Annotated in this window: 36 protein-coding genes (1 of these 36 only partly in view); 10 read left to right on the forward strand and 26 right to left on the reverse strand. The window is 58.2% G+C overall.

What is annotated here, in order from left to right; translation table 11 throughout:
* The 6 genes in view from PA598K_RS11975 to PA598K_RS12000 are tightly spaced (at most 12 nt apart) and all read right to left on the reverse strand, a layout consistent with a single transcriptional unit that may run on beyond the window.
* Positions 1 to 3,737, reverse strand: the 5' portion of a protein-coding gene (locus PA598K_RS11975) for a non-ribosomal peptide synthetase (RefSeq protein WP_185601859.1). The gene continues 1,228 nt to the left of window position 1, outside the view; 3,737 of the gene's 4,965 nt are visible here — the first part of the coding sequence; it begins with the start codon at positions 3,735 to 3,737; its stop codon lies beyond the left edge, outside the window.
* A 12-nt stretch (positions 3,738 to 3,749) separates the two neighbouring features.
* Positions 3,750 to 5,135: an MATE family efflux transporter gene (locus tag PA598K_RS11980; RefSeq protein WP_128657189.1), complete on the reverse strand. Its 1,386-nt coding sequence runs from the start codon at positions 5,133 to 5,135 to the stop codon at positions 3,750 to 3,752.
* Positions 5,128 to 5,817, reverse strand: coding sequence for a dihydrofolate reductase family protein (locus tag PA598K_RS11985; protein WP_128657190.1), 690 nt, complete (start codon positions 5,815 to 5,817; stop codon positions 5,128 to 5,130). The genes PA598K_RS11980 and PA598K_RS11985 overlap by 8 nt, the downstream gene beginning before the upstream one ends.
* Positions 5,798 to 6,991, reverse strand: coding sequence for a sugar ABC transporter substrate-binding protein (locus PA598K_RS11990; RefSeq protein ID WP_128657191.1), 1,194 nt, complete (start codon positions 6,989 to 6,991; stop codon positions 5,798 to 5,800). Before PA598K_RS11990 ends, PA598K_RS11985 begins: the two co-directional genes overlap by 20 nt.
* Entirely contained in the window at positions 6,988 to 8,088 is a 1,101-nt protein-coding gene (locus tag PA598K_RS11995; RefSeq protein ID WP_128657192.1) for a zinc-dependent alcohol dehydrogenase, read from the reverse strand. Before PA598K_RS11995 ends, PA598K_RS11990 begins: the two co-directional genes overlap by 4 nt.
* Positions 8,085 to 9,920 (reverse strand): alpha-glycosidase, encoded by a 1,836-nt coding sequence (locus PA598K_RS12000; RefSeq protein ID WP_260405370.1) that lies wholly within the window; start codon positions 9,918 to 9,920, stop codon positions 8,085 to 8,087. Before PA598K_RS12000 ends, PA598K_RS11995 begins: the two co-directional genes overlap by 4 nt.
* 471 nt (positions 9,921 to 10,391) lie before the next feature.
* On the opposite strand from PA598K_RS12000, the gene PA598K_RS12005 reads away from it, so the two are divergent.
* A complete protein-coding gene (locus PA598K_RS12005; RefSeq protein ID WP_128657193.1) occupies positions 10,392 to 12,551 on the forward strand; it encodes an alpha-amylase family glycosyl hydrolase in 2,160 nt (719 codons plus the stop codon).
* A gap of 136 nt (positions 12,552 to 12,687) precedes the next feature.
* Here the strand turns inward: PA598K_RS12005 and PA598K_RS12010 are convergent, their stop codons facing one another.
* Together PA598K_RS12010 and PA598K_RS12015 are read right to left on the reverse strand one after the other, a co-directional pair.
* Complete coding sequence (locus PA598K_RS12010; protein WP_128657232.1) at positions 12,688 to 13,428, reverse strand: NADPH-dependent oxidoreductase; 741 nt, start codon at positions 13,426 to 13,428, stop codon at positions 12,688 to 12,690.
* 78 nt (positions 13,429 to 13,506) lie between these two features.
* Positions 13,507 to 14,997 carry a copper amine oxidase N-terminal domain-containing protein gene (locus tag PA598K_RS12015; protein ID WP_260405373.1) on the reverse strand — a complete coding sequence of 497 codons (1,491 nt, stop codon included), beginning with the start codon at positions 14,995 to 14,997 and terminating at the stop codon, positions 13,507 to 13,509.
* A 191-nt stretch (positions 14,998 to 15,188) separates the two neighbouring features.
* Between PA598K_RS12015 and PA598K_RS12020 the strand changes: the two genes are divergently transcribed.
* Together PA598K_RS12020 and PA598K_RS12025 are read left to right on the forward strand one after the other, a co-directional pair.
* Positions 15,189 to 16,013 carry an aldo/keto reductase gene (locus tag PA598K_RS12020; protein WP_128657233.1) on the forward strand — a complete coding sequence of 275 codons (825 nt, stop codon included), beginning with the start codon at positions 15,189 to 15,191 and terminating at the stop codon, positions 16,011 to 16,013.
* A gap of 130 nt (positions 16,014 to 16,143) precedes the next feature.
* Positions 16,144 to 17,022 carry an aminoglycoside phosphotransferase family protein gene (locus PA598K_RS12025; RefSeq protein WP_128657195.1) on the forward strand — a complete coding sequence of 293 codons (879 nt, stop codon included), beginning with the start codon at positions 16,144 to 16,146 and terminating at the stop codon, positions 17,020 to 17,022.
* A 315-nt stretch (positions 17,023 to 17,337) separates the two neighbouring features.
* On the opposite strand, the gene PA598K_RS12030 is transcribed toward PA598K_RS12025, so the two are convergent.
* On the reverse strand, positions 17,338 to 18,030 hold the full coding sequence (locus PA598K_RS12030) for a copper homeostasis protein CutC (protein WP_307719884.1): 693 nt from the start codon (positions 18,028 to 18,030) through the stop codon (positions 17,338 to 17,340).
* Positions 18,031 to 18,239: 209 nt separating this feature from the next.
* Here PA598K_RS12030 and PA598K_RS12035 point away from each other — a divergent pair, with 209 nt between their 5' ends.
* Positions 18,240 to 19,400, forward strand: a complete 1,161-nt coding sequence (locus tag PA598K_RS12035; RefSeq protein ID WP_128657197.1) for a YhgE/Pip domain-containing protein — start codon at positions 18,240 to 18,242, stop codon at positions 19,398 to 19,400.
* Between the two features lie 76 nt (positions 19,401 to 19,476).
* Positions 19,477 to 20,085: a TetR family transcriptional regulator gene (locus PA598K_RS12040; RefSeq protein WP_128657198.1), complete on the forward strand. Its 609-nt coding sequence runs from the start codon at positions 19,477 to 19,479 to the stop codon at positions 20,083 to 20,085.
* Positions 20,086 to 20,195: 110 nt separating this feature from the next.
* Here PA598K_RS12040 and uidA read toward each other — a convergent pair whose 3' ends face one another.
* On the reverse strand, positions 20,196 to 21,836 hold the full coding sequence (gene uidA, locus PA598K_RS12045) for a beta-glucuronidase (RefSeq protein ID WP_128657199.1): 1,641 nt from the start codon (positions 21,834 to 21,836) through the stop codon (positions 20,196 to 20,198).
* 73 nt (positions 21,837 to 21,909) lie between these two features.
* On the opposite strand from uidA, the gene PA598K_RS12050 reads away from it, so the two are divergent.
* From PA598K_RS12050 to PA598K_RS12060, 3 genes are all read left to right on the forward strand, one after another.
* Positions 21,910 to 22,791 (forward strand): sensor histidine kinase, encoded by an 882-nt coding sequence (locus tag PA598K_RS12050; protein ID WP_128657200.1) that lies wholly within the window; start codon positions 21,910 to 21,912, stop codon positions 22,789 to 22,791.
* Entirely contained in the window at positions 22,784 to 24,388 is a 1,605-nt protein-coding gene (locus tag PA598K_RS12055; RefSeq protein WP_128657201.1) for a response regulator transcription factor, read from the forward strand. The genes PA598K_RS12050 and PA598K_RS12055 overlap by 8 nt, the downstream gene beginning before the upstream one ends.
* A 90-nt stretch (positions 24,389 to 24,478) precedes the next feature.
* Positions 24,479 to 24,667 carry a hypothetical protein gene (locus tag PA598K_RS12060; RefSeq protein WP_128657202.1) on the forward strand — a complete coding sequence of 63 codons (189 nt, stop codon included), beginning with the start codon at positions 24,479 to 24,481 and terminating at the stop codon, positions 24,665 to 24,667.
* Positions 24,668 to 24,704: 37 nt separating this feature from the next.
* Here PA598K_RS12060 and PA598K_RS12065 read toward each other — a convergent pair whose 3' ends face one another.
* Entirely contained in the window at positions 24,705 to 25,670 is a 966-nt protein-coding gene (locus tag PA598K_RS12065; protein WP_128657203.1) for a hypothetical protein, read from the reverse strand.
* The gene (locus PA598K_RS12070; protein ID WP_128657204.1) at positions 25,667 to 26,161 is read right to left on the reverse strand and encodes an RNA polymerase sigma factor; all 495 of its coding nucleotides are present in this window, start codon (positions 26,159 to 26,161) and stop codon (positions 25,667 to 25,669) included. Before PA598K_RS12070 ends, PA598K_RS12065 begins: the two co-directional genes overlap by 4 nt.
* A gap of 126 nt (positions 26,162 to 26,287) precedes the next feature.
* On the opposite strand from PA598K_RS12070, the gene PA598K_RS12075 reads away from it, so the two are divergent.
* Positions 26,288 to 27,445 carry a pectin acetylesterase-family hydrolase gene (locus PA598K_RS12075; RefSeq protein WP_128657205.1) on the forward strand — a complete coding sequence of 386 codons (1,158 nt, stop codon included), beginning with the start codon at positions 26,288 to 26,290 and terminating at the stop codon, positions 27,443 to 27,445.
* A 10-nt stretch (positions 27,446 to 27,455) separates the two neighbouring features.
* Here PA598K_RS12075 and PA598K_RS12080 read toward each other — a convergent pair whose 3' ends face one another.
* From PA598K_RS12080 to PA598K_RS12135, 12 genes are all read right to left on the reverse strand, one after another.
* Positions 27,456 to 28,517, reverse strand: a complete 1,062-nt coding sequence (locus PA598K_RS12080; RefSeq protein WP_128657206.1) for an NAD(P)/FAD-dependent oxidoreductase — start codon at positions 28,515 to 28,517, stop codon at positions 27,456 to 27,458.
* A 100-nt stretch (positions 28,518 to 28,617) separates the two neighbouring features.
* Positions 28,618 to 30,342: an ABC transporter ATP-binding protein gene (locus PA598K_RS12085; protein WP_128657207.1), complete on the reverse strand. Its 1,725-nt coding sequence runs from the start codon at positions 30,340 to 30,342 to the stop codon at positions 28,618 to 28,620.
* A 35-nt stretch (positions 30,343 to 30,377) separates the two neighbouring features.
* On the reverse strand, positions 30,378 to 31,391 hold the full coding sequence (locus tag PA598K_RS12090) for a FecCD family ABC transporter permease (RefSeq protein WP_128657208.1): 1,014 nt from the start codon (positions 31,389 to 31,391) through the stop codon (positions 30,378 to 30,380).
* Positions 31,388 to 32,410, reverse strand: coding sequence for a FecCD family ABC transporter permease (locus tag PA598K_RS12095; RefSeq protein ID WP_260405371.1), 1,023 nt, complete (start codon positions 32,408 to 32,410; stop codon positions 31,388 to 31,390). Before PA598K_RS12095 ends, PA598K_RS12090 begins: the two co-directional genes overlap by 4 nt.
* 12 nt (positions 32,411 to 32,422) lie before the next feature.
* The gene (locus tag PA598K_RS12100) at positions 32,423 to 34,183 is read right to left on the reverse strand and encodes a helix-turn-helix domain-containing protein (RefSeq protein ID WP_185601863.1); all 1,761 of its coding nucleotides are present in this window, start codon (positions 34,181 to 34,183) and stop codon (positions 32,423 to 32,425) included.
* 415 nt (positions 34,184 to 34,598) lie between these two features.
* Positions 34,599 to 35,489, reverse strand: coding sequence for a dihydrodipicolinate synthase family protein (locus PA598K_RS12105; RefSeq protein WP_128657211.1), 891 nt, complete (start codon positions 35,487 to 35,489; stop codon positions 34,599 to 34,601).
* Between the two features lie 79 nt (positions 35,490 to 35,568).
* The gene (locus tag PA598K_RS12110; RefSeq protein ID WP_128657212.1) at positions 35,569 to 36,534 is read right to left on the reverse strand and encodes a phosphoglycerate dehydrogenase; all 966 of its coding nucleotides are present in this window, start codon (positions 36,532 to 36,534) and stop codon (positions 35,569 to 35,571) included.
* Positions 36,534 to 37,364 carry a carbohydrate ABC transporter permease gene (locus PA598K_RS12115; protein WP_128657213.1) on the reverse strand — a complete coding sequence of 277 codons (831 nt, stop codon included), beginning with the start codon at positions 37,362 to 37,364 and terminating at the stop codon, positions 36,534 to 36,536. The genes PA598K_RS12110 and PA598K_RS12115 overlap by 1 nt, the downstream gene beginning before the upstream one ends.
* Before the next feature lie 12 nt (positions 37,365 to 37,376).
* Entirely contained in the window at positions 37,377 to 38,246 is an 870-nt protein-coding gene (locus PA598K_RS12120) for a carbohydrate ABC transporter permease (RefSeq protein WP_128657214.1), read from the reverse strand.
* A gap of 25 nt (positions 38,247 to 38,271) precedes the next feature.
* The gene (locus PA598K_RS12125) at positions 38,272 to 39,600 is read right to left on the reverse strand and encodes an ABC transporter substrate-binding protein (protein ID WP_128657215.1); all 1,329 of its coding nucleotides are present in this window, start codon (positions 39,598 to 39,600) and stop codon (positions 38,272 to 38,274) included.
* A 213-nt stretch (positions 39,601 to 39,813) separates the two neighbouring features.
* Positions 39,814 to 41,484, reverse strand: coding sequence for a response regulator transcription factor (locus PA598K_RS12130; RefSeq protein ID WP_128657216.1), 1,671 nt, complete (start codon positions 41,482 to 41,484; stop codon positions 39,814 to 39,816).
* On the reverse strand, positions 41,481 to 43,190 hold the full coding sequence (locus PA598K_RS12135; RefSeq protein ID WP_128657217.1) for a sensor histidine kinase: 1,710 nt from the start codon (positions 43,188 to 43,190) through the stop codon (positions 41,481 to 41,483). The genes PA598K_RS12130 and PA598K_RS12135 overlap by 4 nt, the downstream gene beginning before the upstream one ends.
* A 204-nt stretch (positions 43,191 to 43,394) precedes the next feature.
* On the opposite strand from PA598K_RS12135, the gene PA598K_RS12140 reads away from it, so the two are divergent.
* Positions 43,395 to 43,844: a hypothetical protein gene (locus PA598K_RS12140; RefSeq protein WP_128657218.1), complete on the forward strand. Its 450-nt coding sequence runs from the start codon at positions 43,395 to 43,397 to the stop codon at positions 43,842 to 43,844.
* Between the two features lie 83 nt (positions 43,845 to 43,927).
* On the opposite strand, the gene PA598K_RS12145 is transcribed toward PA598K_RS12140, so the two are convergent.
* Positions 43,928 to 46,255: a glycoside hydrolase family 95 protein gene (locus PA598K_RS12145; protein WP_128657219.1), complete on the reverse strand. Its 2,328-nt coding sequence runs from the start codon at positions 46,253 to 46,255 to the stop codon at positions 43,928 to 43,930.
* A 22-nt stretch (positions 46,256 to 46,277) separates the two neighbouring features.
* The coding region (locus PA598K_RS12150; RefSeq protein ID WP_305779708.1) for a molybdopterin dinucleotide binding domain-containing protein at positions 46,278 to 46,685 on the reverse strand (408 nt) is incomplete at its 5' end.

Here is a 46,685-nt window from a genome sequence, read left to right on the forward strand (position 1 = left end):
TCGTAGCCTTTGACGATAAAATAATGCGTATGCGGCTCGCTCATATAGTGATGAGAGTAGAACAGGCCGTACAGATCTCCAGGAATCAGCACCGGATGTCCGTTGTCGATGGCCTGGGTCAGACACGCGCTCATCTCGGAGACGCTGACAAAGCTCCGACGTTCGATAGCGATATCGAACAGCCCCTGCAGCAGCTTGCCGTACATCTCAAAAAAATCGCTGTGCGGCTCGGCGCTTCGCTCGAACAGGTCCTGCCGCCATCCGTCCGGAAAAAAAGTGAGAGCAAACTGAACATGAAACAAAAACAATTCGTAACTGCTGGGAGACAAAGCCTCGAACAAAATCGCCATCGGCTTCGTAAAGCAGTTGATCTCCTCCCACGTAAAAGCGTCCTTGTTGGCCGTGACGGCGCTCAGCACGCGAATCGCAGAGCGCGAGTCTGACGGGGTCAGCTCGGGGGCCGCAGCGGCTGCAGCGAAGCCAAAGCTGCCATGCTGCTGTCGCAGCAGCGCCGCCAGACCAAGCGGCGTCGGCTCGGTGTACAGATCGGAGGCGCGGGCCGGGATGCCCCGCTCCTTCATGAGCGCGACGGCTCGCAGCACATGCAGGGAATGGCCGCCATGGCGGAAGAAATCGTCGCCCGCTTGCAGCGGCTCCCCGGGCAGCAGACGGGAGAGGCAGGCTGCTATCGTCGCCGCCAGACCCGTTAGCGACGTCTCCTCGGAGCTCGCCTGACGAGCCGCGCTGTCTATCGCAGACTTGCTCTTGTCTGGCTGGCCTGTCTTGTGTGCGCCATGGATGGGACGTGTCTGCGTCATGACACCAAGCTTCTCGCCTGTCTCCCCTGCGCCAAGGTCGCGCCCCCTCTGCGTCATCGCCGCCAACGCCTTGCGGTCCACCTTGCCGCTCGTCGTCAGCGGGAGCTCCGGCAGCTCGCGGAATACGGCAGGGATCATATAGGACGGCAGCCAGGCGGCGGCATGCGACCGCAGCTCGCCCGACGCAAGCGGCCTGGAGGCGGTGCAGAACGCATAGAGCGTCTGCACCCCGAAAGCATCCGCCGCATCCACAACGGCGGCCATGCGGATCGCATCATGCGCCATCAGGCAATGCTCGATCTCGCCGGGCTCGATCCGGTAGCCCCTGATCTTCACCTGGCGGTCGATCCGGCCCAGATGCTCGATCGTCCCGTCCGCTCGCCAGCGCGCCAGGTCGCCGGTGCGGTACAGCCGGCCGTTCGCCGACAGCGGGTGGAAGACAAACTGCTGCTCCGTCAGCTCGGGGCGATTCCTGTAGCCGCGTGCCAGTCCCTCGCCGGCGATGCACAGCTCTCCCTCCATGCCGACGGGCAACAGCTCGCCCCGGCTATCGAGGATGAGCGCCTGCGTATGCCGGATCGGTCGGCCTACCGTGATCGTGTCCGTGTCCGTCATTTCCTGAAGGGCGGACCATACAGTCGTCTCCGTGGGTCCGTACATATTGAAGATGCGAGCGCCGGAGCGCTGCTTCAACTGCTCCAGCAGGAGCGGCGGCAGCGGTTCGCCTCCGAGCAGGATCAGCTCGATCTGCGCGAGCCAATCGACCTCCTCGCTCCCTTCGAGCAGTAGCATCATCCGGGAGGGCGTCAACTGCAACACATTGACGCCACTCTGCCGGATCAACGTCCGCAAGCGAGCGGCTTCCGTCTGCTCGCGTTCGTCCGCCAGGACGACCGGCATCCCCTTGGCGAGCGGCAGCAGCGTCTCCGTCACGAAGATATCAAAGGACACCGTCGTCACGCCGAGCATGACCGGCTGTCCGGGCCATGGCAGCTCCTCCGCCATCGCCTCGATGAAGTTGACGACGGAGCGGTGCTCGATCATGACGCCCTTGGGCCGTCCCGTCGAGCCGGATGTATACATCACATACGCCAAGTCATTGGGGCCGCTGGCCGCAGCCGGATCGACGCTGGGCAGCATCTGCGTCTGCGCTTCCTCCAGATCGATCAGCTCCAGCCGATCCTCCAGCCCGCCTGCGGCCGCTTGCGCATCTGCGCGCGTCCCCGTCGTCAGGAGCAGGATAGCGGCGCCGCTGTCGGTCAGGACATGCCGGATGCGCTCCGGCGGATGCGTCGGATCGATCGGCACGTACGCGCCCCCGGCCTTGAGGACGCCGTAGATGCCGACCAACAGCTCGACCGACCGCTGCATCATGACAGCTACGACGCTGTCAGGCCTCACGCCCCGTCTCCGCAACAGATGAGCGAGTCGATTGGCCTGTTCGTTAAGCTGCCTGTACGTCAATTGCCGTCCCCCGCATACGACTGCCGGATGCTCTGGACGGTACAGCGCCTGCTCCTCGAGCAGGCTGTGCACGGTTCGGCAGTCGGGGACGGCATGTCCGCCAGCGCCCCATGCGTCGAGCAGACGCCGCTGCTGATCCGGAGATACGACAGGCAGCCGATCGACCTGTTGGCTGTCATCGCACAGCACGCCTTGCAGGAGCTGCCGCAGCATCTCCGCCATCGCCTCGATCTGCTCGTCGGCGAGCACGGCTGCCTGATACTTGATCTCGACCGCCAATGCTCCCCCCTCCGACCAGTCGTGCACGACCAGCTCCAGCGGGTGCAACTGGTAGCCGCTGTAGAGCTCGCGGTTGTCCGCCTGCCAGCCGCCCAGCTCGCCGCTGAGCCGGGTGTTGTATACGTTAACGGTCGCCTGGAACAGTCCTTGTCTCCCCTGCTTGCCCAGCTCCAGCTCCTGAGCCAGCAGATCGTAAGGGTACCTCTGATGGGCATAGCAAGAGCGCAGCTCCTCCTGTGTCCGCATCAGGAAGGACGTAGCCATATCCTCGCCATCGATCCGCACCCGCAAGGGCATCAGGCTCGTGTAGACGCCGAACGCCTCCTTCTCCTGCCGGGTCGTCCGGTTATAGACGGGCACCCCGATCGCGAGGTCGTCCGTCTGCTGGCTGCGATAGAGCCAGATCAGGGACAATCCCGTGAAAAAGCTGGCTATCGAGAGGCCACGCTCCTCCGCATACTGCCGGATCGCGGCGCTCGTCTCGGCCCCGAGGGCGACGGTGCGGCAGCGTCCTTGCAAATCGCCGTCGGCCTCGGGAAACAACGGCTGCGACAGCGTCGCAAACCGCTCCATCCAGAATTCGCGATCCCGGACCGCCCGAGGCGAAGCCGCATATCGGCGCTCCCGCTCCAGCAGCGGCAGATAGCCTGGGCTCTCCGCGGGAAGCGTACCCGCTGGCGCGTCGTCCTGGTAGTGTCGGGCGATGTCGCGGGACATCCGATGCACCGACCAGCCATCCGTAATCAGATGATGCATCGTATACAGGTAGCCTGACCGCTGGCGATCCAGCCTGAAGATCGCGAAGCGGAACAGCGTATCTCCCATACACGGCATCGGCTTGCGAGCCTCCTGCGCGGCATAGTCCTCCAACGCCTGATCGGGGTCCTCCGCTTGCGAGAGGTCGATCACCGGAATATCGAATGGAGCGACAGCCGGCAGCAGCGCTTGCAGCATATCCCCCTCCCTCTCCACGAAGCGCAGCCGAAACGCGTCATGGGTGGCTACGAAGCGGCGGATTGCTCGCTCGAGCCTCTCCGCATCTGCCATTCCGCGAATGAGCGAGAGGCAGCCCACCACATGCACGGGACAGTCCGGATAGCGCTGCTCCACATACATGATCCGCTTCTGCGGGTGGGTTAGCGGCATCGCTGCAGTGAGGTCAACCGTTTCACACATCTCCATCTCCCCTTAAGCCGACGTTTGGCCAGCCGTTTGGCCGGTCAGATTTTGGATCCATTTGCCCGAGCGGAACCGCATCAGGCCGATCCCGAAGCGCACGATCTCTTCCAGCGACAGGAAGAAATAGACCCAGAACAACGGCTGCTTCCAGACCAGCGAGAGCAGCAGACCAAGCGGCACGCCGACCAGCCAGGTCGCGGCAGACTCCATCTTGAAGACGAACTTGCTGTCCCCGCCGCTCTGCAGGATACCGCCGGCAATGATCATATTGGCCACCTTGACCCACATGAAGGCGGCGAACACCCAGATGACGTGAACGGCCAGCTCATGCGCTTCGCCCGTAATCGCAAACGCGGATACATAAAGCGGTGAGATGGCCGCAATCACGACCCCGAGCCCAACCGAGAAGACAATGCCGACCCGGATGAGTCGTCTGGCATACTCTCGCGCCAGCGCCTCCTCGCCAGCGCCGAGCCGATTGCCGACCAGCACCCCGGCCGCCCCGGCCAGCCCTGTCAGCAGACCGATGCTCAGCCCTTGCAGCGGGAATGTAATCGTCATGGCCGTCATCTCAGTCGTCCCCATCCGGCTGTAGATGACCGCATAAGCGGTCTCTCCCAGCACCCAGACCAGCTCGGTCAGCACGATCGGATACGTCGTGAGGTAGAACTTGCGGGCGAGCGTCCTGTCATACGAGAACAGGTAACGGAAGCCTGCGGCGCCAGGCAGCCGGAAGCGGTAGACCGCGCCGATGATAAGCAGACACTCCACAACCCGCGCGATACAGGTGCCGATCGCCGCGCCTGCCAGACCCAGCTTCGGGAAGCCCAGATTGCCGAAGATAAGCAGATAGTTCAACCCGACATTGAGGATGACGACGATCAGGCTGACGTACATCGGGTACTTCACATGCCCCGTACTGCGGAGCACCGCAGAGTAGATCATCGTCAGCATCGTCGGCACATAGCTTAGCGCGACCAGCTTCAGGAAGATCGCGCCATCCTCCATCACCCGCGTATCGGTCGTGAACAGACCGAGGCTCCATTCGGGGTTAAAGTAGACCATGCCTGAGAACAGCAAGGAAATCATCAGCCCCAGCGAGAGCGTCATCCCGAGCAACCGGGTAATGCTGCGGACGTCCTTGCGGCCCCAATACTGCGCGGCATAGATCGACAATCCGGCGGCCAGACCCGCCAGCACGACGGAGATGACGCTATATATTTTGCTGGCCATCCCTACCGAAGCGATCGCTACATCCCCGAGCTGGCCAACCATCAGTTGGTCGGTCATATTGAGCGCAGCCATGATCAGGCTTTGCAGCGCGATAGGAATCGCGATCTTGTACAGATTCTTGTAGAAATCGATGCCGGAGCCCCGCTCTATCCCGTTAGCCATGAAGCACCCGGTCTTCCCCGGCCCTGTCGTATCTGGCATACCGCATCAAGGTGTAATTATCCGAGCGCTGCACGTCGACAACGCGGAACCGTTTGCTGAAGCCCAATTCGTGGTAGCCCTCTCCGTCGACCAACGTAATGTTGGAGCCGCCGCCGATAATAATCGGGAGCTGCATCAGGATGATCTGATCGACCAGATTGCGGTCGAACACGTACCAGTTGAGCAGGCCGCCGCCTTCAATCATAAGCCGGCGGATACCATAATCTATCTCCAGACGACGGAACAGCAGGTCGAAGTCGACGAGGTCCTGTCCGCAGACGATGACCTCCTTGCCCAGCGAAGCGATCCGCCTTCTCTTGTCCTCGTCCAGCCCGCGCTCGGTCGTCACGATAATCGTCCGCTCCTCGTCCAGGAAGATATTGCTGTTCAGCGGAATATCCAGCGTCCGGCTCGGCACGATCCGCACCGGATTGCGGCCCGGCTCGTAGCGGTTGGTGAGGAACGGATTATCGGTGCAGATCGTATTTTTGCCGACCATGATGCCGTCTACCTGCCCCCGGAATTGATGAATATAAGCGATGTCTTCCGGCCCGAACAGCTCAAACAACCCTTTGCTCGACTGGCCCTCCCCAAACGTCAGCTTGCCGTCGATCGAAATCTGGCTAAAGATAGTGACTTCCATCCGATATCCGCTCTCCCTTCAAGGTATCCAAATAGTGGTCTACTTCTGCCATCACCTGCTGCGCTTGCTCCTGTATGACGCGCCGCACCGCCGACGGATCGCTGTCCGGGAGCTGCCGCAGCCCGGCCTCGATACCGACCCAACCTGCGATCATGTAGGGACTGCAAGGCATCGGCCGGCAAGCTGCAAGCTGCGCGATCAAGGCTCGCCTGTTCTCGCCGCCGCCGGACATCATCTTCCGCATCGCCGCTTCGGTCGCCGGGATACGCTGCACCCGCTCCGCCCACATCTGCTGGCAGTCTGCGCTCAGCATGAACCGCCCATAGGCTGCGAGCGCCGGGCCGCGCGGCGAAGCCAGCGACTGTCCGGGAAAGACGAGACCGATCGAGGAGCACATCGATACAGGTGCCCTGCCGCGTATCGCAGGGATCGCTCCGACGCCCAAGCGCTGTCCCATGCTCCGGCTGAGGTGGTTAAATACCCACTCGCCGCTAATGATGGCGCCGAGCTGTCCCTCAATGAACTGCTCGAGCAATGCCGTCGCGCCATCCCTGCTGACCATCCTGCCCGAGCGGATCTGCAGCTGCAGGAACTCCAGCGCCTGCTCCGCCTCCTCTGTGTCCAGCATGATGCGCTCCTCCTGCAGCAGCCAGCCGCCGCACGCCGTCAGGAACGGGATGAAGTTGTAGGACTGGGCCAGGTCCATGCCGAGTGCCGTTACTTCCGCCTCTCCCTGCTGCGCAGCGAAGCGCTCCAGCGTCTCCCAGGTCGCAGGCGCCTCGGCATAACGCTGCTTGTCGTAATACAGGACCAGATGATTGCCGGTGAGGACGGGGATACCATACAGCCTGCCGCCGATCCGCATACTGTCCAGCACCGCAGCCGATACCCACTCCTCGCACCATGGCTCCGGCACCGGCGAGAAGCGGGCTGCCTCCCAATAGCTCGTCATATCCGAGGGGACCAGTGCCATATCCACGCCAGCCTCCTGCTCGGGCAACCGGGTGAGCCGATGGCCCAGCTCGGCGATCCCCATCACCTCCGAGCGGACCCGGATGCCATACTGGGCCTCGAACTGCCGATTGATCTCCTCCAGTACCTCAACCGAAGTGTCGCCAGGGCCGTCGAATTCGTGCCAGAGGACGAGCTCGTCTTCGCGTCGCGTCGCTGTCATGCGCTCCAATCTCCCTTCTGCAATGGCCCCTGCGTCGTTGCGCCCTCAGGCGACAGACGCCAGGGCTCGAAAACCGTCTTCAGCGTATCCGTCTGCACCGGCGCTCCGGTGAGCGGGTCGTAGCCGAGCAGCTCCCGCATCGCCTGCTCGTGCTGCTCCAGGCTATAGCGCTTCGTCACCAGCCGGTCCAGCTCCGGCATCTGATGCGCCAGTCGCAGCGCCAGCGGGAAGGTGCAGCGGTATTCGCCTGCGCCGATAATGCTGACCGCCCGCTGGATGAGACGAGCCGGAGCGATCGCGTAACGGTAGGCGCCGCTGATGCCGAGCGGGACGATGCGTCCGCCCCTGCCGATGAAGCGGTCGGCCGTCTCCAACTGGTTGCCGACGGCGTCGATGACGATATCGAAGCCGCGACCGCCGGTCAGCCGGGCCACCTCCGCATCGTCTAGCGCCTCCGGCAGATAGGCTGCGTCCGCGAGCAGCATCGCCGCCTCCAGCCGATACGGGTTCCGCTCTGTCGCTACCGTCAGACGGGCGAGACGTCGGCCGACGATCTGGCATAGCAGGCCCATCGGTCCGGAGCCGAGCACCAGCACGGTATCGTCGGCGGCCACTCTGGCCTCCTGGAAGTTGTGCAGCACGCAAGCGAGCGGCTCCACCAGCACGCCTCGCTCCCAGGACATGCCCGTCGGCAGCCGATGGACATAACGCGCCTCCGATACGTAGTAGTCGGCGAAGGTGCCATGCACATTGAGACCGGCGATCGCCATCGCGCCGGAAGCTCCCACGCACAGATGCGGAAGCAGGCGCAGGCAATACTCGCACGCCCCGCAGCTATAGTTGGGGTCGATGACGACGCGGTCGCCCATCGCCAGCTCCCTCACCGCCGCCCCCGTCTCCACGACGACGCCGACCGCTTCATGGCCCCGCGTGACGTGAGTCACTCCCTCTTCCTTGCCGGCGATCACGGCCAGATCCGTGCCGCATATGCCGGTCATCTCGATCCGGACCTTGACCGACGTAGGCGAGGTCAGATTCGGTTCATCCAGCTCCCGGAGCGCCAGTCGCGCATCCGGCATCCATTGGAGCGCTTTCATCGCGCTGCCTCCCCTCGCTTGCGCTTCAGTATGCGGCTCCCGTATGCCTCCAGCTCGACCGCGAGCAGTCCTTCGCTCGACCGGATCGTCTCGCCAGTCCGCAGGTCCTCCCACACGTCGTCCTCCACCCCGGCCGCGATCTCCGCATAAGCGGCAGAGGCCGCGCCGTCATCGTCCGCTTGTCGCGCCCTATCCGGCAGCGCCAGGAGCAGCCGGCTCGGCTGAGAGGACACATTCATCGCGAGGATCAGACGCTCCTCCCCCGCCCTCCGTTCGTAGGCCAGCTCATAGCCGCCAGCAGGCGCATGCAGGAAGCGGAACGTCCCGCTGCGGAGCGCCTCATGTGTCTTGCGCAGGACGATCAACTCCCGGTAGAAGCCGAGCAGCTCCAGGTTCTGCTGGCTAGTCTCCCAGATCATGCAGCGTCGGTTGTCCGGGTCATTGTCCCCGCTCATCCCGATCTCGTCGCCGTAGTAAATGCATGGCGCTCCAATATAGGTGAACTGGAAGAGCGCCGCAAGCTTCAGCTTCGCGATGCTGCCCCCGCACAGCGTCAGTAGTCGCGGGGTATCGTGACTGCCTAGGAGCTGGAAGGACGCTTCGTTGACCTGCTGTGGATAGGACGCCAACTGCTGGCCCACGATATCCGCGAACATCCGGGCATCCACGCGTTGCGTCGCAAAAAACTTGATCGCGATATCGCGCACCGGATAATCCATCACCGCATCGAGCTGATCGCCGCCGAGCCAGGCCATCGCATCGTGGAAAATCTCGCCCAGAATATACGCCTCCGGCTTGATCGCCTTCACCGTATCGCGGAATGCGCGCCAGAAACGGTGATTCACCTCGTTGGCCACATCGAGCCGGAAGCCGTCGATGTCCGTCGTCTTCAGCCAGTGCGCCGCTACCTCCAGCAAATACCGGCCAAGTCGATCATTAACCATGTTAAGCTTCGGCAGATCCGGCTCGTACCCGAATGTCTCGTAGATCATCGGCTGTCCGGTCTCCGCATCCGCCCATTGCGAGATATGGAACCAGTCTGCGTAAGGGGAATGCGCTCCCTTCTCTGCAACGTCCCGGAAGGGCGGGAACAGACTGCCAGTATGGTTGAAGACGATATCGAGCATGACGCGAATCCCTCGCTCGTGGCAGGCTGCGACGAGCTGCCGCAGCAGCTCGGTCGTGCCGAACTGCGGATCGACGGCATAATAATCCTGCGTATCGTACTTGTGACTCGAAGGCGCCTGGAACAACGGGGTGAAGTAGATGGCGGTAATCCCCAGATCGGTCAAATAATCCAGATGATCCAGCACGCCCTGGAGATCGCCGCCGAACGTATTTTGCTTGGTCGGCACACTCCCCCACACTGCGAACCGGTCGGACGGCGCGGCATGGCTGCCTCTGGCGAACCGGTCGGGGAAGATCTGATAAAACACCGCATCCTTGACCCATTCCGGCGGATGAATGCCATCGGCCGCGCTGACGTAAGGGTATTCGAAATTGCCGAAGGAATCCGGCGGTTCCTCGGCTGCACACCACCGTTCCCCGTAATAGATGCGCTCCTCCCCGTCGACTACCGCAAAACGATAGCTCAGTCGGCCATTGCAAGCCTCAACCTCCGTCTCCCAGTAGTCATACCTCGCATCCGAGATCAGCTTGTACATGGGACGATGCCTGACCGTCCCGTACCAGTCATACTTGTCTCCCCAGCTCATCTCGACGGCCTGGACATCGTCCCGCATCGTGCGCATCCGCACCTTCACTGCCTTGCCATGGTAGATAAAAGCCCAGTTCTGTTTGTGACGATGGTATAACGCTTCCAGATTCATCATTCGATCCTCCTTCAGCAGGCCATGCCGTGCAGTAACGCAAAAAAGGCACACCCTCAGCAGATTCGCGAGGATGTACCTTTCGGTAGCATAGCCTTCAAATTTTCCCAAATTGTAGCACCCTATCATTCCGTTGGCAATCTATTTTTGGTAACAATTTTTTGGGTTGACAAATAATAGACTGCCCATCTACAATGAAAGCGCATCCTAAAATAAAGTTGACGATTGCCGTCAGCTTGCGGATGTGGCAACACCGGACAATCACAATTTGAGGGCGCTGCCTTCCTGGTCCCGCAGCGGACCGGGAACAACCCCGTAATCTTCTCAGTGAAGATTGCGGGGTTGTTTGTCGTGAGGCGCTCGCAGGAAGGGCGGTGACAACCCAGCGGCAACTGCAAGGTCCGTTCGTTATGGTAATGGTTGCAGGTATGTAACGTGTAAATCCAACTCTACTGAAAAGGTGGTCTACTCTTGATGAAGCTAACCCACAACAGACTGTTCGCCAAATGGCTGCTCTCCCTCGCCCTGATCGCCGGGCTTGCGCTGCCTGTTCTCCCGGTTGCCGAGGTTCATGCCGCTCCCGATACGTCGGTCCTGAACAAGCAGGGCTTCTCTACGGATGTCATCTACCAGATCTTCACCGACCGCTTCTCGGACGGCAACCCGGCCAACAATCCGACCGGAACGGCCTTCTCGGCCGGCTGCACGAACCTCCGCGTCTACTGCGGCGGAGATTGGCAAGGCATTATCAACAAAATAAACGACGGCTACTTCGCGGGAATGGGCGTTACGGCCCTCTGGGTATCCCAGCCTGTGGAAAATATCTTTAGCGTCATTAACTATTCCGGCGCCAACAATGCTGCCTACCACGGCTATTGGGGCCGCGACTTCAAGAAGACCAATCCGGCCTACGGCACGATGACCGACTTCCAGAACCTGATCAATACCGCGCACGCCAACGGCATCAAGATCGTCATCGACTTTGCACCCAACCATACGTCGCCGGCTATGGAGACGCAGCCGACCTTCGCGGATAACGGCAGACTTTACGATAACGGCACGCTTGTGGCCGGCTATACCGGCGACACCAACGGCATCTTCCATCACAACCTCGGGACCGACTTCTCCTCTCTGGAGGACGGCATCTACCGGAACCTGTACGACCTGGCGGATATTAACCACCACAACAATACCACCGACGCCTACTTCAAGGAGGCGATCAAGCTGTGGCTGGATATGGGCATCGATGGCATCCGCGTCGACGCCGTCAAGCATATGCCGATCGGCTGGCAAAAAAACTGGATGTCCTACATTTACAACTACAAGCCGGTCTTCACCTTCGGCGAATGGTTCCTGGGCGTCAACGAAAACGATCCGGCCAATGTCCACTTCGCCAACGAGTCGGGCATGAGCCTGCTCGACTTCCGCTTCAACCAGAAGGTTCGCCAAGTGTTCCGGGACAACACGGATACGATGTATGGCCTGGACGCGATGATCGCCTCCACCGGAGCCGAGTATACGCAGATCAATGACCAGGTGACGTTCATCGACAATCACGATATGGATCGCTTCACGCTCGGCAGCAACAACCGTCGTCTGGAGCAGGCGCTGGCCTTTACGCTCACCTCGCGCGGCGTTCCGGCGATCTACTACGGCACGGAGCAGTATCTGGCCGGCAACGGCGATCCGAACAATCGCCCGTTCATGAACAGCTTCTCCACTACGACGACCGCCTACAATGTGATCGGGCGTCTGGCTCCGCTGCGCAAGTCCAATCCGGCAATCGCTTACGGCAGCACGCAGCAGCGCTGGATCAACAACGATGTGTATGTATACGAGCGCAAATTCGGCAGCAGCGTCGCGGTCATCGCGATCAATCGCAGCTCCAGCACGGCAGCTACGATCAGCGGCTTGACCACCTCCCTGCCTGCGGGCACCTATACCGACGTGCTCGGCGGTCTCCTGAACGGCGGCAGCATTACGGCTAGCAGCACCGGCGGCGTTTCTTCGTTTAATCTGCCGGCAGGCGGCGTCGGCGTATGGCAATACACGACGGCCCAGACGACGCCTGTCATCGGCAACGTCGGTCCGGATCTCGGCAAAGCCGGGACGACGGTGACGATAGACGGCCGCGGCTTCGGCAATACGAAGGGCACCGTCTATTTCGGAACGACGGCAGTCACAGGCGCGAACATCACCCAATGGGAGGACACCCAGATCAAAGCAATCGTGCCGAACATCGCAGCTAACAAATACAACATCAGCGTACAGAACGCAGCCGCGGTGAACAGCAATAGCTACAGCAACTTCAATCTGCTCACCGGGGATCAGATCTCGGTCCGCTTCATCGTCAACAATGCCTCGACAACGCTCGGCGAGAACGTATATCTGGTCGGCAATACGGCCGAGCTGGGCAACTGGGACCCGGCCAAGGCGATCGGGCCAATGTTCAACCAGATCATCACCTCGTATCCGACCTGGTACTACGATGTCAGCGTCCCGGTCGGAACGCCGCTGCAATTCAAGTTCATCAAGAAAAACGGCGCCGTCGTCACCTGGGAGAGCGGCAGCAACCATACCTACACAACACCGACCAGCGGCGTCGGTACCGTTACGGTCAACTGGCAGCCCTGATCGGTAACTGACCCTTCGACTGACACACCATCATGCACAAGCTGCCGGATCAAGCCATGGGCTTGGTCCGGCAAGCCGCGTTTCCTGCCCATCCTGCTAAAGCCCCCATCTGCCTGTCAACATGACTTGTAACACCTTACTTGAAATCGAAGCCTTGCTGCTCCAGCATCCGCCGAACCTCGGGATAGTAGATGCGGTTATACACTCCTGCGACCGTCTGGGACCAGCTTCGCGATTCCTTCCCGCCTGTACGCTTGGTCATATAGGCAGATACCTGCTCGTCGTACTCGCGGATCACTCCCTCCAGCCGCTCCTGATCATACCGCTCGCGATGCCAGATGGCCTCCAGCGGCAAACGATGCTTCGTCTCCGACGGCCCCGCCGGATGACCGACGACCAGACCGCTCACCGGGAATACATACTGCGGCAGCCCGAGCAGCTCGATCAGCGCCAGCGGGTCTCGCCTGGCGCCTCCGATCGGCACCGTCCCGAGGCCAAGCGAGGCTGCCATTGCGATCGCGCGACCGAGGGCGATCCCGACATCGGTCGCTCCGACCACGATCGATTCGATTGCATCCGTGATGACCAGCTCCTGACCATGCAGCTCGGCGGCGACCTTGGCGCGCTGGAAGTCGGCGCAGAACAGCAGGAAGACCGGCGCCTGGACGATCCACGCCTGATTGCCTGCCAGCTCGGCCACCTTCGACTTCGTCTCGGGCTCCTGTACGCTGATGACTGTCACCTGCTGGCCGTTGATCGACGTCGGCGACGTGCTGACCGCTTCGATGATCGCCCGCAGCTGCTCCTCGCTGACCGGCTCGTCCGTATAGCTGCGGATCGAGCGGTGACCTGTGAGCGTCGTATACATTTCGTTCATCATGACTAGCCTCCTCGCAGTGATAGGGTATCCAGTACTATAATACCCAACTGCAGAGAGATGTCACAAGAGAGCTGATTAGTTGTACTCAAAGCACATCAGAACATCCCGTACCGCTACCAGGAATGTCGTCGAAGACAAGGGAACTACGTTCATCTTGTCCGCCTCATACGGGGAATCGATCGTGAAACGCAGCTTGCCATCGCCGTCGAAGCCGTACAAATAGCCGCTGTTCGTAGTCGCGTATAGATGATCGGCATCATCTTCAAACGATAGGGCGGAGATCAAGCTGCCGGATGTATAATTCGGCGATTTCAGACGATAGCTCCAGCGAATCTGGCCTGTCAGCGGATCTACTCGGTGCAGTTGGTGCCAGTCCTCCTTATCGATGGACAGCATGTCTGTAGCCGGGCCCGTAGGCGGCGAAGCGACGAGACGGTAGCTACCATCCTCTAGCTTGTAGAGACTGCCACGATCCATGAGCATATCATCTGGCAGTACCTCCGGATAGTACCACTGCGTATCTTCCCTGTTGATCACCTGCCGATGGTCGTCCAGGACGAGCATCCTCCCTTCGGTCAACAGATAAAGACGCTCCTTTCCATCAGCAACCATCGACCATATGAAATCGGCGATGTCATCTTTCGAGGTGAATAGCCCAAGCTCCTCTTGGCCTACCGTCCACACCTGCCTCCCTGTCTCATCGAACCCTGCTACCCCCTCATCGGTCTGAACAATGAGTTGGCCGTTGACATCTCTAAGCGCCATGACAGGGACCGGGTCATAAGCCGTTTTCAAAAACCAATCTGCCATCGGCAGCTCAACGTCTTTCAAAGGAAAAGTTTTCGTACCCTCCAGATAAGAGTACGTGTAGCCCGTTCCGGACATACTCGCCATAATGTACGTTGAATCCGTAAGCTTAAGTGGCGCACGCTGCTGCAGCTTACCCTCAGCATCGACGACCAACAGATCATCCGTCGTTTTTAGCCATATATTTCCATCATTCCCGACAGATGCGGCGACAACATACTCCCCCGCTCTCAGGCCAGCAGATTGGCTCCACAGCAGCCTCACATTTCCCTGATGGTGCAGCGTGAGCGGCTTATCCTTGCTGTCTCGCACCGGCAGTTGCTCTTGGTAGATCAGTCCGACATTCTCCGAGAACACCTCTACTATACGATACTGCGAATTATAGCTTACCTTGACGCCCAAGGCTTCGCCAATGAAACGTACCGGCACGTAGACATGATCGTCCATAAGCACGGGTGGTTGCTGCATAGCCAGGGTTTCGCCATTGCGATCTGCCTCCTTTGCGCCAAGCTTCATGACGATCTTCACTTTCCCGTATTGACCCGTGATTTGCCTCGTCCCGGCATCATAAGCGACCTGTGCCCCAAGCCCCTCGAAAATGTCGCGCATCGGCACGAGTATACTGCCCTGGTGGTTAATCGGCGCTGCTTCCGTCATGATCAGGTCGCCATCAATAGACAACCCGTAGCCCGTTTGCGCATAGATTGGTGTCGCAGCCCCGCTCAGCAGTATGATGCACATGAGCAAGCCAAGTGTCATTTTTCTCAAGTCTGTAAATCCCCCTTCTATAAATAAAAGCAATACTAAATGGTGTTCCACCTCGTCCCTTCATTTTCCTGCTCGCGCAACATCATAAAAATACCCCCTTAAACCGCCTCTCTTACTATGCTAAAATGGACCATGAACCCATATCAGGGATTGAGGAGGAGGACACAACAGTGACGATTACGATCACCGGACTGCAGGACACCGTAACCTTGAACAACGGTGTGAAGATGCCCCGTCTCGGCTTTGGCGTCTTCAAGGTAAAAGAGGGCGAAGAAGTCGTCGATGCCGTCAAGGCGGCGCTCGCCGCCGGCTATCGCGCGATTGATACAGCCGCCGCCTACCGCAACGAAGAGGGAGTCGGACAGGCGATCCGCGAAAGCGGCATCCCGCGCGAGGAGCTGTTCATCACGACCAAGGTGTGGAATAGCGACCAAGGCTACGAGAGCACGCTCGAGGCGTACGAGTCTAGCCGCCGCAAGCTCGGACTCGATTACCTCGACCTGTATCTGGTCCACTGGCCGGTCAAGGGCAAGTACAAGGACACCTGGCGCGCGCTGGAGAAGCTCTATAGCGACGGCGTCGTCCGGGCCATCGGCGTCAGCAACTTCCAGACGCATCATCTCGACGACATCTTCGAGGACAACACGATCGTACCCGCGGTCAACCAGATCGAGTACCATCCGCTGCTCACGCAGGAGAAGGTCAAGAGCTATTGCGAGGCCAAAGGTATCCATATCACCGCATGGAGTCCGCTCATGCAGGGTAATCTCGACCTGCCGCTGCTGCAGGAGCTTGCTGCCAAGTATAGCAAGTCGCCTGCCCAGATCGTCATCCGCTGGGATCTGCAAAAGGGCGTGCTGACGATTCCGAAGTCGATCACCCCTGCCCGTATCCAAGAGAACGCCGACGTCTACGACTTCGAGCTGTCCGCCGAGGACGTCGCCGCTATCGACGCTTTGAACCAAGATCGCCGTTTTGGGTCGGACCCGGATAATTTTAATTTTTAGTAGCAGCCAAGACGCTCTCACCCACCTGTAGCGGTGTGGAGAGCGTCTTTTCTCCTGTTCTATTTGAGTTGATCTGATGAAAAGCTATAATTGGTATAAACCCAATTCATTAAGAACAGGAAGTGAAGCGATGATCGACATTACAATCGAATTGGTGCATCAATTAGTGCGCACTCAATTCCCGGATTGGGCTAATTTAGAGATAACAGCAGTCGAGAAAAATGGCCATGATAACCGCACCTATCGACTGGGCAATGAAAGGGCTGTACGTTTACCAAGTCATGAAAGATATGCGGCGGCTATTGATAAGGAGATGTTATGGCTACCTGTATTCAAGCCCCTTCTATCCTTGCCCATTTCGGTTCCCCTTGCCAAAGGTGAACCTACGGATGAATATCCGCTTCCGTGGTCCATCAACCGCTGGATTGATGGAGAAACGCTCAGACATGACAACATTCTTAATTTACAGGGATTTGCCAAAGACCTTGCAAGCTTTCTAAAGGAACTACAGAGTATCGATGCAAGCCGAGGGATACCTGCAGGCATTCAAAACTTTCATCGCGGCGGGAATCTTGCCGTTTACAACGATGAAGCAAGAATGTCTATTCAAGCTCTTTCCGGTCACTACGATCAAGCACTGTTGACAGAAATTTGGAACAGCTCCCTGGAAAGTAAATTCCAATCGACTCCCGTCTGGCTGCACGGTGATATTGCCGTTGGCAATCTGATCGTCAAAGATGGCAAGTTATGTGGCGTCATTGATTTTGGTACTATGGGTGTAGGCGATCCTTCCAGTGACCTGGTGATGGCTTGGAACTTTTTCGACCAATCGAGCCGACAACTCTTTTTGAAACTTATGGATGTTGACCAGGATACGGTGAATCGGGCACGCGGCTGGGCTCTTTGGAAAGCGCTCATTACTTGTGTTCAGCAAGATAAAGACTCGGAAGCCTCAAGCTGGGGGAATCATGTAATTCAGACCATTCTCCAAGACTACAAGCAATCGTGAGTTTTCCTTTTATCAGCGCCTTAATCAACATCTACTGTGAATCCTAAATGCCCATGATGAAGTCCTCTGTCACTGTAACCGCTAATCCCAATCCAAATTGCATCATCGCTCCTGCCGGTCCATCCGTCTGCGCTCCGGCAGTTCCGGCTCCTCCTATGCAGCCTCGTTTTCCAGCTTATCCAGGTGGAACCTCCGAATGAGGACAAGCTACGTTTGTCTCACCAACTCGATAATCGTAATTTCAGGCGGGTTAAAAACCGTGGCACCCCCACCTCGCCAAAGCCTATGTCGATAGTAGCCACGTAAACCTTGCCCTTATCCCCCGCCCCTGCTGACAATCTCGCGAACTGCAGTCAGCCTTGCCGGGTCGATGGCGGCGAGCGGGTCCGAGCCTACCCGTACCGAAGATCCGACATGCAATCGGCGAATGCCGGTTGCGCGTATGAAGACCTCGATGTTCGCCGCGCCCAAGCCGCTCCCGGCTAGAATGCTCGGCCCTCTCCCTGCAAACCTCGCGTGCAGCTCTTGCAACCGTTCGCTGCCTTGCGGCGCTGTCGGCTGTCCGCCGGAGGTCAGCACATCCGTAATCTGCGGATACTGGCTCAGCAGCTCCATCGCCGCAAATTGGTCGTTCGCCTCATCGAATGCCCGATGAAAGGTGACACACATCCCGTCCGCTGCACCCAGCAGCTCTTCCAGTCCAGCCCGATCGATCGCGCCGCCCTGGCGGAGCAGACCGAGGACAATCTCGGTCCCACCGACCGTGCTTATGTGTCTGATATCGCTACGCATGACTCGCAGATCGTCTGGTGTGTAGACGAATCCTCTCGAGTGCGGCCGGATCATGACGCGCACCGGGATGCGCACCGTCTCCAATACGGCAGCGACCGTCCCGATACTTGGCGTCAGCCCACCCTCCGTAAATGCCACGATTAGCTCAATCCGATCTGCCCCGTAGCGCTCGGCGACGACTGCATCCTCGAGCGTGGTGGCGATGACTTCAAGCATGATCTATATCCTCCTCATCCTTTTAAAAGCTGATTTGAATGACGAACTAACGAGATTGCGTCCATATCATATCACATATATGAATCGGTTTAAGGAGCTTCTTTGTTACCGTATCATTGTATTGACAGCAAATCTCTTTGAGAGTATTATGTTAAACAAACGTTTAATTAAAACAAATGTTTAAATCAAGGAAACGCGAGGGAAAAGAAATGAGAAACGCTTTGAAAGCATTTTGGAAAAAAACGCCGACGAAAATAGGCATTATGACAGCAATTATGTTCCAGCTCATTTTCAGCATCATATGGATGACTGGCTACAACGGGGCAACCGACCGTACGTTCAATCTGGAAATAACCATTGTTAATGAAGACGAGGCTCTCGGTAAACAAATGGCCGACCAGCTTCTTGACAACCTGCCCTTCCAGATGTCGAATGCAACGACTCTGGACGAAGCGAAACGCAAATTGAACGCGCGTGATGTGCAGATGGTCATCCATATTCCGGCCGACTTCTCCGAGAAGCTGCAAACGCCGGGACAAAAAGGCGAGCTAATTTATTGGATCAACGAATCGAATCCGGCTTTGATCAAAAGCATGATGACCGGCGTATCCTCCAGCGTGACGGCTCTGGTGAATAAACAGGCTATCTCGGCTGGAGCCCAGGCGGTGCTAACGCAAATGAATGTTCCGGCAGCACAGGCCGAAGGAACAGCGGAGTCCCTTTCGGAGATGGTGACCGGTGCGGTTCAAACGATGAACCCGGTTGCGGGCATGAACAACCAGATGGTTCCGATGATGCTTGTGCTCGCCTCGTACGTAGGCTCGATGATTATGGGAATGAACTTCCAACAATCCTCACAGATGATTGGAGCGGCGATAGGACGACTGCACAAATTCGGCGCGCGCGTCATCCTGAATGCGCTGGCGGCCCTCGCAACCTCGTTTGTCGGAGCATCCTTCGTACTTATGCTGGGTGGTCAAACGGCGCACGGTTTTCTAGAGCTGTGGGGATTTCAGGCCATTTGTTTATTTACGTTTATGCTGTTCTCGCAGTTGTTTGTTCTGCTACTCGGCAATGCGGGCATGCTGATCAACATCATCATGCTATCCGCTCAGCTCGTATCGTCAGGAGCGATGGTGCCTCGGGAGCTGTTGTCCGAGTTTTACTATACGCTGAGTCAGTATTTGCCCGCTACTTATGCGGTTGAAGGGAACATGGATCTATTGTTCGGTGGGCCAGGCATTGGAGGGGCTGTCTCCGCGCTAGCTGTAATTGCCGCCGTAACCTTTGTATTCGGCTTGCTCGTAGTTATACTAAAAAAAGACAAAGCGCCCGCACTTGTGCCGGCTGCCCCGAAGCTTGCGAACTGAACAGATAAGCGCCATAATAAACATTACTAAGCCAAAAGCAATAGGCGAGTGACGACAACCGTACGGGGAGATGCGCATGTCTGTTTCGGAACAGGATATTAAAATGAAAATTTTGCTGGCCGCCAGGCGCCTGTTTGCAGCACAAGGATTCGACGGCACCTCTGTCAGACAAATATGCGAGGAGGCGGGGGCCAACGTGGCTCTCGTCTCGTACCATTTTGGCGGGAAAGAAAATTTGTTTAACGCCGTGTTCAGCGTGTTTTTTCCGGGCAACCAACTCGAAAGATACGAGCCAATTCTCCACGATCCGATCACGGGCATCAAGAAACTCGTGGAAGAGGTGATCCGCTTCAGGCTGAGCGATCCGGAGCTTGTGATTATTATTCAGCAAGAAATATTCAAGCAATCGTCGCGGATAGCGACGATACAGGAAAACGTTTTTCCGGTCTGGAACAAAATGCGCGAGCTGCTCGAAAAGGGCAAACAGTCTGGCGTATTTCATTTCCGCTCGCTGGATAATGTGATGTTTTTCATCATGGGAACGCTGCTTTTCCATAAAAAAACGGACTACTTTCTGCCCATTCTGAGTGACGGTACTCCTACTTTTAAGGACATGTATCGCGATGCTGCTGTTTTTATTTTGCGGGGACTTGGTGTGCCGGGAACAGCGGAGGATTATATATGAAGACGTTCTCGAGTAGAGGCGATCGTTCACTTCGCCGAACAGTCGCAGCGAGAAGGCTTCGGCTAACAGCCCCGTCGAGACGAACATCTCGCGGGGCTGTTGGCTTATCGCTAGGCGTTACGGCTTGTAATTAAGCGGTCAAAGCTTCGATGATTCGCCTCAAGGTAGCGCACCTGATACTCCTCGGTAAACATGACCGGGTCCACATCGTGGAAGCCAGCGATCGTATCTGCGCCGTACTCGGTCATCGCGATCGGCTTGTCCGGGAACAGACGCTGCCATTCCTCCAGCTCCTCGAGCAGCTTGATCGAGGCTACCTCCCACTCCCCGCCTTCCACGTACCAGCCGTAGTAGCGGTTGAGACAGAGCACATCGATAAGCGGCGCAACCTTGCACATCGACGGACCTTTGCCGACCATCGTGACGATCGTGACCGGACGATGCTGCGGATCGAGCGACTTGGCGAGCGCGACGAGCGGCTCGAAGTAACGGTCCGCCCCCTCTTCATCAGCGGCCGGCTCGTTGGCGATCGACCACATGACGACGCAGGCATGGTTTTTGTCGCGCGCGATCAGCTCGCGGATCGCCGTCCGGTGAGCATTAGCCGTCTGGATCTCCTCCCAGGTTTTGCGCGTGGCGGAGCCGGTGAGCGTCGCCATAAAATTCAGATGCAAACCAACAGCGGCCACCTCGTCGATGACGACGAAGCCCTCGCGATCCGCCAGACGCATAATCTCCTCCGAATACGGATAATGCGAGGTGCGGAAGGAGTTTGCGTTCATCCATTTCATCAATTGGAAATCCATCACATTGGCAGGCTCGTTGAGCCCCCGGCCGTGAATGGCCGTATCCTCATGCTTGCCGAAGCCCTTGAAATAAAACGGCTTGCCATTAATGAGGAACTGACCGCCGCGAACCTCGACCGAACGGATGCCAAACGGCAGCTCATAGACGTCGACAGGCGTAGCCCCGTCGCCCAGCTCGACCCGGAAGGTGTACAAGTACGCTTGAAAAGGCTCCCATCTCCGAGCGCCCTCGATACGCAACGTCCCCTCGCTGCCGCTCGCCGTGGCAACAGTCTGTCCGCTCTCGTCGATTACGGCAATCTTCACTTCCGCTTCGCCGACGCAGTCGACGCTATAGGCGACATTCGCATCGTCTCCATCCACATCCGGTACGAGTGTAATGTCCTGTACATAGGTACGCGGCGTCGTATAGATTTTGACCGGACGATGCAGACCGGCATAGTTGAAGAAATCAAAATTCGGATGATTGCGCGTCAGCTTGCCCAAGCCCTCCACTTCCCGTTCGACCAGCTTGCCGACTGGAAGCGTCGATTCATCCAGGACGTTGTTGACCGCGACGGTCACCCGGTTTCCGCCTGGACGCAGCAGCGCATTGATCTCCGCCTCGAATGGCGTGTATCCTCCCGTATGCTCGACAGCCAGCTCGCCGTTGACATAGACCTTGGCTTGATGTGTGGCCGAGCCGAAGCGCAAGACGATCCGCTCGGACAGCAGCAGGGCAGGCATCGCGAATTCCTTCTCGTACCAGACCCAGCCCACATGATTTCGGATGTCCGAGACGACACCGACGTCGTTAAAGGAAGACGGCACCGCCATCGGCAGCGTATCGGTCAGTTGCTCGCGATACCATTCGCTAGACAGCCCTTCGCCAGCGTCAAGCTTGAAGCGCCATACCCCGCTCAGGTCCGTGACCGTACGGGTTTCCGTTAAGAGTGGATATAACAAGGATAGACCACCTCTCAGGTAGAATGAACATCTGCCGCGCATTGTCATTCAAGGCGTGTTTGCCGTCTTTTTCATGTTCGCGCTTGCTTATCTGCTCCGCCGATTCACAAGACCGATCCAGACGCTAGGCAAGGCGGCCCGTCAGATCGAGGCTGGCAATCTGACCGTACGCTCCAGCATCCGGGGCGAGGACGAGGTAGGAAGCCTGGGACGCTCCTTTGACCACATGCTGGACCGTATAGAGCAGATGATGCAGGAGTTCCGGACCGAGCAGGAGCTGAAGCGGCGCGCAGAGATCGCGATGCTGCAGGCGCAGCTGCATCCTCACTTCCTCTTCAATGTGCTCAGCTCGATCCGGATGCGGCTGCTGCTCCAGAAGGACGAGGACAATGCCAAGCTGCTCGCTACGCTGGCGGCGCTGCTGCGGTCCAGCTTCTCCCGTCAGGGAGAGTTCGTCACGCTCAGTCAGGAGCTCGAGTCCGCCCGGCAATATATTGAGCTGATGCGGTTCGCAATGCGGCACCCGACGACCTACGAGATCGATGTCGAGCCCGAGCTGCTCGATGCGACCGTGCCGCGACTCATCCTGCAGCCAATCATCGAAAATGCGTACAAGCACGGCTTCGCGCGCAAGGGAGGCAGCGTCGTCATCCAGATCGGAAGGAGCGACAACAAGCTGATCCTGACGATCAAAAATAACGGCGCCCGGCTATCCAGCGAGACGATCGCCGAGCTGGAGCGGCGGCTGGCTTATGAGCCGCATGAGTACGATACCGCAGTCAATCCCGGGGCTGCCGAAAGAGGGATCGGCTTATACAATGTGTCCACGCGGTTAAAACTGATCTATGGAGACGATTTTCAGATGTTGATTCAATCGAACGAGCCGGAATGGACAAGCATTACCTTAGTGCTGCCGATGCATCCCGTTGCCGAAGGAGGAACCAGTCATGTATAAAGTGGTCCTGGCGGACGATCATTCGCCTGTGCTGGAGTACCTGGAGCAGAGTATAGCCTGGGAACGCTTAAATCTTGACCTGGTTGCCATTTGCGCCGATGGCGAGGAAGCGTGGGAAGCCTGCCAGACCTATCGGCCCGACATTTTGCTAACCGATATCGGGATGCCGGCGATGGATGGTCTCACCTTGATTCAAAGAGCCAAGGAGGCCAACCCGGAGCTGCAAACGATCATCCTTTCCTGTCACGAGGAGTTTCATTATGCGCAAAAGGCGGTCAAGCTTAATGTCTCCGACTACCTGCTCAAGGAAAGTCTCGAGCTGGACCAGGTGACGACGGTGTTGACCGAAGCTGTTCAAAGATTGGACAATGTCCGCCAAAACAGGCAGTCGATTCACAACCTGCAACGCATGGTGGAAACCAATCATGCAACGATCCGAAGCCGCTTCTTGCAGACGTTCCTTGAACAGCCGTTATGGAGTGGAGCCGATTGGTTCGAGCAGGCGAACAGCATGGGCATCAAGCTGCGCCAGGATATTCCGTATATGCCGGTCACAGTTTTTGTGGATCGCGCCCGCGAGCTGGGGCAACGGTTTGGCGGCTCGGTCAACATGCAGTTCGTCATCGACAACGCTTTGCAGGAAGCGCTTCAGGTCGAAGACGTGCTTTTGTTTTCCTTGTCGGAGCGATGTTATGTGCTGCTGGTTCCTTTTGTGCATACGCTCGTCCGCAATCGACACGAAGAGCTCCGGATAGCGCTGCAAGCGGCGCAACGGGATTTATACTGCCACTTAAAGGTGAGCTTGACTTTTTTCTATGGCGAGGCGGTACAGGACCTCAATCGGCTTAAGCAGCAAATCCAGGGGGTGTTGGCCAACACCAGCTTGCGCTTCTACGGAGGAGAAGCGTCGATCCGGAAGGCCGAGAGCGTGACGACGACGACAGAGGATATGTTCCTTCACTATGCCCATACCTTCCAGGAGCTCCGGGAATGCATCCAGCAAGAGGATCGGGATCGCGTCGGGTCGTTGTTGTCGGACTTGAACCACGAGCTGCAGTCACACAAGTATCCGGTCGAAAGTCTGAAGAGCTGGATGCTCAAGATGGTGATGGAGCTGGAGTTGAAGTTCACCGTCATGCAGCAGTTCGTCACGAACTTCGACAGCGAGCTCTATCAACAGACGCTGGGCAGCGTGGAGACACTGGAGGAATTGGTGGCATGGCTGGAGCAGTTTTTGCTGGAGAAAATCAAGGACGTCCATGCGATGTGGAAGACGTCGGTACGAAAAGAGGTCGCCGAGGCGCAGCGTTATGTACTAACGCATCTTAGCGAGAAGATCAGCATGGATGCCGTAGCCAAAAAGGTGGGGCTGAACCCCACCCACTTCAGCCGTATATTCAAGCTCGACACGGGATCAACCTTTATCGAATACGCCACCCGCTGCAAGATGGAGCGAGCCTGCGAGCTGCTCGATCAATCCAACTTGTCAGTCGTCGAGATCGCCGATCAGCTAGGGTATGACAACCCGAGCTACTTTATCAAGCTGTTCCGCAACCTGACCGGCAAGTCGCCGGCGGAGTACCGAAAATCGCTCTGATCGACGCATGCCGCTTGCGCGGGACGCCAAGCTCCGGTAAGATAGACGAAGAAGCGACGCTTCGATCATCTATCCGAGGAGTGACAGCAAGTGAGCAAACGCAAGCAACGTACAAGAGCCGCCGCATCCGGCAAGCCGCCCGAGATGGCGGTGCGCAAGCTGTGGACGCGCAAGCCGCACACCCAGGTCGTCATCAATAAGAAAGCGGAACAGCGCCGCACGTTCTGCCGCAAAGGCGGAACGGACGGCGCTGTTTTTGCGCTTGGCGCGGCTTGCTGAAGCTCATTATCCTATAGTTAGGCTACGTACCCGCAGCTCACTCGCCGAGGCTGTCCCAGAAGCTCTGGAAGACGCCCGGCTCCACCTCGAAAAATACAGGCGCGTGGCTGTAGCGGACGAAGCCTTCGCCGAATAACACAAGCTCTACCCGCGTATTGTCCTCCAGCGCCACGTAGATAATCTTGCGATCCTGACCGTCATAAATATTGGCCACACGCGCATCGTCCGTCTCGACCGGCTTCGCTGCATAGAGCGCAGCGATGAAGCTGTCGAGCGCTTCGCCCTTCGCCAGCGGCTGGAGATGCTGCAGACCGTTGTTCCAGCTGTCGTAGCCCTCCCACTGCGCCGAGGCGACACGGCCCTCGAGCTGCAGCTTGCCGATCAGATCGGCGCCGCTGCTGACCGTGATGCCGTTAGTCATTTCGTACACCTGGCCGTACACCTGACCGTCGGCCACCACATAAGACATGATGCGGAAGGCGGGATCATAGCCTTTGACCGCATAGATATCGGCCGTGCCGATATTGGAGGCCAGCTCGATGTACGCATCCTGGCCGCTCCACTCGTCGATGCCGCCGGTCGTCGTGCCGAGCTTCTCGCCGCGCAGCGCCTCGATATCTGCGGCTTCGATGGATGTCCCCGTCTGCGTATAGATGTTGTTCTGATAGACGACCAGACCGATCATATCCGCACTGACGCCGCTCGCCATATCCGGCAGCTCCATCCTGGGGATGACGACGGAGCCGGACGGAGCGACAGGCTCCACCTGCGCTACCTCGGTATCTGCCGTCGGCGCGTTCACTTGATTCCAGACGCTCGGCGCGGCCAGACCGATGCCGGCCGCGATGACGATGCTCGCCGCGATATATAGCGCCCGGCGCGGCTTTTTCTGCTCCTGGCGCTGTACCTGGACGGCTTGCTCAACCTTTCTTTTCATCGCTTCGTTTGCTTTCATCTGATCCACCGCTTTCTTGTAATTTTTTCGGAATAGCTCCTCTTTCATTGCGAGTCTTCTCCTTCCAGCTCGAGTTTTAACAGCTCTCTTCCCCGCTTCAATCTCATCTTCACCGCAGATTCGCTGATCTGCAGGATCGTGCTTATATCCTTGACGGCATAATCTTCATAGTAATAGAGATGGATGACGGATCTATACTTGAGGGGCAGAGCCAGCACGAGCTCGATCATGGCGCGATCGTCGGGGTCCTCTACTGCCGCCGTATCCAGCGACTCCAGCTTGACCTCGCGCTTGCGCCAGCCTCTGCCCAGCAAGGACTTGCAATGGTTGGTGATGACCCGGATGAGCCAGGCCTTCTGATGCTCGCCATCGTTGAAGGCGGGCGCCTTTTCCATGAGCTTGATGAAGGTGTCCTGCGTCGCTTCCTCCGCATCCTCCCGCCTGCCCAGATACATCATCGCGATCCGGAACAGCGTATCGGCATGCGTTTCATAGGTTTGTATCACGTGATCGCCCGGCCGGGGCACGGATCGTTGCATCGGCGTTCTGCCCTCCTTTATACCTTTAACACTCTTTAGGACGGCTGCAGGTCACATTTTGTTGTGGGATCGGGGCGAAAATTACGTTATATTCGTTATAGTGTGCATCAGGAGGGAAGAGACAGGATGAAGAAATGGCTCAAGAGGCTGATGATGGCGATTGCCGTGCTCATAGCGCTCCTCGGAGCGGGTGTCGTTGTCATCTATGTGTGGGTGATCGAGCGCCCGACCGATAATGTGGCGTTCGCGGATATGCAGCCTTATGTATGGAATCAGGTCACGCTGGGGGATGGAGCGATGAACAGCGACGGGACGCCCTACCATCTGTTGACGCGCAAAGGCGAGAGCGACAGCTGGATCGTCTTCTTCTCGGGCGGCGGCGCGGCGTGGGACGCAGCGAGCGCGGCGCAGCCGATCCGTCTGACGAATCTGCTCCGGGGACGGGATGTGGGGAACTACATGGACCGGATGCCGTGGTATCAGCTCACCATGCTGGATGGGCTGCTCGCCAGCGAGCGGGAGGACAACCCGTTCCGCACGTGGAATGTCGCGTATATCCCCTACTCGACCGGGGACTTCCATATCGGCAATCGACAGGCCGAGTATACACGGGCCGACGGCGAGCCGTTCACGATGCGCTACAATGGCAGAACCAATGTGTCCGCCGCGCTGGCCTGGGTGTACGAGCATATGAGCGCGCCGGACAAGCTGCTCATCGGCGGCGAGAGCGCCGGCGGCTTCGGCGCGGCCTTTTGGGGGAGCGAGATCGCCTCCCGTTATCCCGAGGCGCAGGTGTATCTCTACTCCGACAGCTCGTTCCTGCTGAGCGAGCGCTGGCCGCAGATCGTCCGCGACGAATGGCAGGCCGAGCCCGAGACGCGCCTCGGCTTCGCGCCGGAGGCCGATCTGATCGGCGCCGCCACGCGCAGCAACGGCCGCAGGCTGCCTGATCATGCGGTCATCCTGCAGAGCTACTCGCTCTACGATCAGATGCTGATCAGCTTCCAGCGCAAGCTGGCCCCCGAGCAGCCGCTGACGCCGCAGGACTGGTCCGGGCAGCTGCGTCAGGCGGTCGCAGCGATGGACGAGGCATTGCCGAACTACTATTATTATGTCACGGACTATGGTCGCGACGCGGACAGCGGCATGACCGGCCATACCTTCGCCACCCTGGGCACGCTGTACGAGACCGAGCAGGATGGCGTCCGTCTGATACAGTGGCTGGGCGACCTCATCAACGGCGAGCAGCGCTACTCGGTAGGCGGGGAGTTTCTGGAGCGTTAACCGTCAGAGCTTACGCATCTTCCTCCGCCACGCCGAGTGCTTTGTTCTTCTCCTTAAATACGCTGTTATGCGAGGATACCCGAGCCATGCTGCTTGCTTCGGGATCGATGTATTTTTTGGCGTTGTTGACAGCGAGGACCGCGTCCGTAAAGGCGCCCGCGATCAAATGAACCTTTGTCGTATAGTCGGCTGTGTCGCCGGCAACGAAAATTCCGGGCAGCGTTGAGGATAAACGCCCATCGACGGGAATATTCCATTCCCCCATGACCATGCCCCAGTCCTTGATCGAACCAAAATCGCCGCGCAAGCCGTGGTTGACGATCACCTCGTCCACCTCCAAACGCTCGGTCTCGGTCTCCAATTCGCCTTCTGCATTCACCTTTGCGATCGTAACGGATGCTATCGAATCCCCCGCCGCATTGCCGTACAATTGGGACAACGCATACGGGGTGCGAACATCGACGGAGGATTCTTTCATCCGCTTCACATTTTTCTCATGTCCGCCAAAGCGCTCGCGACGATGAACAACGGTTACGCTGGCAGCAATGGCTTCCAGCTCATTGGCCCAGTCCACCGCCGAATCGCCGCCGCCCGAGATGAGCACGCGCTTGGACTTGAAGCGCTCCAGCTCCTGCACTGTATAGTGCAGATTGGTCAGCTCGTAGCGGTCGGCTCCTGCGATATCCAGCTTCGCCAGCTTTAATACGCCATAACCAAGCGCCAAGATGAGCGCGCGCGTATGATGACGCTCTCCGCTCTCCGCGGTGACGATCATCGTCCCGTCGTCCAGCCGTTCCAGATGACTGATCTGCTGCCCAAGTACAATCTCGGGGTCGAAGGTCTGGGCCTGTTGTATTAACTGTTCAATCAATCGCTCGCAGCGAATCGGCGTTACGCCGCCCACATCCCAGATCATCTTCTCGGGATATAGCAGCAGCCTCCCGCCCAGTTGGTCCTTGGCCTCGATCAGCTTGACCTTCATATCGCGCATGCCGCTGTAGAAGGCAGCATATAGTCCGGCAGGACCGCCCCCGATAATGGTCAGATCGTATAGCTCTAGCGTTGCGCTCATCGTTCATTCCCCCTGTGTGTCTTCGGATGTTCTAATGCTATGTTCCTGTGGCTGCGCCGCTAGGGTCTAAGATGCCCCTGAGCGGGTGTGCAGACACGCCCTAGGACGCCTGAACGGCATACAAGCGGGCATATGTCCCATTGCGCTGGAGCAATTCCTCATGGGTCCCCATCTCGGCAATCCCCGTGCCTTCAAGCACGACGATCAAGTCGGCATGACGAATCGTGGACAAGCGATGGGCGATGACCAAGGTTGTTCGATCCTTGGAGATTTCATCCAACGCCATCTGAATCTCTTGCTCTGTCTTCGTATCCAGGGCCGAGGTCGCCTCATCCAATATCAGGATCGGAGCATTCCGCAAAATCGCCCGCGCAATCGATAACCGCTGTTTTTGGCCGCCGGACAACCGCACGCCCCGCTCTCCGATAATCGTGTCATAGCCCTGTTCCATCGCCATGATAAAATCATGCGCCTTTGCCGCCCTCGCCGCAGCGAGCACAGCTTCGCGGGTCGCATCTTGCCATCCATAAGCAATGTTGTCGTACACCGAGCCGTCAAACAGGAACGTATCTTGCAACACCATCGATATATTATTGCGCAAGCTATGTAGGGTCACATCGCGAATATCGATTCCGTCCATCGTGATCGACCCTTGTAGCGGATCGTAAAATCGATTCACGAGACTCGCCAGCGTCGTCTTGCCTACGCCGGTTGTGCCCACGAGCGCCACCTTGCGTCCCGGCTCGATCGTCAGGCTTAATTGCTCCAGCACGGGCGTACCGTCCTGATAAGCGAAGGATACCTCGTTAAACGAAATTTGCCCCTGTACTCTCGGCAATACGATCGCATGACGCTTCTCTTGCACATCCTCTTCTGTCTCGAGCACCTCGTATACCCGCCGGAGGGCTGCTGCTGCGCGTCCAGCCTGCTCCACTAATCCCGAGAACGACTTTACCGGGCTGTAGAACATGGTCAGATAGGCAATAAACCCGACAATATCGGCGATGGTTACCTCTCCCGTGCCGATCAAGCGACCGCCAAAAATAACAACCAATACCGTGCCAAGCGCCGTCACAAAGGCAAGCAAGGGAACCGACGTTTCATAAAATTTACTGGCTCGCAAGTACGTCTTCGCATGTCTTAAGGCCAAATGACTCACCTTGACTTGCTCTTCCTCCTGACGGTTGAAAATTTGAATTTCCTTCATCCCCGCCAGATTCTCCTGTACTTTGCCGGAGATCTCCCCTCGTACCTTGGAGTTCTCCCCCCACATCGGGGCCAAAAACTTGCTTTGCCACACCGTAATGGCAAGCAAAATCGGAACCGTAACTAAGCTGAGGAGCGCCAGCTTCACATTAATCGTCAGGAGCAGGATGCCAACGCCTACAAAAGTGAGAGTATTAATAACAAACTCCGGAATGATGTGAGCAATAAAAATTTCTGCCTCCATTGCATCGTTGACCACACGTCCCGTCAAATCGCCCGTTCGGCTGCGGTTGAAATAGCGCAAGCTCATTTGCTGATATTTGCGATACAAGCGAGTGCGCAGATCCGCTACACAATGCAGTGCCGTGTAGTGATTCATATAGCCCGACAAGGAGGCGCCGATCGCTTGCAGCGTAGTTGCGCCTAACAGCAGCAAGCCGACGGTTAACGCCTCCGAAGCAAAATTGGCGATGCCCTCTGTCGCCAATTGGGTTAAAGTACGCAGCGCCCAAGGCAAGTAAAATCCCGAAACCGTAGCTATAATAAGACCCAAAAAACCAAGACTATACGGAAACCAATATTTCCGCGCGCCTGAAAGGACGCGCCAAGCGATTTGCATGTTGCTCCCCGCCCCCTACTCTCTTGTGAATGTCGTTAGTTCGCCTTGGCTAATAAATAGAGAAAATACGGCACACTGACAATCGTGATGACGATGCCTGTCGGCACGTCTCCTCCCAGACTGACCGTACGCGTAATCGTATCGGACAATACGACGATCAAGCCCCCGGTCAAGCTGGCCGCCGGAATCAACAGCTTGTGATCCGGCCCTACAAGCTTGCGCGCCAGATGCGGAGCAATCAGGCCAATAAAGAAAAAACTGCCTCCCAAAGCCACGCTGCCCGAAGACAATGCCACGGCGGCGATCGACAACCCCAGAAACTCCGGCTTCACCGCAAGTCCCAGCCCTTCAGCCGTCTGGTTGCCGAGATTAAGCGTGTTGAGCATGCGCGCCTTGTAAAAAATGTAAGCCAGCAAGATAAAAATCCAGGGAGTCAGAATGGCAATATAGCGCCAATCGGAGCCCCACAAGCTGCCCGCAAGCCAGCGCAGCATAAAATTCATCTGCGAATCGTCCAGTTTCAAGGTTAAAAAGGTCGTCAACGCCCCATATCCGCTGCCTAGCGCGACGCCCGTCATAATGAGTCCAATCGGGGAAATCGCTCGTCCGCGCTGATAGGAAAGCAAAAATATCATTCCGGCCGCCAGCATGCCCCCTACAAAGGCCAGGAGGGGCAGCAAAATAAACGAACTCGCACCAACGGATGCGATGTACACCACAAAAACCAAGACGAATAAGCCTGAGCCTGCGCTAATACCCAAGGTGCCTGGACTGGCCATATCGTTGCGCAGCAAGCTCTGCATCACAACCCCGGCAGCGCCCATCCCGAGACCGACCAAAATCGCCAGCATGATGCGCGGCAAACGAAAATCCAGCACAATCAGCTTTTGCTGGTCCGTACCGCTGCCGAGCAGCACATGAAGCACCTCGATCGGCGACACAGACATCGTCCCCGACACAACGCTGATGGCAGCAAAAACAAAAATCAACGCCAGAAGCGCGCCAATGACGAAGAGGCCGCGCTGCAGGTTATATCGCTGCTTGCTCATCCAAACTCCCTCCTCTGCCTGCGCGCAAGAAAGAGAAAGTAGGGGACGCCAATCATCGAGAAAATAATGCCGATCGGCGTCTCGAACGGTCGATTGACCAGTCGCCCGGCCAAATCGGCCGAAACCGTCAACAGCGCGCCATACACTGCACAGGCGGGAATAATGTAGCGATAATCGACACCCACCATATAGCGCACCATATGCGGCGTAATCAGCCCGACAAAACCGACAGGGCCGACGATGACAACAGCAAGCCCGGTAAGCACGAGCACGATAAGGGTCGAGAGGCCCTTGATCAGACCGCTGCGAACCCCAAGTCCTCCAGCGACATCCTCCCCAAGGCTAAGCAAGGTGACCGATGGCGAAAGGGCCAACGCAAGCAGCACGCCGCCCACAAACAACGGCGAGACCAGAAGCAGCTCTCCCCACTTCGCGCCTGCCGTGCTACCTGCTGTCCAGAACGCCAGCGCACGGCCCAAATCGTAATTAATCGCTAAATATTGACAGAGCGCGCCAAACAGCATAGAGATCGACAAGCCGGCCAATACGAGTCGCTGCGGAGTCATCCCTCGCTTGCCCAATGAAGCGATGAAATACGTCATCCCGGTCGCCAGCGCAGCGCCGAGACAAGCAAACAGCATCATCTGTCCATACGTGTAGCCTGGCAAAAACGCCAAGCAAAGCGCAATCGCAAAAGCAGCTCCCGAGGTGATCCCCATCAATCCCGAATCCGCAAGCGGATTGCGCGTGGTTCCTTGCATAATTGCTCCGCATACTGCCAGGCTGCATCCGACGACGAGATCCGCTACTGTGCGCGGCAGCCGCAGCGTTTGTATAATCTGGTGGTCTCTCAGCGCTGGATCAAAACGGAAGATAGCTTCCCAAACTGTCGCTATACGCAAGTCGGCGGCGCCAAAGCTGATCGACAACGCCGACATGAGAGCCGTCAACCCAAGCCCAATCACGATATACAACGTAAATTTGATTGCCCCGTGCGGCTTTGACTGAAGTTTGTTCATCATCGCGATCCCTTAATTTTTCGTCTCTTCCAGCCGCTTCAGCAATTCCGACGAGACCGTATTAATTTGAGCGATGGAGGAATAGATGTCGGTATAAAAATTCAAGCCGAACTTAATCTCAACGACCCGATTGTTTTGAACGGCCTCCAGCGAATTCCAGATCGTATCGTTGGATAGATCCGCCATTCCTTCGTAGCTGTTGCGAATAATAAAGTCGCCGCTGTAATCCGCCAATACTTCAAAGGACAAGGCTTGTTTGGAAATCCCCTGATCCAGAATAGCGGTCTGAACCGTCTCCGGCGCACGCAGTCCCAGCGAAGCGTAAGCCACACTTCCTGCACCGAACTTGCCGCCAAGCACGGTCATGGTCGCATCGGCGCCGCCTTCAAAGACAGATACCGTATAGTTGTCAAAGCCAGCCTGCTGCAGGTTCGACTTGGCCGTCTCGACCGCCGCGTTATACTCCTCGATCGCTGCGGCTGCAGCCTCTTGCTTGTTCAGCAGCTCGCCCATAAATGTAATCCGCTCATCCTGGGTCAAATCGATCAACGGGACCAGCACCGTCGGCGCAATCTTGGAAAGCTTCTCTACATAATCCTCGCCAATCACAATAATAAGGTCCGGCTGCAGCTTCATCACATCTTCGCCGTCCCAATCAGGCATCCATTCCAGAATCGTAATATCAGCCATCTGCTCGGCAAAGGCCGCGCCGTCATACACGTCCGAAATGCCGACCGGCTTGATGCCCAGCGCGACAACATCGCCCATCAAATATTGCACGACAACACGTTGCGGATCAGCAGGCACCTCGATATCGCCCCGCACCGTGCTGATCGTTCTTGTTTCTTTGTTTGCGGCGTTCTCCGTGGTCTCTACATTGGCCGGCTTATTCTGTTCTGTCGGCGTCGATGATGAGCACGCGGATAACAACATCATGAGACACATCATTGCAGCGACGATCAATTCCTTACTCTTCATTTCTTGCAGCATACTGTAATCCCCATCTCTTTGAAATTTGACTATATCGTCTAGCCCTTTTTCATTGTAGAGATGTTGAGAATGGTTATCAATATCACAATCGTGCATCGAGGTTATCTTTTTGTTCCGATATTCGCTTGGCGTCATCCGATAATATTTTTTGAATAGACGGATCAAGTTAAGCTCTTCCACCATACCGCAACTCATCGCGACTTCCTTGATCGTTGCATTGCTGTTGAGCAATCCGTCCGATGCCGCTTTGAGCCGCTTCACTGTCACATACTCCTGCAGGCTCATCCCTAATCTTCTTTTGAACAGTCGCGTCAATTGACCTCTGCTAATCGCAAACATATCGGCTATCGCTTCAAAAAGCACTGGATTCATATAGTGTTCATCCAAATAACGCTTCGTAGAGCTCACGGGGTCGGGCTGCAAAAGCTCTAGGCCATCGGTGCGCAAGTCATGGTACACTTCGCCAACCGTCTGATACAATAACGTCTTGGCATGCAATTGCTCTAACGGCGAAACGAGCAGCCAATGCTCTAACATCTGTTGAAACAAGCTCTTCAGCAAAAGCGGATTGCCGGGGACATAAGCAAACTGCTGCTCAAAGGGGTTCAATTGCTCCATCAAGCCGTGCGCCTCTTCGTTCCGCTTGGCTGGCAGCTCGGCTTTGTATAGCACCATGAACATATCGACAGAATCGTCCAGCGCCCATAGGCTGAGCTTGGTCCCCTTGCCGCCGTGAAAGACGGCAAAACGATCGACCGCATATACCGTATGATTTAATTGCAAGTTCGCCTTCCCGCCGCTAATGAACACCTGTATGCTTGTTGGCATGCGATAGTTGAGCAATGGCGTCTTAGAGTCGATGCACCTGCAGCGGACATCCATTAAGGTGATCCTTGACTGAACCCACAGGCGAGCCATCTCGTCTATCTCCTCGGAAGCAAACCCTTGCTTTGCTTCTCTCTCAGTTTGAATCCTTATCCACTCCTTTTAACATCACCCTGTCGATGTCTTGCCTTCAAGTGATTTTGATAATCAGTATCAGTGAGCTTGCTAGAATGAATTATACCATCAAAGAGCCTAATAAGTGAACTTGCAATTCGTATCGCTTTAAATTTATACACCAACAGACAGCCATCGTATGGAAGGCTGTCTGTTGTTCTACTATTCTATCAAAGACTACTATTCTATCGAACCCAGATTATACTCGCGGCAGCTCCGCCAGCGCCTGGCGCAGCGCCTCGACCTCGCGCTCGGGCAGATCGAGCTGCGGCGCCCGCATATGGCCGACATCGATGCCGCGCAGCTTGAGCGCCTCCTTGAAGTACGACATGTTGCTGCCGCTGCGCAGCGTCTCGCAGTACTGGATGGCGATGCGCTGCAAGCGGCGGGCCTCCGCCAGATCCCCGGCCTGGTATGCGTTATATACGGCGACGAACGGCTCTGGATAGACGCACGACACCCCGGAGATGACGCCGTCGCAGCCCATCGCCAGCGCCGGCAGCAGCAGGCGGTCCGCGCCTTGCATGACCGAGAAGCGGCCATCCCGGATCGCCAAATATTCATTGGTGCGGAGGAAGTCCGGATAGCTGTATTTGATCCCGACGACGTTGGCGCACTGCTCCGCCACGCGCTCGGCTACGGCAGTCGGCAGGTCGTTGGCCGAGCATTGCGGGATGTTGTACAGATAGATCGGGAAGTCCTCGGGCAGACGCCGGGATAGGGTTACATAGTAGTGCTCCAGCTCGCGCTCGTTGGCGCCCAGGAACTGCGGCGTCACGACGCCGATGCCGTCTGCGCCGCTTGCCTGCGCATGCCTGGCCAGCTCGATCGTATCCGACTGGGTAGCCGCCCCGGCATGGATATACACCGTCACCCGCCCCGCCGCCGTCCGGATGACGGTCTCGGCGATCTGCTTGCGCTCGGCCGTCGACAGGCGCACCATCTCGCCGGTTGTGCCGAGCGGGAACAGCGCATGCACCCCTTTGCCGATCAAAAATTCGGTCAGCGCCTCCACCTGCTCCAGATTGACTGCGCCCTCCGCCGTAAACGGCGTCACCATCGCCGTCGTGATGCCATGCAATCGTTTCATCTCTAACTCCCCGCTTCCCCATTCATAGTCAACTCAAATCAGCTCTAGTCGTATCCACAGCCGTCGCAGCCCGGCGGGCTTACGGATACAACAGATGGGCAGGCTGCCGCCCCGCTATGCTGTCGATGATCGCCTGCGCCGTGACGAGCCCGACCCGATGATACGTCTCGATCGTCTCAGCCGCCGTATGCGGCGTCGCGAGCAGCGCATCCAGCGCAAGCAGCGGATTGTCCGCCGACACAGGCTCCTGCTCGTAGACATCGATAGCCGCGCCTGCGATGGTCCCCTCCGTCAAGGCCCGATGCAGCGCCTGCTCGTCGACGAGCGCGCCCCGCGCGGTGTTGACGAAGTGAGCGCTCCGCTTCATCAGGCCGAACTGCCGGTCGCTCATCATACGACGCGTCTCCGGCAAGCTCGGCAGATGCATGCTCACGATGTCGCTCTGCTGCAGCACTTCATCAGCCTCGACCAGACGAACGCCCAGATCGCGGGCTGCTGCAGCGTTCGGATATTTGTCATAGGCGAGCAGCTCCACCTCGAAGCCCTGGAGCTTCCTCGCCACCATCCGGGCGATATTGCCGAAGCCGAGCAGCCCGACCGTCTTGCCTGCCAGCTCCTGGCCGATCTTGCGATCCCAATAGCCTCTTTTGGCCGATTGCTGGAGCGCCGGTATGTTGCGGAGCAGCGAGAGGATCAGCCCGACCGTCAGCTCCGCGACGGCATTGCTGTTGCCTGCCGGCGCATTAGTCACCTGGATGCCCCTGGCCGCCGCAGCGGCCAGATCGATATTGTCGATGCCGACGCCGAAGCGAGCGATATGACGCAGCCTGGGCGCATGCTCGAACACCGTCTCGTCCCATGTGTCGACTCCCGCGACGACAGCATCGATGTCGCCGACCAGCGGCAGCAGCTCCTCCCTCGTATGCGGGCGGCCGAGCCGGTTTTCGACGATCTCGCAGCCCGCTTCCTCTAGCATTCGTTTGCCCTCTGCGCAATACAGCGAATAATTGGTTGCCGTCACCAGCACCTTACAGCGTGCATGCATTACTTGACACCTCCGACGGTCATACCGCTGACCATATATTTCGATGTGAACAGATACATGATGATGACCGGGATCGAGGCGATAATCGAGCCGCCCATCAGCGGTCCCCACGCGAACACATCGCCGACGATCATCTCCGAGAGTCCCAGCGTGATCGTCTTGTCCGCCGTCTTGGTGACGATGACCAGCGCGTACAGATATTCGCTCCAGCACAGGGTGAAGGCAAAGATAAACGTCGCGGCCAGACCGGGCGCAGCCAGCGGGAAGATAATACTCCGCAAGGTCCGTGCCCGGCTGCAGCCGTCGATCATCGCCGCCTCCTCGATCTCGACCGGGATCGACTTGAAGTACGAGATTAGCATCCATGTCGCATACGGGATCGTGATCGTCGGGTAGATGAGCATCAGACCATAGATCGAGTTGCTGATGCCAATCGCCGATACGAGCATATAGAGCGGGATGAACAGCACGGCGCGCGGCATCAGATAGGCGTACAGGATGCCTTTGGAGATGAGCGAGCGTCCTCTGAACTTCAGCTTGGAGATCGCGTAGGCGGCCAGCATGCTGACCGCTATCGAGAACAGCGACACGGTGAGCGAGACGACGAGACTGTTGCGGATATTGACCATAAAGCCCTTCTCGTTCAGCAGCTTGACGTAGGCGTCCCAACTGAACGCTTCGGGCCAGTAGGTCGGCACGAGCCGATAGATCTCGCCCGTCGACTTAAAGGAGGTATTAAGCATCCAGTATAGCGGGAATAAAGCGCACAGCAGCATGAAGGCCAGCGTCGTGTAGACGACGATCTGCTTGCCGAGTGAATTGTTCTCCATCGTGTATTGCACCTACTCTCTCGAAAGCGAGCGCTTCGTCACATAGTTAATGAGCATGATGAGCGGCGGCATCGTCAGGATCGCGATGGCGATCGCTTTGCCCAGACTCATATTCAGAAATCCAATCGTGTAGCTCAGCGTCGACAGCACCTGCGTCGCATTGGACGGTCCGCCTCGCGTCAGCAGCCAGATGATCTCAAAGTCGTTGAGCGTCCAGATCGTCGTCATGACGCCTGCCAGGATCGCCACTTCCTTGACCGAGGGCAGCGTGATAAACCAGAACCGCTTGATCGCGCCTGCGCCGTCGAGCATCGCGGCCTCGTACATATCCCTGGATATCGTCTGCAGGCCGGCCAGGATCGCGATCCCCATGAACGGGATGCCCCGCCACACATTGACCAGGATGACCGAGAGCATCGCCAGATCGGGCTGGGCGAGCCAGCCCATCGGCTGGCCGATTAGCTTAAGCTGAAGCAGGATATGGTTGAGCACGCCGCCGACGTCGGAGTAGATCCACTGCCAGGTGAACACCGAGACGATCGTCGGGATCGTCCACGGCAGGAACAGCAGCACCCGGAACAGGTTGCGGCAGACGATCTTCTCGTTGAGCACCAGCGCCATGATCATGCCGAATACCGTTTTGAAGAAGACCGCGACCCCGGTGAAAACAATCGTGTTCCAGACCGCCTTCCAGAAGATCGAATCCCGCATCAGCTCGATGTAGTTGGTCAGTCCGGTGAATCGCGCCGGCATCCCGACGACCTTATCGGTAAAGCTGAGGTAGAGGGCCCAGCCGAAGGGCAGGACCATGACCGCCAGCAAATAGATCAATACCGGGCTCATCAGCAGATAAGCAAGTTTATTGTCCAGTTTTGTTTTCATGCCGCATACCGCCTTCCGACTTGCCTTACTGATTGTATACGTCTTGGATTTTAGATTGCAGATCCTTCACAGCAGCCTCCGGCGCATATTCCTGCTCGAGCATCAGCTTCTGGAACATGTCGTTGACGATCCGCAGGTTGAACACTTCGCCAGCCTTTGGATTGTAGGGGCCCGGGTAGCCGAGGAAGTAGAAGTCGTCGACCGAGTCGACAAACGCCTTGTTCTTCTCGTCCTGCCAGACCGCCTCTTTCGTCAGCTCCGGATAGACCGGCACCGTGAGCGGCGCACCTTCGACGATCCAGCTGTTGTACCATTCCTTATCGAGCAGATAGGCGATCAATTGCTTGGCCAGCTCCTTGTTCTGCGATTGCTTGAAAATACCCAACGAGTTGCTGATGCCGGGGATGAATACCCCTTCCGGTCCCGCAGGATAAGGCGCGATTCCTGTCTTCTCATACAGATCGGGATTATCGTCCTTGATCGTCGCCAGGATGCTGCCGGTATTGAAGATCATCGCCGCCTGGCCGCTCAAATAGGCTTTGTTGTTGCCGCTGTCGTCCCATCCAAGCGCGCTCGGCGGGGTGCTCTTGTCCGTCAGGAAAATATCGCGGATAAAGCTCGTCGCTGCTACTGTGCCTGGCGAGTCGACGTTGACGGTCTTGCCGTCCTCGGTATCGACGGAGCCGCCGTACGACCAGATGATGCCGCGCGTGAGAAATTCGGCGTCCGAGTTGCCCTTGCCGTAGCCCATGCCGATGCCGTATTGCCCTTTGCCCGTATCGGTCAATGTCTTGGCCATCTCGCGCAGCTCGTCCCATGTCTTCGGAGGCGACGAGAATCCGGCTTGCTCCAGCAAGTCCTTACGGTAGTACAATACTTGCGTCTCGCTCCAGAACGGCACGCCGTATTGCTTGTCCTCGAAGGTGACCGCCTGCTTGATATTATCGCTGATCGGGCTGCCCTTGCTCTCCACGTCGCCGATCAGATCGGTGACGTCCTCGAGGACGCCGCGACCGTAAAATTGGCCGATCTCCTGGTAGCCGAAGAAGGAGACGTCCGGCACAGCGCCGGATTCGATCGCTGCCGTCCACTTCGGATAGAAGTCCTCGTAGGCGATAATTTCGACGTCGACCTTGACATTGTTCTCCTCGCCGAACTGCTTGGCCCGCTCCGCGATCAGCTTGTTCTGCTCCTCGAACAGCTGCTTTTTCATCCAGAACGTCAGAGTAGGCTTCTGCCCGTTATCCGAGGCGCCTGCGCCTTTGCTCTCCCCATTGCCGCCGCCGCTGCTGCAGCCCGCAGCCAGTGCGGCGAGCAGTCCGAGTGTCACCGTTTTTTTCATCCAGCTTTTCATTCGCTGTCGACCTCCGTCTGTTTGTGGTGGTTTGTCTTGGCCTTGTATTTATCCTAAAGCGTTTTCATATCCATTCCTAGGGCAACATTTTAACTATGGGATACAAATTTAACACGATGCTTGATGCGGGACCTTTCGTTTTGTCATCAAAAAGGCCTTCGCCTGAACAGACGAAAGCCAAGGCTTGATCGTATCGGGAATGCTCTCGCCGTCTCATTTGCGTTCGGCTGCCGGGTCCAGCGTCTGACGATATTCCTGCGGCGTCAACGCGTAATACCGCTTGAACACCTTGTTGAAATAATTCGGGTTCTGATACCCGAGCCGGAGGGCGATCTCGTAATTTTTGAGCGACGGATCGGCCAGCAGCGACGCGGCCAGCTCCATCTTCAGCCGCAGCACGTAATCGCTAATATTATCCCCGGTTTCCAGCTTGTATACTCGCGAGACGTGGACCGGATGCATATACATATGGTCGGCGATCGCCTGCAGCGAGACGTCCTCCGTCAGCCGGCTGCGGATGAACGTCTGGATCCGCTGGACAGCGTGCTCCCGGTCGTTGCGCGTCTCCCGGTCCATCGACTGGCGCAGCTGCGCGCAGGCGCGCAGCATCCAGCTCTGCAAGGCGGCCGAGGAGCGACAGGCAGCCAGCCCGGCGACATCCGACAGCTCGGCGCCCAGCATCTCGGTGAGCGTGCGGCCATTCTTGTGGGCGAATCCGCTGAATGCGGCATAGACGGCGAAGAACACCTCCGTCAGATGCTCCGGCGACTCGGCGTCCTGCTCCCTAAGCTCGGTCCAGATCGCCGCCAGCTTGTGCTCGGCCTGCTCCCAGCTGCCCGACTCGAGCAAATGCACCAGCAGCGGCGGCTCGTACAGACGATGGAGCGGCCGTACCGGCGGCTGCTCCAGCTCGTCGCCTACCTGGATGACCAGTCCGCTCTGACTGCCGACGCTGCGCCGCAGCGCCAGCAGCACATCCTCGTAGCGGGACTGGATATCGCGCGGGAAGGCCCCCCACGGACTGAGCAGCACAGAGACCATGCCCTGCAGGTAATGCTCGACGCTGAGCTGCAGCTGCGTCGCCCGCTGCCGCATCCGGGCAGCCGCCGCGTCCAGTCCGTCCGCCATGCTGCGGCCATCCAGCCGGACGAGGATGACCAGGTATCCGTGCACGCTTTTGCAGGGCCATAGCTCGCAGCCGTCCTCGAACACCTCCGAGGCCATGTTGAGCACGGCGTACTCCATCAACGAGACGCTATAAAAATCCAGCTCCGACATCCGCCCCTCCAGCCGTATGAGCATGAGCATGAACGGCTCGTCCTGCGCCAGCGTCAGCTTCAGCGTCTCGAGCTTCTCCCGCAGCCGCTCCGGCAGGTACGGCCTGCCCTGCAGCAGCTCGCTGAGCAGCTCGCCGCGCAGCGTCGGCAGGTTCTCCTGGAACGCCTGCGCCAGCTGCTGGTACAGACGGGCCTCGTCCCTCGCTTGCCTCAAGTGCTCGACCGCGCCGCCAACCTTGGTCAGCAGCTCCTGGTCGCTCACCGGCTTCAGCAGATAGTCATAGACGTCATGCGACATCGCGGAGCGGGCATACTCGAACTCGGCATGCCCCGACAGCAGCAGGCAGACGATCCGCTTCCAGCCCTTCCGCACCTCGGCGATCAGCTCCAGCCCGCTCATCCCTGGCATCCGGATATCCGTGACGAGGATATCGACCGCATGGCTGCCGAGCACCTCCAGCGCTTCCTTGGCCGAGCTGGCTTTGTACACCGTCTCGATGCCGATCGACGACCAGTCCAGCGTGTCTGCCAGACTGTCGACGACGCTCGCCTCGTCATCGACGAGGAGCAGCTGATACCGGTTGTCCTGCGCCCATCTGTTGTTCATCCTTGCTCTCTCCCCTCCTGCATCTCCCAGACCATCACGACCTGCATGCCGCCGCGCTGCGAGGCGTCGAACTGCAGGCCCGACCGACCGCCATAGCCGTGCAGCAGACGCTGATGGATGTTCCACAGTCCGCAGCCGCTCTCCTCCTCCAGCGGCTCATTGATCCTCCGCAGCAGCTGCGCTCGCGCCTCCTCGGTCATCCCCGGTCCGTTATCCTCGACGATGATCCGGCACAGCCCATCCCGCTGCTCGCCCCTGATCTCGATGAGTCCAAAGGCGTCGCTTCGTTCGACTCCGTGCAGCACGGCATTTTCGACCAACGGCTGCAGCAGCAGCTTCGGGATCGGCAGCTCCAGCATCGCCGCCGGGATGTCGATCTCATAGTGGAAGCGCTGCAAGCGCATTGACTGGATCTCCAGATAATTGGTTACCAGCTTCACTTCCTCTCGCAGCGAGGTTGCGGCATGCTCCAGCCTTGTCGTATAACGGTAATATTCCCCCAGATTCAGCGCCATCGCTTCCACCGCCTCATGCTCCTTGAGCTTGGCCATATTTTTGATATAGAACAGACAATTGTACAGGAAGTGAGGGTTGATCTGCGACTGCAATTGCTTGAGCGTTGCTTCCTTGCTGCGCAAAGTCTCCTTGTACACCTTGTCGATCAGCTCCTCGATCTGCCCCGCCATCTCGTTGAAGCGCAGGAAGACATAATCAAACTCATTGTTGGGCCGCATGCGCAAGCGGGTGGCGTACTGCCCTTCCTTGATCCGCTGCACGCCGCGCTGCAGCAGCTGCAACGGGCGCTGGACGTTGCGATAGAGCAAGAGCGCCGCCAAGATCCCCAATGCGGTCAGTAGTCCGATGGACGAATAGAACAGATTGCGGCTCGTATGGATCGGCGCGAAAAAGCTGTCCAACGGCACCAGGTCGACCAGATGCCAATCGAGCGACACCGAGCGGATGTAGTTGACAATGTAAGCCCTGCCATCCAGCTCCATGTTGATGCTGCCGTTGCCGGGCAGGCGCATCTCGTCGAGCTTCGCCGCCGTCCTGCGGATCAGATCGAAGTTGGCGGTATAGTTGACGATCGGCTCATCCCCTTTTCGGTACAGGAACGACTCGCGGTCATCATTTTGCTTCAGCCGGCTCAGCATATTTTTGAGGCTGTCGTCGGAGAAGCGCACCTCGACCATCACACCCTCCATATCCGACTGCTGCACGTAGGTGAACATCTTCTCCTTGAGGCCAAAGCCGGTCTCCTCCCGATGCTCCCATAGCCCTGTCCGGCGCGCACGTAGCGCAGCCTCGTCATACCGGGCCGAGTAGTCGGTCGAGATAACCTCCTGCGAGCCTTGCAGATAGAAGATGATCTGGTTGCTCCACGCGCTCGTCGAGGTCTGCATGTTGAGCATGTCGACGATCCGCCCGATCCGCTGCAGCCGAACGACCGGATCGATCTCGCTGCGACTGTCGACATATTCGCGGATACTATAGTCCCGACTCGCATTAAGCGAGTGCCGGAGCAACTGATCGACCATCATATCCATCTGGCTGACGAAAAAGGACAGTCGGTTGCGGTTCTCGCTTTTGATCGTGTCGTTGACGACCCGCTCGCTCACTTGATTCGAGTAGCCGTACAACAGGATGACCGGGATAAGCAAGGCGACGATCAGCAGTAGAATTTTGACGAATATGGTCATTTTCATAGGCGGACTCCTTTGGCAGCGACGGTGCGATCAGCAGATACAGCCGTCTGATCAGAAAATTGATACCATCATACAGAAAAAAATCTCCGCTGTAAAATACGAGCGTGCAGGCCAGTTGGACAGCTGACGGTGTCATCCGGCATAATGAGAGGGGATATGATATCGTGGCATCAAGAGCAAGGATGGATGGGAGAGGATACAGAGATGAGAAAATCGATGGTGGCGGCCGCACTGCTCCTACTAGCGCTGCTGACAGCGGCATGCGGAGGCGACAAGGGTGAGAACGCTCCGAATAGCCATGAGCAGCTGGCGCTGAGCTATGTGAATGACTTCCTGAATGAGACGTCGGAGGAGGCGCGCAGCGCGTATGTGAAGGAGCATGTGCATCCGGAGTATCAGCAGCTATATAGCGCCGATACGCCGATGCCGGACGGGCCGATCCAGGCGCTCCCGCTGAGCAATCCCGAGGTGTACAAGAGCATCACCGATGTGCAGAGCGAGGAGAACGGCGTCGCCGTATGGCTCAAGGGCGAGGACAACAAGGAGGTCATCGTGCTCATCATCGAGGGCAAGGTGGCGACTGGCTTCGATAACTACAGCGGCTCGATGCTGTCTATGGCAGGCTTCGAGCCGCTGCAGCGAGAGTTCGAATAGCGCGACAGCAAGGAATAGCATGACAGCAAGACGCGGGCGGCATCCAAGTGGATGCCGCCCGCGTTATTGTATTCGCTGTGCCATTACTCAGTGGCAATCGCAGCGGTCGGCACGAGTTGCGCCGTCTGACCTGCGGCAAGTCGGAGCGTCGTCACGTACAAGCCATCCGCATCGGCCACGCTCGTGGCGTCTCCTGCCTCCGCCGCCAAGCGCAGCGGCAGCGCCGAGCGCACCCGGCACTCGCCGGCCCGATCGGCCTGGATCTCGAGTCGCTGCAAGCCTCCATCCTGCCAGGACAGCGCCAGCTCGTAGCCGCCTCTCGCCCGCAGGCCGCGCACCTCGCCATCGGACCACGCGGAAGGCAGCGCAGGCAGCACATGGATGTGGTCCAGATGACTCTGGAGGAGCATCTCGGCGACCGCCGCCGTCGCGCCGAAGTTGCCGTCGATCTGGAACGGCGGGTGGTTGTCGAACAGGTTGGAGAGCGTGCTATGCGCCAGGATCGCCGTGAGGTGATCATAGGCCGCCTCGCCGTCGAGCAGACGCGCATAGAAGTTGATAATCCATGCCCGGCTCCAGCCGGTATGCCCGCCGCCGCTCGCCAGACGCCGATCGAGCGTCACGCGGGCCGCCGCCGCGAGCTCCGGCGTCGAGCCGGGCGCAATCGCCGAGCCGGGATGGAGCGCGAACAGATGCGAGATATGGCGATGTCCGGGCTCCAGCTCCTCGTAGTCCTCCAGCCACTCCTGGATCTGGCCCTCGCTGCCGATCGTCGTCGGCGGCAGCTGAGCGAGCATGCCCTGCAGCGTCTGGCGTCCCTCGGCATCCGTATCCAGCAGCTCGGAGGCGGCGATGCACGCCTGGAACAGCTCCGAGAGGATCTGGTTGTCCATCGCCGGTCCATAGCAGAGCGTGCCCGACTCGCCGCTCGGCAGACGATATGTATTCTCCGGCGACACCGAAGGCGAGGTGACGAGATAGCCGCCCGGCTCCTGCACGAGGAAGTCCTCGAAGAACAGCGCCGCCTCGCGCATCGTCTCATAGGCTCGGGCCAGGAACTCGCGATCCTGGGTGAACTGGTAATGCTCCCACAGATGCAGGGCCAGCCAGGCCGCCCCCAGCGTCCAGTAGGTCGCCGGCAGATAGATGTCCTGCGGCGCGGTATCCGCCCATAGATCGGTATTATGATGGGCGACGAAGCCGCGGCAGCCGTACATCTGCTGCGCAGTCACCCGGCCCGGCTCGCGGAGCCGTTCGATATGCTCGAAGAGCGGCTCATGGCATTCGGAGAGGTTGCAGCTCTCGGCGGGCCAATAATTCATCTGCAGATTAATGTTGATTGTATACTTGCTGCCCCAGGGCGGCGTCATATGCGGATTCCAGATGCCCTGCAGATTGGCCGGCAGCGAGCCTGGACGGCTGCTGGCGATCAGCAGATATCGGCCAAACTGGAAGTACAATGCCTGCAGTGCCAGATCCGCCTCACCGGCCTTGACCCGCTCCAGACGCTCGCCCGTATCCAGCGCGGCGACAGATGCGCCAGATGCGTCTGTCCCCTCGTCTCTGCCCAGTCGCAGCGACACCCGCTTGATCAGCGGCTGGTAGTCTGCGAGATGTCGCTGCAGCAGCTCGTCATGCGAGCGACCGGCTGCTGCGTCGAGAGCGGCCAGCGCCGCCGCCTTGGCATCGTCCGAGCGGAAGGTCGTCGCCGCGCTCAGCAGCAGTGTCGCCGCCTGCGCGCCCTCGACGATGACATGCTCGCCGATCGTGCGCGCCTGCCCTCCCTCGGGCAGGACGCGCATCGCCAGCATATACTCATCGTCTCGCAGGCCATAGCAGCGGCCATGCAGGGCGATCGTGTCGCTGCCGAAGGCCGAGACATGATCCGCATAGGCGCCGCCGTGCCGGTCCAGCCGCGCCTGGAAGCTCAGTCCCTGCGGGGCGTCGGTCGTCAGCCGGACGACGATGACGCCATCGGGGTAGCTCGCGAACGCCGCGCGGCTATAGCTGTAGCCGCCTGCGACGAAGCTCGTCTCGGCGATCGCCCGATCGAGATACAGCGTGCGCCGGTACTGCTCCGGCTCGCCCTCGATATCCATGCGCAGCAGCAGGTCGCCCGCCGGATTATAATGCCGCTGACTGTTCGGCGTGCCCGAGAAGGCCGTCACCGCCAACTGATGCGCCTCCTTCAGGCGGCCTTCGAACAGCAGCTCCCGCATCGTGCCCAGATTCGCCTTGGCGTCGCGGTTATTGCGGTCGCGCGGACCGCCGTGCCAGATCGAATCCTCATTGAGCTGGATGCGCTCCTCGGTCGGTCGACCGAATATCATCGCTCCCAGTCGGCCATTGCCGATCGGCAGCGCTTCGTCCCAGATCGCGGCCGGTTGTTTGTACCATAATCTATGCGTCATCGCTCTTCGTCCTCCCCTTCTCTCATCCCTGGATACGGGTCACCTCGACGCGCCCCGAGAAAAACGTCGCTCCGCCGCCCATATCGGCCAGCCGATCCGGCGTCAAGGCATTGACATGACGCGGCGTGCCAGGCTCATCCGACCACAGTCCCTGACTGACGACAGCGCCCCTCATGACCTGATCGCCGACGACAGCTTCTAGCACGCACTCTCCGCGATCGTTCCACAGTCGCACCTGGTCGCCGCTCTCGATGCCGCGAGCCTCTGCGTCCTCGGTATGGATGAAAACGCGCGGCCGCTTCTCCAGCTTCTGGTGGACGGCGCTGTTCGAAAAGGTCGAGTTCAGGAAGTTATGGTTGGGCCCCGGGACGAACTGCAGCGGATACGGCTCCTCGTCCAGCGGCAGCGGCACGTAGGTCGGCAGCGGCGG

The sequence above is a fragment of the Paenibacillus sp. 598K genome (assembly GCF_003851045.1).
Classification (GTDB): domain Bacteria; phylum Bacillota; class Bacilli; order Paenibacillales; family Paenibacillaceae; genus Paenibacillus_D.

Excerpts from the sequence above, each read along its gene's own strand:
- PA598K_RS12035 (WP_128657197.1), top strand. The coding sequence starts at position 18,240 with ATGAGAAACGCTTTGAAAGCATTTTGGAAAAAAACGCCGACGAAAATA.
- PA598K_RS12005 (WP_128657193.1), top strand. The coding sequence starts at position 10,392 with ATGAAGCTAACCCACAACAGACTGTTCGCCAAATGGCTGCTCTCCCTC.
- PA598K_RS12080 (WP_128657206.1), bottom strand. The coding sequence starts at position 28,517 with ATGAGCGCAACGCTAGAGCTATACGATCTGACCATTATCGGGGGCGGT.
- PA598K_RS12125 (WP_128657215.1), bottom strand. The coding sequence starts at position 39,600 with ATGAAAAGCTGGATGAAAAAAACGGTGACACTCGGACTGCTCGCCGCA.
- PA598K_RS11985 (WP_128657190.1), bottom strand. The coding sequence starts at position 5,817 with ATGGAAGTCACTATCTTTAGCCAGATTTCGATCGACGGCAAGCTGACG.
- PA598K_RS12075 (WP_128657205.1), top strand. The coding sequence starts at position 26,288 with ATGAAGAAATGGCTCAAGAGGCTGATGATGGCGATTGCCGTGCTCATA.
- PA598K_RS12140 (WP_128657218.1), top strand. The coding sequence starts at position 43,395 with ATGAGAAAATCGATGGTGGCGGCCGCACTGCTCCTACTAGCGCTGCTG.
- PA598K_RS12000 (WP_260405370.1), bottom strand. The coding sequence starts at position 9,920 with ATGATGAATCTGGAAGCGTTATACCATCGTCACAAACAGAACTGGGCT.
- PA598K_RS12085 (WP_128657207.1), bottom strand. The coding sequence starts at position 30,342 with ATGCAAATCGCTTGGCGCGTCCTTTCAGGCGCGCGGAAATATTGGTTT.
- PA598K_RS12010 (WP_128657232.1), bottom strand. The coding sequence starts at position 13,428 with ATGAACGAAATGTATACGACGCTCACAGGTCACCGCTCGATCCGCAGC.
- PA598K_RS12110 (WP_128657212.1), bottom strand. The coding sequence starts at position 36,534 with ATGCATGCACGCTGTAAGGTGCTGGTGACGGCAACCAATTATTCGCTG.
- PA598K_RS12065 (WP_128657203.1), bottom strand. The coding sequence starts at position 25,670 with ATGAAAGAGGAGCTATTCCGAAAAAATTACAAGAAAGCGGTGGATCAG.
- PA598K_RS12070 (WP_128657204.1), bottom strand. The coding sequence starts at position 26,161 with ATGCAACGATCCGTGCCCCGGCCGGGCGATCACGTGATACAAACCTAT.
- PA598K_RS12120 (WP_128657214.1), bottom strand. The coding sequence starts at position 38,246 with ATGAAAACAAAACTGGACAATAAACTTGCTTATCTGCTGATGAGCCCG.
- PA598K_RS12030 (WP_307719884.1), bottom strand. The coding sequence starts at position 18,030 with ATGCTTGAAGTCATCGCCACCACGCTCGAGGATGCAGTCGTCGCCGAG.
- PA598K_RS12095 (WP_260405371.1), bottom strand. The coding sequence starts at position 32,410 with ATGAACAAACTTCAGTCAAAGCCGCACGGGGCAATCAAATTTACGTTG.
- PA598K_RS12050 (WP_128657200.1), top strand. The coding sequence starts at position 21,910 with ATGTTCGCGCTTGCTTATCTGCTCCGCCGATTCACAAGACCGATCCAG.
- PA598K_RS12105 (WP_128657211.1), bottom strand. The coding sequence starts at position 35,489 with ATGAAACGATTGCATGGCATCACGACGGCGATGGTGACGCCGTTTACG.
- PA598K_RS11980 (WP_128657189.1), bottom strand. The coding sequence starts at position 5,135 with ATGGCTAACGGGATAGAGCGGGGCTCCGGCATCGATTTCTACAAGAAT.
- PA598K_RS12090 (WP_128657208.1), bottom strand. The coding sequence starts at position 31,391 with ATGAGCAAGCAGCGATATAACCTGCAGCGCGGCCTCTTCGTCATTGGC.
- PA598K_RS11995 (WP_128657192.1), bottom strand. The coding sequence starts at position 8,088 with ATGAAAGCGCTCCAATGGATGCCGGATGCGCGACTGGCGCTCCGGGAG.
- PA598K_RS12055 (WP_128657201.1), top strand. The coding sequence starts at position 22,784 with ATGTATAAAGTGGTCCTGGCGGACGATCATTCGCCTGTGCTGGAGTAC.
- PA598K_RS12025 (WP_128657195.1), top strand. The coding sequence starts at position 16,144 with ATGATCGACATTACAATCGAATTGGTGCATCAATTAGTGCGCACTCAA.
- PA598K_RS11990 (WP_128657191.1), bottom strand. The coding sequence starts at position 6,991 with ATGACAGCGACGCGACGCGAAGACGAGCTCGTCCTCTGGCACGAATTC.
- PA598K_RS12135 (WP_128657217.1), bottom strand. The coding sequence starts at position 43,190 with ATGAAAATGACCATATTCGTCAAAATTCTACTGCTGATCGTCGCCTTG.
- PA598K_RS12115 (WP_128657213.1), bottom strand. The coding sequence starts at position 37,364 with ATGGAGAACAATTCACTCGGCAAGCAGATCGTCGTCTACACGACGCTG.
- PA598K_RS12040 (WP_128657198.1), top strand. The coding sequence starts at position 19,477 with ATGTCTGTTTCGGAACAGGATATTAAAATGAAAATTTTGCTGGCCGCC.
- PA598K_RS12130 (WP_128657216.1), bottom strand. The coding sequence starts at position 41,484 with ATGAACAACAGATGGGCGCAGGACAACCGGTATCAGCTGCTCCTCGTC.
- PA598K_RS12015 (WP_260405373.1), bottom strand. The coding sequence starts at position 14,997 with ATGACACTTGGCTTGCTCATGTGCATCATACTGCTGAGCGGGGCTGCG.
- PA598K_RS12145 (WP_128657219.1), bottom strand. The coding sequence starts at position 46,255 with ATGACGCATAGATTATGGTACAAACAACCGGCCGCGATCTGGGACGAA.